Annotated in this window: 42 protein-coding genes and 5 pseudogenes; 29 read left to right on the top strand and 18 right to left on the bottom strand. The window is 71.1% G+C overall.

Annotation, left to right across the window (positions count from 1 at the left end):
- Positions 1-210: 210 nt before the first annotated feature.
- The 6 genes from ACFVX4_RS35720 to ACFVX4_RS35695 form a co-directional block, all read right to left on the bottom strand.
- The gene (locus tag ACFVX4_RS35720; protein WP_389985784.1) at positions 211-621 is read right to left on the bottom strand and encodes a rodlin; all 411 of its coding nucleotides are present in this window, start codon (positions 619-621) and stop codon (positions 211-213) included.
- Between the two features lie 119 nt (positions 622-740).
- On the bottom strand, positions 741-941 hold the full coding sequence (locus tag ACFVX4_RS35715) for a hypothetical protein (RefSeq protein ID WP_389985781.1): 201 nt from the start codon (positions 939-941) through the stop codon (positions 741-743).
- Between the two features lie 262 nt (positions 942-1,203).
- A complete protein-coding gene (locus ACFVX4_RS35710; RefSeq protein ID WP_389985778.1) occupies positions 1,204-1,614 on the bottom strand; it encodes a rodlin in 411 nt (136 codons plus the stop codon).
- Between the two features lie 186 nt (positions 1,615-1,800).
- Entirely contained in the window at positions 1,801-2,091 is a 291-nt protein-coding gene (locus ACFVX4_RS35705; protein WP_389985775.1) for a hypothetical protein, read from the bottom strand.
- Between the two features lie 248 nt (positions 2,092-2,339).
- Positions 2,340-2,573, bottom strand: a complete 234-nt coding sequence (locus ACFVX4_RS35700) for a chaplin (protein WP_389985773.1) — start codon at positions 2,571-2,573, stop codon at positions 2,340-2,342.
- Between the two features lie 303 nt (positions 2,574-2,876).
- A complete protein-coding gene (locus ACFVX4_RS35695) occupies positions 2,877-3,278 on the bottom strand; it encodes a rodlin (protein WP_389985770.1) in 402 nt (133 codons plus the stop codon).
- A 526-nt stretch (positions 3,279-3,804) separates the two neighbouring features.
- Here ACFVX4_RS35695 and ACFVX4_RS35690 point away from each other — a divergent pair.
- The gene (locus ACFVX4_RS35690) at positions 3,805-4,665 is read left to right on the top strand and encodes a chaplin (RefSeq protein WP_389985767.1); all 861 of its coding nucleotides are present in this window, start codon (positions 3,805-3,807) and stop codon (positions 4,663-4,665) included.
- Between the two features lie 52 nt (positions 4,666-4,717).
- Here ACFVX4_RS35690 and ACFVX4_RS35685 read toward each other — a convergent pair whose 3' ends face one another.
- The 5 genes and pseudogenes from ACFVX4_RS35685 to ACFVX4_RS35665 all read right to left on the bottom strand — a co-directional run bounded on the left by ACFVX4_RS35685 (position 4,718) and on the right by ACFVX4_RS35665 (position 8,810).
- Positions 4,718-5,653: a dihydrodipicolinate synthase family protein gene (locus ACFVX4_RS35685; protein WP_389985764.1), complete on the bottom strand. Its 936-nt coding sequence runs from the start codon at positions 5,651-5,653 to the stop codon at positions 4,718-4,720.
- Positions 5,620-6,066 (bottom strand): annotated as a pseudogene (locus ACFVX4_RS35680) (oligopeptide/dipeptide ABC transporter ATP-binding protein); the annotation flags it as partial. The pseudogene ACFVX4_RS35680 and the gene ACFVX4_RS35685, both read right to left, overlap by 34 nt.
- Positions 5,988-6,938 (bottom strand): annotated as a pseudogene (locus ACFVX4_RS35675) (ABC transporter permease); the annotation flags it as partial. The pseudogenes ACFVX4_RS35680 and ACFVX4_RS35675, both read right to left, overlap by 79 nt.
- Before the next feature lies 1 nt (position 6,939).
- A pseudogene (locus ACFVX4_RS35670) lies at positions 6,940-7,194 on the bottom strand (ABC transporter permease subunit); the annotation flags it as partial.
- 20 nt (positions 7,195-7,214) lie between these two features.
- A pseudogene (locus ACFVX4_RS35665) lies at positions 7,215-8,810 on the bottom strand (ABC transporter substrate-binding protein).
- 184 nt (positions 8,811-8,994) lie between these two features.
- On the opposite strand from ACFVX4_RS35665, the gene ACFVX4_RS35660 reads away from it, so the two are divergent.
- The 3 genes from ACFVX4_RS35660 (at position 8,995) to ACFVX4_RS35650 (ending at position 12,002) form a co-directional block, all read left to right on the top strand.
- Positions 8,995-9,726 (top strand): FadR/GntR family transcriptional regulator, encoded by a 732-nt coding sequence (locus ACFVX4_RS35660; RefSeq protein WP_389985762.1) that lies wholly within the window; start codon positions 8,995-8,997, stop codon positions 9,724-9,726.
- A gap of 137 nt (positions 9,727-9,863) precedes the next feature.
- On the top strand, positions 9,864-10,694 hold the full coding sequence (locus ACFVX4_RS35655) for a GDSL-type esterase/lipase family protein (RefSeq protein WP_389985760.1): 831 nt from the start codon (positions 9,864-9,866) through the stop codon (positions 10,692-10,694).
- Positions 10,695-10,811: 117 nt separating this feature from the next.
- A complete protein-coding gene (locus ACFVX4_RS35650) occupies positions 10,812-12,002 on the top strand; it encodes an FAD-dependent monooxygenase (RefSeq protein ID WP_389985757.1) in 1,191 nt (396 codons plus the stop codon).
- Positions 12,003-12,024: 22 nt separating this feature from the next.
- Here the strand turns inward: ACFVX4_RS35650 and ACFVX4_RS35645 are convergent.
- Positions 12,025-12,336 (bottom strand): annotated as a pseudogene (locus ACFVX4_RS35645) (ATP-binding cassette domain-containing protein); the annotation flags it as partial.
- A gap of 35 nt (positions 12,337-12,371) precedes the next feature.
- Here ACFVX4_RS35645 and ACFVX4_RS35640 point away from each other — a divergent pair.
- Positions 12,372-12,752 carry a hypothetical protein gene (locus ACFVX4_RS35640; protein ID WP_389985754.1) on the top strand — a complete coding sequence of 127 codons (381 nt, stop codon included), beginning with the start codon at positions 12,372-12,374 and terminating at the stop codon, positions 12,750-12,752.
- A gap of 42 nt (positions 12,753-12,794) precedes the next feature.
- Here the strand turns inward: ACFVX4_RS35640 and ACFVX4_RS35635 are convergent, their stop codons facing one another.
- Entirely contained in the window at positions 12,795-13,502 is a 708-nt protein-coding gene (locus tag ACFVX4_RS35635; protein ID WP_389985751.1) for a FadR/GntR family transcriptional regulator, read from the bottom strand.
- Between the two features lie 152 nt (positions 13,503-13,654).
- Here ACFVX4_RS35635 and ACFVX4_RS35630 point away from each other — a divergent pair, with 152 nt between their 5' ends.
- From ACFVX4_RS35630 to ACFVX4_RS35615, 4 genes are all read left to right on the top strand, one after another.
- Positions 13,655-14,614, top strand: coding sequence for a dihydrodipicolinate synthase family protein (locus ACFVX4_RS35630; RefSeq protein WP_389985748.1), 960 nt, complete (start codon positions 13,655-13,657; stop codon positions 14,612-14,614).
- Positions 14,611-15,594 carry an ROK family protein gene (locus tag ACFVX4_RS35625; RefSeq protein ID WP_389985745.1) on the top strand — a complete coding sequence of 328 codons (984 nt, stop codon included), beginning with the start codon at positions 14,611-14,613 and terminating at the stop codon, positions 15,592-15,594. Before ACFVX4_RS35630 ends, ACFVX4_RS35625 begins: the two co-directional genes overlap by 4 nt.
- Positions 15,591-16,271 (top strand): N-acetylmannosamine-6-phosphate 2-epimerase, encoded by a 681-nt coding sequence (locus tag ACFVX4_RS35620; RefSeq protein WP_389985742.1) that lies wholly within the window; start codon positions 15,591-15,593, stop codon positions 16,269-16,271. The genes ACFVX4_RS35625 and ACFVX4_RS35620 overlap by 4 nt, the downstream gene beginning before the upstream one ends.
- 64 nt (positions 16,272-16,335) lie before the next feature.
- Positions 16,336-17,484, top strand: coding sequence for an MFS transporter (locus ACFVX4_RS35615; RefSeq protein WP_389985739.1), 1,149 nt, complete (start codon positions 16,336-16,338; stop codon positions 17,482-17,484).
- Positions 17,485-17,641: 157 nt separating this feature from the next.
- On the opposite strand, the gene ACFVX4_RS35610 is transcribed toward ACFVX4_RS35615, so the two are convergent.
- Positions 17,642-18,871, bottom strand: a complete 1,230-nt coding sequence (locus ACFVX4_RS35610; protein ID WP_389985736.1) for an acetyl-CoA C-acetyltransferase — start codon at positions 18,869-18,871, stop codon at positions 17,642-17,644.
- Positions 18,872-18,974: 103 nt separating this feature from the next.
- Positions 18,975-19,904, bottom strand: coding sequence for a LysR family transcriptional regulator (locus tag ACFVX4_RS35605; RefSeq protein WP_389985733.1), 930 nt, complete (start codon positions 19,902-19,904; stop codon positions 18,975-18,977).
- Between the two features lie 227 nt (positions 19,905-20,131).
- Between ACFVX4_RS35605 and ACFVX4_RS35600 the strand changes: the two genes are divergently transcribed.
- From ACFVX4_RS35600 to ACFVX4_RS35585, 4 genes are all read left to right on the top strand, one after another.
- A complete protein-coding gene (locus tag ACFVX4_RS35600) occupies positions 20,132-21,049 on the top strand; it encodes a CoA transferase subunit A (RefSeq protein ID WP_389985790.1) in 918 nt (305 codons plus the stop codon).
- Positions 21,050-21,162: 113 nt separating this feature from the next.
- On the top strand, positions 21,163-21,945 hold the full coding sequence (locus tag ACFVX4_RS35595; RefSeq protein ID WP_389985730.1) for a CoA-transferase subunit beta: 783 nt from the start codon (positions 21,163-21,165) through the stop codon (positions 21,943-21,945).
- 160 nt (positions 21,946-22,105) lie between these two features.
- Entirely contained in the window at positions 22,106-23,665 is a 1,560-nt protein-coding gene (locus ACFVX4_RS35590) for a 3-hydroxyacyl-CoA dehydrogenase (RefSeq protein WP_389985727.1), read from the top strand.
- A gap of 172 nt (positions 23,666-23,837) precedes the next feature.
- A complete protein-coding gene (locus ACFVX4_RS35585) occupies positions 23,838-24,230 on the top strand; it encodes a VOC family protein (protein ID WP_389985724.1) in 393 nt (130 codons plus the stop codon).
- A gap of 189 nt (positions 24,231-24,419) precedes the next feature.
- Here ACFVX4_RS35585 and ACFVX4_RS35580 read toward each other — a convergent pair whose 3' ends face one another.
- Entirely contained in the window at positions 24,420-25,115 is a 696-nt protein-coding gene (locus ACFVX4_RS35580; protein ID WP_389985721.1) for a DUF6597 domain-containing transcriptional factor, read from the bottom strand.
- Positions 25,116-25,168: 53 nt separating this feature from the next.
- Here ACFVX4_RS35580 and ACFVX4_RS35575 point away from each other — a divergent pair, with 53 nt between their 5' ends.
- On the top strand, positions 25,169-25,543 hold the full coding sequence (locus tag ACFVX4_RS35575) for a CU044_2847 family protein (protein WP_266428515.1): 375 nt from the start codon (positions 25,169-25,171) through the stop codon (positions 25,541-25,543).
- A 19-nt stretch (positions 25,544-25,562) separates the two neighbouring features.
- Here ACFVX4_RS35575 and ACFVX4_RS35570 read toward each other — a convergent pair whose 3' ends face one another.
- A complete protein-coding gene (locus tag ACFVX4_RS35570) occupies positions 25,563-26,780 on the bottom strand; it encodes a YihY/virulence factor BrkB family protein (RefSeq protein WP_389985718.1) in 1,218 nt (405 codons plus the stop codon).
- 17 nt (positions 26,781-26,797) lie between these two features.
- Here ACFVX4_RS35570 and ACFVX4_RS35565 point away from each other — a divergent pair, with 17 nt between their 5' ends.
- The 14 genes from ACFVX4_RS35565 to ACFVX4_RS35500 all read left to right on the top strand — a co-directional run bounded on the left by ACFVX4_RS35565 (position 26,798) and on the right by ACFVX4_RS35500 (position 40,344).
- Complete coding sequence (locus tag ACFVX4_RS35565; protein WP_389985715.1) at positions 26,798-28,435, top strand: acyl-CoA dehydrogenase family protein; 1,638 nt, start codon at positions 26,798-26,800, stop codon at positions 28,433-28,435.
- A 325-nt stretch (positions 28,436-28,760) separates the two neighbouring features.
- Positions 28,761-29,978 (top strand): GAF domain-containing protein, encoded by a 1,218-nt coding sequence (locus ACFVX4_RS35560; RefSeq protein ID WP_389985787.1) that lies wholly within the window; start codon positions 28,761-28,763, stop codon positions 29,976-29,978.
- A 104-nt stretch (positions 29,979-30,082) separates the two neighbouring features.
- Complete coding sequence (locus ACFVX4_RS35555; RefSeq protein ID WP_389985712.1) at positions 30,083-30,679, top strand: GNAT family N-acetyltransferase; 597 nt, start codon at positions 30,083-30,085, stop codon at positions 30,677-30,679.
- A 191-nt stretch (positions 30,680-30,870) separates the two neighbouring features.
- Complete coding sequence (locus ACFVX4_RS35550) at positions 30,871-30,954, top strand: putative leader peptide (RefSeq protein ID WP_317864749.1); 84 nt, start codon at positions 30,871-30,873, stop codon at positions 30,952-30,954.
- Positions 30,955-31,072: 118 nt separating this feature from the next.
- A complete protein-coding gene (locus tag ACFVX4_RS35545) occupies positions 31,073-32,770 on the top strand; it encodes a nitrite/sulfite reductase (RefSeq protein ID WP_389985709.1) in 1,698 nt (565 codons plus the stop codon).
- Positions 32,767-32,946: a hypothetical protein gene (locus tag ACFVX4_RS35540; RefSeq protein WP_389985706.1), complete on the top strand. Its 180-nt coding sequence runs from the start codon at positions 32,767-32,769 to the stop codon at positions 32,944-32,946. The genes ACFVX4_RS35545 and ACFVX4_RS35540 overlap by 4 nt, the downstream gene beginning before the upstream one ends.
- Positions 32,943-33,644 (top strand): phosphoadenylyl-sulfate reductase, encoded by a 702-nt coding sequence (locus tag ACFVX4_RS35535; RefSeq protein WP_389985703.1) that lies wholly within the window; start codon positions 32,943-32,945, stop codon positions 33,642-33,644. The genes ACFVX4_RS35540 and ACFVX4_RS35535 overlap by 4 nt, the downstream gene beginning before the upstream one ends.
- Before the next feature lie 23 nt (positions 33,645-33,667).
- Positions 33,668-34,213, top strand: a complete 546-nt coding sequence (cysC, locus tag ACFVX4_RS35530; RefSeq protein ID WP_266428495.1) for an adenylyl-sulfate kinase — start codon at positions 33,668-33,670, stop codon at positions 34,211-34,213.
- Positions 34,210-35,145, top strand: a complete 936-nt coding sequence (cysD, locus tag ACFVX4_RS35525) for a sulfate adenylyltransferase subunit CysD (protein WP_389985700.1) — start codon at positions 34,210-34,212, stop codon at positions 35,143-35,145. Before cysC ends, cysD begins: the two co-directional genes overlap by 4 nt.
- Positions 35,146-36,519, top strand: coding sequence for a sulfate adenylyltransferase subunit 1 (locus ACFVX4_RS35520; protein ID WP_389985697.1), 1,374 nt, complete (start codon positions 35,146-35,148; stop codon positions 36,517-36,519).
- Positions 36,520-36,762: 243 nt separating this feature from the next.
- Positions 36,763-37,878 carry an aliphatic sulfonate ABC transporter substrate-binding protein gene (locus ACFVX4_RS35515; RefSeq protein ID WP_389985695.1) on the top strand — a complete coding sequence of 372 codons (1,116 nt, stop codon included), beginning with the start codon at positions 36,763-36,765 and terminating at the stop codon, positions 37,876-37,878.
- Between the two features lie 36 nt (positions 37,879-37,914).
- Entirely contained in the window at positions 37,915-38,706 is a 792-nt protein-coding gene (locus ACFVX4_RS35510; RefSeq protein WP_389985692.1) for an ABC transporter ATP-binding protein, read from the top strand.
- On the top strand, positions 38,693-39,583 hold the full coding sequence (locus ACFVX4_RS35505; RefSeq protein WP_389985689.1) for an ABC transporter permease: 891 nt from the start codon (positions 38,693-38,695) through the stop codon (positions 39,581-39,583). Before ACFVX4_RS35510 ends, ACFVX4_RS35505 begins: the two co-directional genes overlap by 14 nt.
- An 8-nt stretch (positions 39,584-39,591) precedes the next feature.
- Entirely contained in the window at positions 39,592-40,344 is a 753-nt protein-coding gene (locus ACFVX4_RS35500) for a sirohydrochlorin chelatase (protein ID WP_266428480.1), read from the top strand.
- Positions 40,345-40,356: 12 nt separating this feature from the next.
- On the opposite strand, the gene ACFVX4_RS35495 is transcribed toward ACFVX4_RS35500, so the two are convergent.
- A complete protein-coding gene (locus tag ACFVX4_RS35495; RefSeq protein WP_389985686.1) occupies positions 40,357-40,989 on the bottom strand; it encodes a DsbA family protein in 633 nt (210 codons plus the stop codon).
- A 102-nt stretch (positions 40,990-41,091) separates the two neighbouring features.
- Between ACFVX4_RS35495 and ACFVX4_RS35490 the strand changes: the two genes are divergently transcribed.
- A complete protein-coding gene (locus ACFVX4_RS35490) occupies positions 41,092-42,297 on the top strand; it encodes a hypothetical protein (RefSeq protein ID WP_389985683.1) in 1,206 nt (401 codons plus the stop codon).
- Positions 42,298-42,438: the final 141 nt, after the last annotated feature.

Raw genomic sequence — 42,438 nt, 5'->3', positions numbered from 1 at the left:
CCGACACAACCAGACAGTCTCATGCCCCACGGAGAACATCGAGCCCGGACCGAAGCCTCCTGCACGCTTGACGAAGAACATAGAGGCACCCCCCGTGGCGCGGTGGGCACCCTCATGCGTGGAGCCCTGGGGCAGTGCCCCGGATCCTGCCTGTGCGGCGCGGTGCGGGCGGCCTCGGGGAATCCCCGGGCAGCCCGCACGTCGGTCACGTCAGTCGTTGGCGATCCCGTTGCCCGAGAGCACCGGGATGTCGTCGACGAGGTGCGACAGCGGCTCGTCACCCTTGGCCTGGGTGGAGTTGTCGGCGCACTGCTGGTTCTGCGGCGAGGCCAGGACGTTGATGTCCTGGACCGCGACCGGCACCAGCACACCGACGAGCGAACCGGCATTGGCCTTGAGCGGCAGGCCGACGCAGGCCTTGTTCAGCGTGCCCTGGACGAGCTGGACCTGCGGGCTGCCGTCGCCCCGGGTCACGCTGTTGCCGAACTCGTCCACGGTGCCGTTGCCGTTGACCGACGTGGTGCCACCGTCATTGCCGATCGCCATGGCCGCGGGGGCCACTGTGGCGGACAGGCCGACCAGGGACACGGCCACTGCTGCGCCGGCCATCATCTTCTTCATCACGCTTCACCTTTCGGAGCGTTCCACTCTGGAACATACTGATCAACCCGCTACGGAAGCGTCGGTTCCGCAATACCACTCAAACGGGTTCGATCCGGCATGAGTTCGATCATCTTCGGTCACCCGTCGACGGCTTCGCCGGAGGTGCGGGCCGCGGGGACCCGGCTTCCCGCGCACGGCCGGTCGGGCCCTGCGGGCGGCGCCGGCTCCTGATCGCCGTGGGTCGCCTGCCACTCGGCGAGCAGCCGGTCGTAGATGGGTGTGCCGTCCTGTGCGTGCCGCTGCCGGCCGCGGGGGCGTTGACTGTCGTACTGGTCCATGAATGGCCCCTACCCGGTGCGGCGGGTGACGTCCGCCGTCGCTACGGCAACCGGCCCAGTCCACCCGTCCCTTCGAGCGCCGTGGCGCCCCGGACGCACGAGTGGGGCCGACGCATCCGGGCGGCCGAGGAACGGCTGCCGTGCGGATGTGCCGACCCCACGGGTGTTTCGGGTACTGCGTGCAGGCGGGATCGAAGCTGCCCGCGGCACGCTCCCCTGCCGGTTCGAACAATCGGCGAGGAGCGCCCGGAGCAGTACGGCCTTAGTTGTTGCCGACGCCGTTGCCGGACAGGACCGGGATGTCGTCCAGGATGTGCGAGAGGGCCTCGTCACCCTTGGCCTGGGTGGAGTTCTCCGTGCACTGCTGGTTCTGGGGCGAGGACAGGACGTTGAGGTCCTGGACCGAGACCGGGACGGCCCCGAGGACCGAACCGACGTTGGCCTTGGCCGGCAGTGCGATGCAGGGCTTGTTGAGCGAGCCCTGGATGAGTGCGAACTGCGGGCTCATGTCGCCGTGGGTGGCGGAGTTGCCGTACGACTGGATGGCGTCGTTGCCGTTGACCGACGTCGTGCCACCGTCGTTGCCGATGGCCATGGCCTGCGGGGCGATCGCGGCGGAGACGCCGACGATCGAAGCAGCGACGGCTGCCGAGGCCATAATCTTCTTGATCATGAAATAGCCCTTCTGGGGTTTTCTGTTGCCCGCCTGTCCGGAGCGTCCTGATCAACTCACGACAACGGGGAAGGTTGTGCCGATTCACTCGAACGGTGCTTCTACGTTCAGTTGTTCGCCGAATTCGCAGCGCCGGAGGAATGCGAAAGGCCGTGGAACAGCGGGGAACTGCCGTGGCGCGACGGATCAGCCGCCGAGCGGCAGGCCGCCCATGAGCGGGGCCGCGCCCTTGGCCGCACCGGTGGCCTGGTCGGCCAGCTTGGTGACGGTGCCGTTCTTCTGCACCGACTCCGCGGCGCCGCCGACCGTGTCGACGATCGGGTCGGCAGCCTGCGGGGCCCTCTCCACCACCTGGTTGACGCCTCCGTTGAGGCTGAAGTTGGGGGCCGTGGCGTTGGTGACGGCGAAGGCGGGAGCAGCCGTTCCGAGAGCAACCACGGAACCGGCAACGAACGCAGCAGTCTTCGCGTACTTCACTTTCGGGTTCCCTTCTGCAGCGGCATCTGTTTCGGTCGCGTACCCGCGCCGCACGAGCCTTCTTTAGCCGTGCCTTCTGCCGCTTTCGCCCTGGGTAACGATTCGGTTGCGACACGGCAACTGGACGGGGCGGGTTTTCTGCGGGACCACCGGATCGAATGTCGGAAAGAAAAGGGGAAGGCCCCGGATCGCATTCGATGCGATCCGGGGCCTTCCGGTCATGAGCGTTCGGCCCGTCCGACCAGAGGTCAGCCGTTGGCGCAGGTGCCACCGAAAGCGGGGTTGATCAGACCGATCACGTCAACGGTGTTACCGCACGGGTTGAGCGGGACGTGGATCGGGGCCTGGCCGCTGTTGCCGGACAGCACGCCCGGGGAGTAGGAAGCGCCGCCCTCGGCACCGGAGTCGGCGAAGGCGGGCGCGGCGGCACCCATCGCCATCAGGGTTCCGGCGGCGATGGCGGCAACCTTGGTGTACTTCACTTTGTTCCCTTTCTTTGACGAAGTCCGAAGCGGCCACGTCTTTCGTGCCGCACGAGCGCGAACCTGATCACTCGTAACTCCGCCGATGTAGTTCGTAACGATTTCAGACCGTAGGCGAAACTCTTCTGGCGGAAGATTCTCGGAAAATCGCCCGAATGACGCAGTATCGATCACTCGATGTCACCGGAAGATCTCCCGATAATCGGATGCGCCAGCGACGGGGGCGGCAGTAACAGGCCCGGGACGCGCGGAGGAGGAATGCCAGCAGCCCAGGCCTGTCGTTACGGCTGGATCAGCTGCGGATCAGCTGTTGCCGGCACCGTTGCCGGAGAGCACCGGGATGCCGTCCAGGATGTGCGACAGCGGCTCGTCGCCCTTGGCCTGGGTCGAGTTCTCGGTGCACTGCTGGTTCTGCGGCGAGGACAGCACGTTGACGTCCTGAACCGCGACCGGGATCAGGCCGATCAGCGAGCCGGCGTTGACCTTGGCCGGCAGGCCGATGCACGGCTTGTTCAGGCCGCCCTGGACCAGACCGAACTGCGGGCTGCCGTCACCGTGGGTCTCGGCGTTGCCGAACGACTGCGAGGCTCCGTTGCCGTTGACCGAGGTCGTACCGCCGTCGTCGCCGATGGCCATGGCCTGCGTCGCGCCCAGACCGAGGAGGGAGGCGGCAACGGCACCCGTAGCCAGAACCTTCTTGATCACGATTAACCCTTCTCGCACCAGATGCCCCGTACCGGAGCCTTCTGGCCAACTCACGGCCGGGCGTTTAGTTCTCTCCATTCACCCGAATGCCGGGGATGCATGAACAGCAGTACGAAACAACACTTCAGGGACTCGCGGACGGAATCGGTCCGCCCGGCTGCTCCCCGGCCCCAGCAGGCATTTTCCGCCCGATGGGTCGAGCATCCGTACATGCTGGACGACGTCGGCACCGGCCCGTACACGTACTCCATTCGTGTGAACACATAATTTCCACGATCTTTCGAGTTTCCTCAACAATTTCTCGTCGTTATGAGTGTCACAAGCGTGCAGTTCGGGCGCTTGACCGGCAGAAGCAAGGACTCTTCACATGAAGCGCACGTCTTCGTGGTCTCTGCGCTTTCCGTAACGCCGCTTGCCGAGTCGCGCACGGGCACCGCCGGGTGGCCACCCGGCGGCCTCCGCACCGGCCTGATGAATGAACTGCGAGCGTTGTGCTCGCACAGAATGTCCTAAGAAGGGGCAATCAATGCGAAAAGCCTTGAGTAAGAGCGTGCTGGTGATGGCGGCGGCGTCAGGGATCCTGACCGCAGCCGGTGGATACGCGTTCGCGGATGCCTCCGCCGATGGCGCGGCCGTCGGTTCGCCCGGCGTCGGCTCGGGCAACAACGTGCAGGTGCCGGTACACGTGCCGGTCAATGTGTGTGGCAACACGGTGAACGTGATCGGCCTGCTGAACCCCGCGTTCGGCAACAAGTGCGCGAACACGGACGGTCAGGGCGGCGGGGGCCAGGGGGCGAGCGCCGAGGGCGTCGCGGCCCAATCTCCCGGTGTGCTGTCCGGCAACCTCATTCAGGCTCCGGTGGACGTTCCGGTCAACGTGTGCGGCAACACCGTCGACATCGCCGGTGCGCTGAACCCGGCTGCCGGGAACACGTGTGGGAACGAGGACGGGCCGGGCATCGAGCCGCCGGTGGTCGAGCCTCCCGTGGACCCCCCCGTGGTCACACCGCCGGTGGTCACACCTCCCGTGGACCCCCCCGTGGTCACACCGCCGGTGGTCACGCCTCCCGTGACACCCCCGGTGGTCACGCCTCCCGTGACACCTCCCGTCACGCCCCCCGTGGTCACGCCTCCCGTGACACCCCCCGTGGTCACGCCTCCCGTGACACCCCCCGTGGTCACGCCTCCCGTGACACCCCCGGTGGTCACGCCTCCCGTCACGCCCCAGACCGGTGAACCGCAGACCGGCATTGAGCCCGGGGGCACCACCGGGCAGCTGGCACACACCGGTGCCGACACCAACCTGGGGCTGGCCGGCGGAGCCGCCGCAGCCCTGGTGCTCGGTGGAACCGTGCTGGTCCGCCGTACCCGCGCCTCGAAGAGCTGACCGGCGCGGTCGACAGTTAAGCGGACCGCTGTCCTTCGGTTAGGGGGCCGGCTCACACCCGGGCAAGGCCCGCGCGGTCCAGGCAGGCCGCGATCTCGGCGGTCTCGGCCGCGTCCAGGCGGCGCATCGGTGCGCTCATCGCATTCGTTTCGATGATCCCGCGCAGCATGAGTGCCGTCTTGAACGCGCCGAGGCCTGCCGCGGTGGCGGACGCCGTGCCGGGACGGGCCGCGCGGACGATGTCGAAGAGCGCGACCAGGCGGTCCTGTTCGGCCCTGGCGGTGGCCCAGTCGCCCCGTACCGCGGCCTCGTGGAGACGTACGTACCCGTGCGGGTCCACGTTTCCGAGCCCGGGGACCGAACCGTCCGCGCCGCCGAGCATCATCGCGTCGACAACCAGTTCATGCCCGGTGAGTACGGAGAAGTCCGGGAGCTCACGGGCGCCGATGGCCAGGCGGCGGAACGATCCGTCGTCGCCGCTGGAGTCCTTGACCCCGGCCAGCACGCCGTCCGCGGCGAGCGGCAGCAGCAGCTCCGGAGCGAGCTTGCTGTGCACGCAGACCGGTACGTCGTAGGCCAGGACCGGCAGGTCGAGAGCGGCGGCGATGTCGCGGAAGTGGCGGTCGATCTCGATGTCGTGCGTGCGCGTGCAGAAGGGGGCGGTGACGACGACGGCGTCGGCGCCGAGCGCTTCGGCAGCGCGGGCCCGCTCGATCGCCCGGCCGGTGGTGGTCTCGATCGCACCGACGAGCACCGGGACCTGACCGGCGCAGGCGGCCGTGATGACCTTGATGACCTCGTCCTGCCGGCCAGGCGTCAGGTAGGCGGTCTCCCCCGAGCTGCCGAGGGCGAACAGGCCACTGACGCCGCCGTCGAGGAGATGCCCCACGACCCGCTCCAGGGAGGGGCGGTCGATCTCGCCGTCCGCGGTGAGCGGGGTGACGACGGGCGGGATCACTCCGGTGTAGCGGGGGTTCCAGGCGGACATGCGGTGCTCCTTGCGGACGGTACGGGGGCCGGGTGCCCGGCGGGGGACGTGGGGTTCTGGGGGTGGACGCAGTGCCAGCGGTGCCCGTCCGGGCCGGAGGCCGCGGCGGGAAAGACCGTGGCGCAGGCGTCGCCGGCCTTCCGGCAGCGGGTGCGGAACGGGCAGCCGGACGGCGGGTTGGTCGCCGAGGGCACCGGCCCGGTGAGCACGATGCGTTCGGTGGTCTCCAGCAGGCTCGGGGTCGCGGAGAGCAGTGCCTCGGTGTACGGGTGCACCGGGGCGCCCGCCACGTCGGCCGCACGCCCTTCCTCCACGATCCGGCCGAGGTAGAGGACGGCGAGGCGGTCGGCGAGGTAGCGCACGGTCTGGACGTCGTGCGAGATGAACACCATGGCCCGACCGGGTCGGGTGCGGTGGCCGCGGTGGGTACGACGGCGGCCCTGGCGCTCCTGGGCGCCGCGGAGGCGTCGGTGAGGCCCTCGGAGAGGACGTTGAGGGCGAGGACGGTGATCAGCAGTGCGAGGCCGGGAAGAACGTGGCCCACCAGCCGCCGGCGAGGAGGATCTGCCAGCCGTAGGCGAGGACGCTGCCCCAGCTGGGGTCGGGGTCCTGCACTCCGGCGCCGATGAAGGAGAGGCTGGCCTCGAAGATGATCGCCTCGGCGACCATGACGGTGGCGAACACCATGACCGGGGCCATGCAGTTGACGGCGACGTGGCGGAGCACGATGTAGCCGCGGCGGGCGCCGATGACCTTCTCGGCGGCGACGTAGTCCTCGCCGTACTGGGAGAGGACGTTGGCGCGGACCACGCGGGCCAGCGACGGGGTGTGGACGAAGGCGATGGTGAAGATGATCACCGGGATGCTGGTGCCGAAGACCGCGACGAGGACGGCGGCCAGTGCGATCGGCGGGAACGACATCACGATGTCGAGGGTCCGCATCACGGACTCGTCGCCGAGCTTGCGCGAGGTGGCGGCGATCGAGCCGAGGAGCGCGCCCGCGACCAGTGCGAGCGCGGTCGCGCCGAGGCCGATCACCAGCGAGTAGCACGACCCGGGCGAAGACGTCGCGGCCGGCCCGGTCGGTGCCGAACCAGTGGTCGCCGCCGGGTGCCTGGACCGGGGTGCCGGTGGTCAGCGGGTCCTGGGTGAACAGGGGGGCGAGTACGGCGCCGAGGACGACGACGATCAGTACGCCGAGGGCGGTGCGGGAGGTGACCGGGAGGGCGCGGAACGCGATGCCCGGTCGGGACAGTTTGTTGGCCAGACGGCCGGTGGCGAACATGTCACACCGTCCTGATGCGCGGGTTGACCAGCAGATAGAGCAGGTCGACGATGACGTTGACCACCAGGAACGCGATGGCGATGGTCAGTACGGTGCCCTGGACCAGGGCGACATCGCCGCCGGTGACACCTTCGAGGATGAGCTTGCCCATGCCGGGCAGGTCGAAGATCGCTTCGATGACGACCGCGCCGCTGAGCATGTAGCCGACCTTGATGCCGAGCACGGTCAGCGGGGTGACGAGCGCGTTGCGCAGCACAGGTGGCCTGTGCGATCCGGTCAGGCGCGGCTGACGTCCAGGAAGGAAAGGCCCGTGGTGGGCAGCGGCTTGAAGCCGGGCAGCGCCTTCTCGTTCCAGGCGGTGGGCAGCTTGCGGTGGAGGATCGGGTAGAGCGCGGCCTCGTCGGCGACCAGGTCGGTGACCTCGCCCCACAGCTCCTTGCGCTTCGCCTCGTCGGCGGCCTTCGCCGCTTTGTCGAGGGTCTGCCTGACCTTCTTGTACGCGTCGGACTTGCCCCAGCCGTAGCGGCTCTCGGGCCAGAAGCCGTAGTAGAACCAGCGCAGCAGGAGGTCGGCGTCGTTACCGAAGACGGACGGGTCGCCGGGGGCGACCAGCACCTCGAAGGCACCCTTGTCGATCTTGGCGTACTGGGCCGGGGACTGGGCGATGTCGAGGGTGACCTTGACGCCGGCCGCCTCCCAGCTCTCCTTCAGCAGCGGGGCGATGTCCTTGACCCAGCCGGTGTCGGTGGTGAGGACGGTGAAGGAGAGGTTCTTGACGCCCGCGTCGGCGAGGAGCTGCTTGGCCTTCGCCACGTCGTGCGTGTAGACCGTGGCGGCCTTGTGGTAGTCGGGGTGGGTGGCGGGGACGTACCCGGTGGCGGCTGCGGCGTTGCCCACCATCGCGGTCGAGATGATCTTCTCGGTGTCCAGCGCGTAGTGCAGTGCCTGGCGCACGCGCTTGTCCGCGAACCGCTTGTCGGCGGTGTTGAACATCAGGAAGAGCAGGCCGAAGGACTGCACGGACTCGGTCTTCGAGGCGCCCGCGAGCCGCTTGACGTCGATGTAGGGGACATCCTCGATGGCCTGGACCCGGCCCGACTCCATGGCGCTGACGCGGGCCGACTGGTCGGACATCAGCCGCCAGATCATCTTCTTGGCCTTGGCCGGGTGCGCGCCGTTGTACTTGTCGTACGCCTCGAAGACGATCTTGTCCTCGCGGGTCGCCTCGATGAACTTGTACGGTCCCGAGCCGACCGGCTTGGCGTCGAATGCCTTGGGGTCGGGTTCGACGATCTTCTTCGGGACGATCCGGGCCACGGCGATGCGGGACGGGAAGAGCGCGAATGGGTACTTCAGCTTGAACTCGACCGTGCCGGCGTCGATGGCCTTCACCGTGTCGATGAAGGGCACGAACTGCGCCATGAGCGAGGCGTTCTTCGGGTCCAGGATGCGTTCGAAGCTGAACACCACGTCGTCGGCGGTGACCGGTGATCCGTCGTGGAAGGTCGCGCCCTTGCGGAGCGTGGCCCGGTAGGTGGTGGCGTTGATCTTCTTCGGCATCTCGGTGGCCAGTGCGGGACGGGCCACGAGTGTTGCCGGATCGAGATCCACGAGAGCCCTCGAAGATGTGCATATTGGCGGCGTACGGAGTCGCGCCCGAGGTGATCATCGGGTCGAAGCCGGTGAGAGGGGGTACGAGAGACCGGCCTCGATGAGGCCGCTGCCGCTGCCCTTGTCCGCCGTGCCGTCAGCGGTCGAGGACGGTCCGCCGCAGGCGGAAAGGCTCGCCGTGATGGCTGCTGCCGCACCGACAGCGCCGGTGTATCGCAGGAAGGTGCGGCGCTCGACACCGGCTGGTCTCAGCTCGGGCACGGGTCCTCCAGGGACGTCGAAGGTGGAACGTAAGGGCGGAAAACTGGCGGGGAAACGGGTGACGGAACGCGGGATCGCGAGGGATCGAGGAACCGAGAGCATCAGACGTCAGATGTCTGATGCCTTGATAGCGTGGGAACGTAGCTGGACAATCGAGAGGGGTCAAGAGGTGGGGAGTTCACATATGTCCGGTGCGAGGCCCGGCCGGCAGCTGCTCCGGCAGGAAGTCGTCGAGGGCATCAAGCGCTACATCCTCGAAAAGCGGCTCCGCCCCGGGGACCCGCTGCCCACCGAGCCGGCTCTGTGCGAGGCGCTCAGCGCCAGCCGCTCCAGCGTCCGCGAGGCGGTCAAGATCCTCAACGCGCTGGACATCGTGGAGGTGCGGCACGGGCACGGCACGTACGTGGGCAGGCTGAGCCTGTCGGCCCTGGTGGAGAGCCTGACCTTCCGCGGGCTGCTCTCCCCCGACGACGACTTCCAGGTGATGGCCGACCTCGTCGACGTACGCGAGCTCTTCGAGCGCGGGATGGCCGACCGGATCGTCTCGCTGCTCAGCAAGGACCAGCTCGACGCGCTGGACGGCCTGGTCGCCACGATGCGCAGGACCGGCGCCCAGGAGGGGCACGGCTTCGTGGAAGCGGACCGGGCGTTCCACGCGCTCCTGGTGGCGCCGCTCGGCAATGAGCTGATCGGCCAGCTCTCGATGGCCTTCTGGGACGTGTACTCGATCGTCGCGCCGCATCTCGACGGATTCACGCACGCCGACGAGATGGCGACGATCGTGGCCCACCAGAACATCGTGGACGCCGCGCGGGCCGTGGACATCACCGGCTTCATGAAGGCGCTGGTCGAGCACTACGCCCCGGTCAGGCGCCGGATCTCCGAGGCCCGCGCCCGCGACAACGCCCCGGACTGACCCTGCCGCCCGCCCTTCCGGGGAGACGCGACCGGGCCCTGCCGGGACAGATCCTGGTCCGGCGGGGCCCTTGACGGCCGCCGCGAGCGCTGCCTAGGGTCCGTGTGCCGCCAGGACATCTGACGTCTTCTGTCTCGATGCCCGGCATTCACACCCCCGGCGCATCCCAGGAGGGCACCTCCATGCCGTTGACGGACCTCTCGCTCGCGGACTGCCGCGAATACCGGCCTGAACTGCCGGTTCCGGCCGGCTTCGACGCCTTCCGGTCGAGCACCCTGAGCGAGGCGCCCGCCGCCGGCGGCCCGGTGCCGAAGCCGGTGTTCGCGCCCGTGGACACCGGGCTCACCCAGGTCCGTACGTACGAATGTGACATTGCCCGGCTTCGCCGGACGTCCGGTCCGCGGCTGGCTGCATCTGCCGGCCGGGGCCACCGAACCCCTCGGCTGCATGGTCTCGCCGATCCGGGCAGGATCTCCACGGTCCTGAACAGCGACACTCCCGCCACCTGGGTCGTCACCGGTGACAGCATCACCCACGGGGCCCTGCACACCAACGGCCGGCGCAGCTACCCGGAGCACTGGACGGAGCGGGTCCGCTGGGAGCTGGGCAAGCCGAAGAACCGGGACTTCGTGATCGATTCCGGCGTGAGCGGCGCCACCAGCGCCGAACTCGTCGCCATGTTCGAGGAACGGGTCACCGCCTTCTCGCCCCGGGTGGTCTCGATCATGATCGGTACGAACGACATCACGACCTCCGGCCTCGGCCCCGAGGCCTACCGGGCCAACCTCGTCTCGCTCGTCCGCTCGGTGCGGGCACTGCCCGGCTCGCCGGTTCCGGTACGTGAAGGTCCCGGTGACCGTCGCGGCGGGCGCCTCGGGCAGTGTCACGCTCACCGCCACGTACCGGGCGAGCGGCAAGCAGGCGTCCGGCAGCGCGACGGCGACCGTGACTCCCTAGACAGGGCCTAAGGTCCGGCCCCCGGGAGGCGCCGCGCGTTCCCGTCCCGCGCCTGCCCTCGCACGGGTGCGACGATGTGGGCGTCCAGCACCTCCCGGAGCGTCGGAACAGGCGGTAGCACGGTGGCAGTGACAGGTTTACGCATCGGGGTGGTCGGCGGCAGCATCGCCGGCTGCGCGATGGCGATCGCGGGGGCGCGGGCCGGGGCGGACGTCACCGTCCACGAGCGCAGCGACGGTGCGTTGCAGGACCGGGGATTCGGCATCGTCATCCCTCCGCCGCTGCATCAGGAGCTGGTCGCGGGCGGGTATCTGGGCGCGGACATGCCGACGGCACCGGTCGCCGCCCGGGTCTGGCTCGCACGGGCGCCGGGGCGTCGGACGGCACGTGAGCTGGCACGGCAGCAGGCCCCGGTCGCGGCGTGCAACTGGGGTCTGCTGTGGCGGGCGTTGCGCTCGAACATCGGGGGCAGCACCTACCACCGCGGGCGGCCCGTCGGCTCCGTCGTCCGTACCGCCTCCGGCGGCGCCCTGATCCGTACCGCGGACGGCGAGCGGGAGTACGACATCGTCGTCGGGGCGGACGGGCACCGGTCCGTCACCCGCGAACTGATCGCACCCGAGGTGCGGCCGGTTCCCGCCGGATATCTGGTCTGGCGGGGCACGATCCCGGCGAGCGCGCTCCGCGACCATCCGGAGCAGCTGGCACTGCTGGAGACCGCCTGGGTCACCCTGGGCTTCCCCGGCGGACACGGTGTCTTCTATCTGATCCCGGGAACGGAACCGGGATCGCGGCTGCTGGCGTACGCCATCTACGCGCCTCCCCCGGCGTCGGTGACGGCAGCGGGGTCCGGTGCCCCGGTCTCCGCCGCGTACGTGCGGCACATCGCCGGGGAACACTTCCCCGCGGAGTGGGCCGACATCGTCGCCCGGGGCGAGCACACCTCCCAGGCGCTCCACCCGGTCGCCGACTTCGTCGTGCCGCGGGCGGCGGAGCCCCCCTTCCTGCTGGCCGGCGACGCGGCGAGCGTGACCCGGCCGCACACCGCGAGCGGGGCGGTCAAGGCGCTCCAGGACGCGTTGTGCCTGGAACGGTCGCTGCGCGCGTCCTCCTCGGCGGCGGAGGCCCTGCACCGGTACGCGGAGGAGCGTTCCGCCGAGGGGGCCCGCCTGGTCGGACTCGGCCGCAGGCTGGGGCGGGAACTCGTCGAGAACACGCCCGACTGGCCGACGATGGGGCCGGCCGAGGTGGACGCGCTCAGCCGCGCCGCGTTGAACGGCGCCGACAGCTATCTGTACGGCAGCGTCCAGCGGCAGTGACGAACCCGGTCGCGGGGCCGGGTCAGCGGCCGGGCCGTGCGGTCGGAGCCGCGTCGGCGGTCGGCGCGGCCATGTCCACGACCCGGTCGGCGGCTTCCGCCACGGCGGGGTCGTGCGTGGCCACGACCGTGACGCAGTCGTCCTGGCGGGTGCGTTCGGCGAGGAGCGCGGCCAGTTCGCCGGCCTGGGACCGGTCGACGGCCGCCGTCGGTTCGTCGATCAGCAGCAGTTTCGGGGAGAGGAAGAGCGCACGGGCCAGGGCGACGCGCTGGCGTTCGCCGCCGGAGAGCTGTTCGGGGCGGTGGCGCAGGCGATGGCCGAGGCCCACCCGGCCGCCCCGGGCTGCTCGCCGCGGTCGTGGAGGACGCGATGCCGCGCTGGACGGACGCCATCCGGGCCGGCATGTCGGCGGCCGGTACGCCGGAGGAGAAGATCGCCGCCCATGTGTCGTCCCAGCTGGAGCTGGTGCGTGGCGGGGAGCACCGGATCGCCCAGGCGCCGGCCGGGGTCCGGGACGCGGCGGTGGTACGGGAGAGCGCGGTGCGCGCCCACCGTGAGCTGCTCACCCCGCTGATCGGCGCGCTGACCGAGCTGGGCGAGGAGGGCCCGCGGCGCACGGCGCTGCTCCTCCAGGGCATCGTCAACGCGGCCACGACGGCGATCGAGAGCGGCGCCGACCCCCGAGCGGTGACGGACCGGGCGTTCCGGATGGCCGTCACCGCGATCACCGGGGCGACGCCGGGGCGGTGAGGGACCGGGCGGCCCCTCGCCTCCGCCGCCGGAAGCCGTCCGTCACCCCGGCTGCGGGACCGGCGACGGTGCGAGGCGGGTGCGGATGCCGTCGAAGTGGGTGCGCATGGCGCGCACCGCGCGTTCGCCGTCGGCCGCCGCGACCGCCGCGACGATCTCGCGGTGCTGGGCGCAGGTGGCCATGGGGTCCTGATGGCCGTCGTCGAGATCTTCGCGCACCCGGTCCATGGCCGCCCAGAACGCGTCGAGCACCTCGCTGAGCAGGTGGTTGTCGAGCGAGGCGTAGAGCGCGAGGTGGAAGGCGCGGTCGGTGCCGCGCGCCACCCGGCCGCCGTCGCGGGCCTCGGCGTCCATCTTCGCGACGAGGCCGCGCAGCACGTCGAGGTCCTCGTCGGGGATGCCGGCCGTGACGGCGCCGACCAGACCGGCCTCCAGCGCCTCCCGCACCTTCATCAGCTCGAAGAGGCCCGGCTCCCCCTGCCGGTGACGGACGGCGGCGCGGAAGGCGAGCCCTTCGGCGAAGGGTGACAGGGAGAGCGAGCCGACGAAGGTGCCGTAGCCGCGGCGGATCTCCACGACGTTGACGGCCTGGAGCGCCTTGAGGGCTTCGCGCACCGATACCCGGCCGGCCCCGAAGAGCTCCATCAGCTCCGCCTCGGTGGGCAGCGCGTCACCGGGGCCGAGTCTGCGTTCCAGGATCAGCTCCTTGAGCCGACGCTCTATGTCCTGAGCCATGGTGGGGCGCGGCACAACATCCTCCCGAGGTGCGATTGCCCCTTGACCGGTCACAGGAGCATCTGTTTAAGGTGAGCCAGACATAGGACATCTTACGTCTCACGTCTCGATCCGTGCAGCTGCCTCGGGCCACGGATCGGCGCATCGACCGAGCTGGAGCCCTCACCATGTCCCTGACCTCACCGCTGCACGGCGTCGTCCCGCCGGTCTGCACCCCGCTCGACCCCCGGGGGGAGGTCGACACCGCGTCCCTCGCCCGGCTCGTCGAGCACCTCATCGGCGGTGGTGTGCACGGGCTGTTCGCGCTCGGCTCCACCAGCGAGGTCGCGTACCTCACCGACGAGCAGCGCGCCACGGCGCTGGAGACCGTGGTCAATACGGCCGACGGCCGGGTCCCGGTCCTCGCCGGTGTCATCGACACCACCACCGCTCGTGTCGTCGAGCACGCCAGGTCCGCCGCCGAACTGGGTGCGGACGCCCTGGTGGCGACCGCACCGTTCTACACCCGCACCCACGGCAAGGAGATCGCCCAGCACTTCCGGCGGCTGCGCGCGGCGGTCGACCTGCCGCTGTTCGCGTACGACATCCCGGTCGCCGTGCACAGCAAGCTCTCCCCCGCGCTGGTGCGCGAACTCGCCGAGGACGGCACGCTGGCCGGCCTCAAGGACAGCAGCGGCGACGAGGGCGGACTGCGCCGCCTGATCGTCGAGCTGGGTGGCCGCGAGGGCCGCACGGACGGACCGGCGCCGCGCTTCAGCATCCTCACCGGCTCCGAACTCACCGTGGACGCGGTCCTGTTGGCCGGGGCCGACGGTGTCGTGCCGGGCATCGGCAATGTCGACCCGGCCGGTTACGTACGGCTCTACGACGCCGCGCGGGCCGGGAAGTGGGAGCTGGCCGCGAAGGAGCAGGAGCGGCTCGTCGAGCTGTTCGCCATGGTCGACGCCGGTCCGGAGGCGGACATGGGCCGCAGTTCCTCGGCGCTCGGCTCCTTCAAGGCGGCGCTCCAACTGCTCGGCGTCATCGCCTGCGGCGACACCGCCTTCCCGCAGATCCAGCTGAGCGCTGAATCCGTCGCCCTGGTCTCCCAGCGCCTGCGCGCCGCCGGCCTGCCGCCGGTCCGATGAACGACCTCTCCCGGCCGTCCGCCGACAGAACAGGTGCCGCGGTGATCGGGCTCGACCTCGGCGGTACGAAGATCGCCGCCGCACTCCTCGGACCCGACGGCACGATCCTGTCGCGGCACACCCGGCCCACCCCGGCCCGGGACGGCGCGGCGGCCGTGCTGGACGCACTCGCCGGGGCGGCCGCGGCCGTCGATCCGGGGCGGCTGGCCACGGCGCTCGGCATCGCGGCGGCCGGGGTCGTCGATCCCCGTACCGGCATGGTCACCAGCGGCACCGACTCCATCCGCGGCTGGGCCGGCACCGCCCTGGGCGCCGGCCTCGCGGACCGCACCGGATATCCGGTGGCCTGCGACAACGACGTACGCGCCACGGCGGGTCCGGAACTCGCGGCGCTGACGGCGGACGGCGGACCGGACCGGGCGGACCAGGGGTCGCTGCTGTTCGTGGCGGTCGGTACGGGCGTGGGCGGCGCGATAGCCGTCGACGGGCGGATGCTGCACGGCGCGGCCGGTCTCGCCGGGCATCTCGGCCATCTGCCCAGCCCGGAGGCCGCCGGACTGCCCTGCACCTGCGGCGGCGCCGGACACCTGGAGGTCATCGCCTCCGGTCCAGGCATCGCCGCCCACTACGCCCGGCTGACCGGCGCCCCCGTGGACCGGCTCGAAACCGTCGCCGCGCGGGCCGGGCAGGGCGACGCGTCGGCCGTCCGCGCCATCACCACCGGCGCGACCGCCACCGGCCAGGTGCTCGGCGGGCTCGCCAACGCGCTGGGGCCCGACCGGGTCGTCGTCGGCGGCGGTGTGCCGCGGATCGGCCCGCTGTACGGGGACGCCCTGGCCGCCGCCTTCACCGCGGAACTGATGCCGCCGCTGCGCGGACTCGTGCCCCGGGCGCCGCTGTTCGGCGCCGACGCGGCGGTGCTCGGCGCCGCCGCCCTGACCACCACACTTCCCCTCCACCACCCGGGAGTCCTTCGATGACCGCTCAGGAACTGGCCACCACCCTCCAGGGCAAGCTGATCGTGTCCTGCCAGGCGCCCCCCGGCGATCCGATGCGGGAGACCGGCACCCTGGTCCGGCTCGCCCGGTCGGCCGTGGCCGGTGGCGGCGCCGCGATCCGCGCCAATGAGCCGGAGGTCGTCGCCGCGATCGTCGCGGCCGTGGACCTGCCGGTCATCGGCCTGTGGAAGGACGGAGACGTCGGCGTCTACATCACCCCGACCGTCCGGCACGCCCTGGCGGTCGTGGAGGCCGGTGCCGATGTGGTCGCCGCCGACGCCACCGACCGGCCGCGCCCCGACGGCTCCACCTTCGCCGAGCTGGTCGCGGCGGTGCACGGGGCGGGCGCCCTGGTGATGGCCGACGTCTCCACGCTTGCCGAAGGCATCGCGGCGGCCGGGCAGGGCGCGGACTTCGTCTCCACCACCCTCTCCGGCTATGTGCCGGGCACGCCGGAGCAGACCGGCCCCGATCTCGGCCTGGTCTCCGCGCTCACCGCCGCGATCGACGTCCCGGTGGTCACCGAAGGCCGTATCAACACCCCCGAGGAGGCCGCCGAGGCCCTGGCACGCGGCGCCCACAGCGTCGTCGTCGGCACCGCCATCACCGCACCGACCGCCCTGACCGCCCGCTTCGTCGCAGGCATCGCCCGGCCCTGACCTTCCCCCCACCACGCGGGCCGGCGGCTCAACGACGAGCCCCGTCCCGCATCCTGGAGTCACCGTGCAGATCACATCACCCGCCGAGCTCCCCTGGTATCGAGAAGTGAGCGGTACCCAGTGGAAGTCGTTCTTCGCCGCCTGGATCGGCTACGTCCTCGACGGCTTCCGCAGCCGGGCCAGCGGCTTCCTGATCTCCGGTTTCTCGGTCGGCTCGGTGCTCGCCGCCCAGGTCTACAACTGGGTGGTGCCGTCGCTCGGCTGGCGGTGGATGTTCTACCTCGGCCTGATACCGATCGCCATCGCGCTGTGGATGCGGCGGGCGCTGCCCGAGGCCGAGGAGTGGACGGAGAGCGTCGCGGACAAGGGTGCCAAGCCCAATCCGTTCCGGCCGCTGTTCGTGACCCGGGGCCGGGCCGTCGTCAATACGGTCCTGGTCGTCGTCGCCACCGTCTCGCTCTTCCTGGTCTTCACCCCGGGCGGCGCCGGAATGGTTCCGGTGCTCTCGGTGGTCGCCGGACTGACCCTCGCCGCGTTCGCCGTGCAGATGGGCGGGAAGCGCAGCTGGGTGCTGTATCTGTCGATGATCGTGACGCTGTTCTTCGCGTTCCTGTACTCGTGGCCGATCCAGGCGCTGCTGCCCACGTATCTGAAGACCGAACTCGGCTACTCCACCGACCAGGTCACCGACGTCCTGTACTTCGCGGGCTTCGGGACCATGGTCGGCTGCTGGACCGCGGGCTTCCTCGGTGACCGGATCGGTGCGAAGAAGGCGTACGCGCTGACGCTGCTCGCTTCGCTGGCCTTCGTGTACCCGGTCTTCGCCGTGCACGACAATCTGCTGCTGCTCGGCATCCTGCTCTTCCTGCTGCAGGCGACCAGCTTCGGCATCTCCGGGCTGCTGCCCCGATACATCGGCGGGCACTTCCCGACGGCGAGCAGGGGCGCGGCGCTCGGCTTCACCTACAACGTGGGGGCGCTGGGCGGTGCGGTTGCTCCGGTCCTGGGGGCGCATCTGGCGTCCGGGATGGATCTGGGGCAGGCGCTGGCCGTGCTGACCTTCGCGGGCACGGTGATCGTGGTGCTGCTGGTCGGGTTCGACGTACCGGCCCGGCTCAACCGGCTGACCGATCCCGATGCCGAGCCGGACCATCTCGCGGTGCCGCCGGCGACGGAGCGCGGCGGGGCCTCGCGCACGAAGGCCGCCTGCTGACCCGACGGGAGCGCGGGCGCGGGGCGGGCCGGGGCGGTGGAGAACCATGCCCGGCCCGCCCCGCGCTCCCGGTGCCAGCCGGGACCTAGAACGGTCCAATACTGAATTGCTGGTGCAGTGAGACGCCGCGCGTCTCACTGCACCTGTCGGCCGAACGTCAGGCCGCGATCCGCTCGAAGACCGCGGCGAGACCCTGTCCGCCGCCGATGCACATGGTCTCCAGCCCGTACCGGGCCTCGCGGCGGTGCAGCTCGCGGGTCAGCGTGGCGAGGATACGGGCGCCGGTGGCGCCGACCGGGTGGCCGAGGGAGACGCCGGAACCGTTGACGTTGACGCGCTGCTCGTGGTCCTTCTCGCCGAGGCCCAACTCGCGGGTGCAGGCGAGCACCTGGGCGGCGAAGGCCTCGTTGAGCTCGATCAGGTCGAGGTCGGCGAGGGTGAGTCCGGCGCGGTCGAGGGCGGCCCGGGTCGCCGGGACGGGGCCGATGCCCATCGTCGCGGCGGGCACCCCGGCACGGGCGAAGGCGACCAGCCGGACCAGCGGGGTGAGGCCGAGCCGTTCGGCGGTGGCGGCGCTGGTGACCAGGCAGGCGGCGGCCGCGTCGTTCTGGCCGCTGGCGTTGCCCGCGGTGACGGTCGCCTCCGGGTCGGACTTCGCCATGATCGGGCGCAGCGCGGCGAGTTGTTCGGCGGTGGTGTCGGGGCGGGGGTGCTCGTCGGCGGTGACGACGGTCTCGCCCTTGCGGGTGCGTACGGTGACCGGGACGGTCTCCGCTTCGTACCGGCCCTCCGCCGCTGCCCGGCCGGCGCGCTGCTGCGAGCGCAGGGCGAGGGCGTCCTGGTCGGCACGGCTGATGCCGTAGGCGCGCCGGAGGTTCTCGGCGGTCTCGATCATGCCGCCCGGAACGGGATGGTTGACGCCGCCCGCGGTGACCCTGCCCCGGGCCAGCGAGTCGTGGAGCTGGAGGCCGGGGCCCTTGATGCCCCAGCGGCCGTCGTGCGTGTAGTACGGGGCGGCGCTCATCACGTCGACGCCGCCCGCGACGACGACCTCGCTGAACCCGGCCCGGATCTGCATCGCCGCGTCGAGCACGGCCTGGAGGCCCGATCCGCAGCGGCGGTCGACCTGGGAGCCGGTGACGGTCTCGGGCAGTCCGGCGTCGAGAGCGGCGACCCGGCCGATGGCGGGGGCCTCGGCGGAGGGATAGGAGTGCCCGAGGATCACCTCGTCGACGGCGGCGGGGTCGATTCCACTACGGGCCACGACCTCGGCGATGACGCGTGCGGCGAGTGCGGCCGGCGTCTGCTGCGCGAACACTCCGCCGAAACGGCCGATGGGGGTGCGCAGTGGTTCACAGATGACGACATCGAGCTGCTGATCGGGCACGGCGTGACCTTTCGGAGGCGAGTGGCGTGTGCCGTCGACCCTTGCACCCGGCGACTGAGGCGGTCCAATATCCAGTTCGCCCTGGTTCAAGACGTGGCGCGTCTCAATACCGGCTTGCGGCGGTTCGCCCCGCGGCCGGGCCCGACGGCGTGGGCAGGGCCTCCTCCGTCACCGCCAGTACCGCCCGCAGCGCGGCGGAGGGGTTGTCGGCGCGCCAGGCCAGCGCCGCCTGGAGCCGGATCGGCGGGCCGGCCAGGGGCCGGTAGACGAGGCCGTTCTGCTGGATGTGCTGGACGGAGGTGACGGTGAGCGTGACGCCGACACCCGCGGCGACCAGCGCCAGGATGGTGTACGAGTCGGGCGCCTCCTGGACCACCCGGGGGTTGAACCCGGCGGCCTCGCAGGCCCCGACCATCGCGTCGCGCACGGTGGAGCCGGTGTTGGCGGGAAAGGAGACGAAGGGCTCCTCGGCCAGGACGCCGGTGGGGACGCTCTCCAGCCGGGCGAGCGGGTGATCGAAGGGCAGCGCGCACACCAGCTCCTCCTCGTCGATCACCCGGTATGCCACTCCCGGCTGGGTCACCGGCAGCCGGACGAAGCCCAGGTCGAGCGAGCCGTCGGCGACCCGGTCGAGGGCGACGTTGGCGTAGGTCTGCCCCTTCATGACCAGTTCGAGGGCGGGGTGGGCGGCGCGCACGGCCCGGGTGAGGAGCGGCAGCGTCTCGTGGCTGGAGGCGCCCGCGAAGCCGATGGTGACCCGCCCGTACTCACCGCGGCCCGCCGCCTTCGCGGCACGCACCGCGGTGTCGAGGTCGTCGAGCACGGTCCGTACCGGCTGGAGGAAGGACTCCCCCGCGCTGGTGAGCCGCACCGACCGGGTGTTGCGTTCGAAGAGCTGGACGCCCAGCTCCTTCTCCAGCCGGCGGATCTGCTGGCTCAGCGGCGGCTGGGCCATCTGCAGCCGTTTCGCGGCCCGCCCGAAGTGCAGCTCCTCGGCCACGGCGACGAACGCGGACAGATGACGCAGCTCCATGCACGCTCCTTCGGCCGCCGGCTGCCGGCCGTCGTCGGTGACCGGTCGGTGACCGGTGACCGGTGACCGACTGATCCGATTCATTAATCAGACGTCTCGATACGACCTTAATTTGGTATTGGACAGCAATCAATAGCCGCTGACACGGTGGGGCGACGCGCATACCCAGGACGCGCCAGCAGAGCCGGAGGAGCACCGTGGCCACGACGGACCGGAAAGACAAGACGATGTCGATGAAGGCGGCGATCGCCGCCTTCGTCCACGACGGCGGCACCGTCTGTCTCGAAGGCTTCACCCATCTCGTCCCGACCGCCGCGGGCCACGAGATCATCCGCCAGGGCCGCCGCGACCTCACCGTGGTCCGGATGACCGCGGACATCGTGGTGGACCAGATGATCGCCGCGGGCTGTGTCTCGCGGCTGGTCTCCTCCTTCGTCGGCAACTCCTCCGCCGGGTCGCTCGGCGAACTGCGCCGCCGCATCGAGACCGGTGAACCGGCGCCGCTCGCCTTCGAGGAGTACAGCCACTACGGAATGATCTGCCGCTACCTGGCCGGCGCCCAGCGGCTGCCGTTCCATCCGCTGCGCAGCTACGGCGGCAGCGACCTGCCGTCCGTCAACAGCGGTCTGCTCAAGGTCACTTCGCCCTACCCAGGCCCGGACGGCGAGCCCGAGCAGATCTATGTCGTACCACCCGTCAACCCGGATGTGACGATCATCCACGCCCAGCGCGCCGACCGCAGCGGCAACACCCAGATCTGGGGCCTGACCGGCATCCAGGCCGAGGCGGTGTACGCGGCGGACAGGGCGGTCGTCGTCGTGGAGGAGATCGTCGACGACGAGGTGATCCGCTCGGACCCGAACCGCACGCTCGTCCCCGCCCACGCGGTCGACGCGGTCGTCGTCTGTCCGCGCGGCGCACACCCCTCCTTCGCGCAGGGGTACTACGACCGGGACAACGCCTTCTACCGGACCTGGTCGCACATCAGCAAGGATCCGCAGCGGCTCCAGGAGTGGCTGGCCGAATGGGTGCTCGGGACGGCCGACCACACGGAGTACGTCGACAAGCTCGGCGAGGAGTACTGGGCGGGCCTGGCGGTCGGCGAGGCGCTGAGCCTGCCGGTGAACTACGGGCGGCGGCTGTGAGCGGACAGGCAGGACAGGCAGGACAGGCAGGACGGGCAGGACGGGCAGGACGGGCAGGACGGGCAGGACGGGCAGGACGGGCGACGGAATCAGGACACGCGAAGGAACGCGCCATGCCCATCACCACCACCGCACCGGACAGCATCACCTCGTCGGAGCTGCTCTCCGTCGTCGCCTCCCGTGAACTGGCCGCGCGCCGCACCGTGTTCGCCGGCATCGGCCTGCCGACGCTCGCCACCGAGCTGGCGCATCTGACGGTCGCCCCGGAGATCGAGGTCGTGTACGAGTCCGGGGTGTGCGGCGCGCACCCCTCGCACCTGCCGGAGACCATCGCCGACGCGGTCCTGATCACCGGTGCCGAGGCGGTGCTGTCGATGCCCGCGCTCTTCGGCTGTGTCCTCCAGGGCGGCCATATCGACGTGGGATTCCTGGGCGCCGCGCAGATCGACCGGTGGGGCAATCTCAACACGTCCGTGATCGGTGACTGGGACAGCCCCGCGGTCCGGCTGCCCGGTTCCGGCGGTGGCATCGAGGTGATGGCCAACTCCCGTGAGGTCTTCGTCGTGATGCGCCGCCACAATCCGCGTTCCTTCACCGGGACCCTCGACTTCTGCACCGCCCCCGGCCCCGACCGGGCACTGGCCGAGGGCATCCGGCCGCTGGGCGCCGGTGTCACCCGGGTCATCACCGAACTGGGCATCCTGGCCCGCACGGGCGTCGGCGAGGAGCTGAGGCTGGTCGCCGTCCACCCCGGCGTCACCGTCGAGCAGGTACGGGCGGCCACCGGCTGGGACCTGAAGGTGGCCGGCACGGTCGGGACCGTACCGCCGCCGACGGAGGCCGAACTCCGCCTGCTGCGCGAGGACGTGGACCCGGAACGCGTCTATCTTCGCTGAGACGGATCACATGTCACAGCCGCTCGCTTGGACGGATCACATGTCACAGCCGTCCGCTGAGGCAGTTCACATGTCACAGCGGTTCGCTTGGACGCATCACATGTCACAGCCGCTCGACCGGACGGATCACATGTCACACCCCGAGAGGACCGCAACCACCATGCGTATCAGGATCGTCGGCGCCGGGGCCATGGGCCGCGGCATCGCCCAGTGGGCGGCGACCGCCGGACACACCGTCGAGCTGTGCGACGTGCGCACGGAGGCCGTGACGGCCGCCGTGGACTTCGTACGGTCCATGCTCGAACGGGCCGTCCAGAAGGGCCGGATGTCCGCCGAGGACCGCGCTGCCGCCCTGGAGCGGCTGGTCCCGCTCGACGACCCCTGGGCGGAGGGGCCGGACGTCGAGCTGGTCGTCGAGGCCGTGCGGGAGGACCTCGACACCAAGACGGAGGTCTTCGGCAGGCTGGAGCGGGTGCTGCCCGCGACGGCGGTCTTCGCGACCAACACCTCGTCCCTGTCGGTCACCCGGATCGCCGCGGCGCTGAAGGACCCGACGCGCCTGGCCGGGCTGCACTTCTTCAATCCGGTACCGCTGATGAAGATCGTCGAGATCGTGCCCGGCGCGGCCACCCGCCCGGAGATCCCGCCGGTCCTCACCGCGCTCATCGAGAGCTGCGGGCACCGCGCGGTCACCGTCGCCGACACTCCCGGCTTCCTGGTCAACCACGCCGGCCGCGGTCTGGTCACCGAGGCCCTCGCGCTGCTGGAGGAGACGGTCGGCGAGCCGGCGGACATCGACCGGATCGCCCGCGACGTACTGGGCCTGCGGATGGGCCCGTTCGAGCTGATGGACCTCACCGGGCTGGATGTGACGGCCGCGGTGATCGACTCGATCTGGCAGGGCTTCCGGTACGCGGACCGGCTCCGCCCCTCCTACCTCACCCCCAACCGGGTGGCGGCCGGACTGCACGGCCGCAAGACCGGGCACGGCTGGTACGCGTACGGTCCCGAGGCGCCCGCCCCCGCGCCGGAACCGCCGGTCACCGGCGACGCGGACCGTCCGGTGTTCGTCCACGGCACCGCGGGGCAGGACCGGGACGCGGCCACGCTGCGGGCGGCTCTGACCGCCGCGAGCGCCGTCGTCGAGACCGGCACCGGGCCGTCCGCCGAAGCCCTGGTACTGGTTCCGGTCTGGGGCACCGCGGTCGCCGAGGCGGTCGCCGGGAACGGACTGCCCGCGGGGCGCACCTTCGGCGTGGACCCGCTGCCCGCGGCCGGCCGGCGCCGGGTGCTGGCCGTTACCCCGGCGGCGGACCCGGCCGCCGCGCGCGACGCCCACGCGGTGCTGGCCCGCGCGGCGGAGGGCGACGAGCCCTGGGCGGTCTCGATGGTGCGGGACACCGCGGGCTCGGTCGCCCAGCGGCTGCTCGCCTCGATCGTGTCGGTCGCGGCGGGCATCGCGGAGCGCTCCATCGCCGCCCCCGCCGATATCGACCTGGCCGTCACCACCGGACTCGGCTACCCCGTCGGCCCGTTGGCCTGGGGCGACCGGATCGGCGCGGACCGGATGCTGGAGCTGCACCGGGCGCTGCACCGCACGACGGGCGATCCGCGCCACCGCCCGAGCCGCTGGGTCACCGAACGCGCCCAGCTCGGTCTCGCGCTGACGGACCCGGGCACCTCGCCCGCCGACTGCACGACCGGCGCCGCGCCCTCGTAGGGCTCGTAGGGCTCGTAGGGCTCGTAGGGCTCGTAGGGCTCGTAGGGCTCGTAGGGCTCGTAGACGCGTGCGGGGGTGCTGTCGGCCGGCTGCGGTACTCCCGTTCGCACCCGTCCTCGCGGACGTCCGTTTCGTACAAGACCCGCGCCAGGACCCGGCATACGGTCGGGGCATGACTCCACGCATGGACGCGATCGGCATCGTCACGGCGGATCTGGCCGCATCGCTCACCTTCTACCGCCGGCTCGGCCTCGACATCCCCGCCGGAGCGGAATCCGCACCCCATGTCGAAGTGACGCTGCCGGGCGGGCAGCGACTCCTCTGGGACACCGAGGACGTCACCCGCTCCTTCGACCCCAGATGGACCCCGCCGACCGGCGGCGACCGCCTCTCACTGGCCTTCCTGTGCGACAGCCCGGCAGAGGTGGACGCGGTGTACGACGACCTGACCGGCGCGGGATACCGGGGGCATCTGAAGCCGTGGGACGCGGTGTGGGGGCAGCGTTACGCGACGCTCCTCGACCCGGACGGCTGCGCGGTGTCGTTGTTCGCCGCCAACGGCTGAGAGGCTGTCGGGTGACCTCGGATCGGAAAAGCGGACGCGGTCTGGTGCGTGCGGTTCCAAGGCGGAGGAGGGAGGCGACGCGGAGCGTCGTCGACCGACGACAACGCGGGAAGCGTGCGTGCCAGGGCGTGGCCGCCCGGTCCGAGGTCACCCGACAGCCTCTGAGGCCGGGGGCCCGGACGCGAACGGCTACTGGGCGAGGTGGGCGGTCAGGGTGGTCCCGGCCAGGTCGCGCATCTCCCGGGCGAGATGGGCCTGGTCGGTGCAGCCCGCCTCGACCGCCGCCTCGGCGTACGGCGTCCCGGACCGTGCGAGGGCGAGCGCGCGCTGCAGCCGCAGGACCCGGGCGAGCGTCTTGGGCCCGTAACCGAAGGCCGCGAGCGAACGCCGGTGCAGCTGGCGGGCGCCGAGGCCGGCCCGGTGCGCGGTGTCCGCGACGGACCGTCCGGCACCGAGCCGGCCCGCGACGTACCGCATCAGCGGGTCCGGCGGTGCGCTCTCGGCCGCCCGGCGCAGCGCGATGTTCTCCAGCGCGGCAGCCGGGTCGGGCGCTTCGGCGAGCTGCTCGGTGAGTACGCGGACCCGTTCTCCGGACCACAGGTCCGCGAGCTCGACGCGGCGGTCGCGCAACTCGTGCGCCGGCACACCGAGCAGCGCGGGGGCCGTGCCGGGTGCGAAGCGGATGCCGACGCACTGCCCGCCGGCCGGGGCGGACGGCGTCGCGGCACGGGTGTCGGGTCCCGCGACGAGCAGCCGTCCACCGGTCCAGAGCAGGTCCATGCAGCCGTCGGGCAGCACCGGATGGACCGAGCCCTCCGGCACGCCCAGTATCCACACGATCGCACCGTCGAACCGCGACGTCCGCTCTTCGTACCTGTCGCCCATAGCCCCACACGCTAATCTCGTCGGCGGACGGAATCGGCTTCCCGGGGGCGGTCATGACGGCACTGATGGAGTTCACCACCGACAACGGCGCGACGGTGACGGTCGAGGTCGACCGTCACACCCAGGGCGCGCAGCTGGTCGCGCTGGGCGACGACAACACCCTGGCCAGGGCCGGGCGTACGTTCGACAGCGCACTCACGGGCATCCGGTCGGCGGCCGAGTCCGCCCTCGCGGTGTTCCGGGACGGCGACCTGAAACCGGACGGTGTGGAGCTCGAATTCGGGGTGAAGATCACGGCGGAGGCCGGGGCGGTGATCGCCAAGAGCGCGGTCGAGGGCCATCTGGTGGTCAAGCTGTCCTGGTCTCCCGGCGCGACCCCGTCGGTTCCGGCGGCACCGACCGTTCCGGCACCCGCGCCCGCCCCCTAGGCCCTGTCGCCGGGCACGCTCAGTCGTCGGACGCGTCGTCCGGCTTATCCGGGTTCGGCTTGTCCGGGTTCGGCTTGTCCGACTCCTTGTCGCGGCTCGGTTGAAGCCTGGACTTCACATCGTCCGGCGGCAGGAACTTCGACCAGCGCTCGGGGAACTCGGACGGCATGTAGGGGCTGTCGCCTTCATCGTCGCCCTCGTCGTCGTCCTCGTCATCGTCGTCCCAGTACCCGTCGTCCTGGTTCCCCGCCTGCGCCCGCGCGACCAGCTCCGCCGCCTGGGCCGCGCGTACCCGGTCGTTCGCCGCGCGGGCGGCGGCCGTCGCCAGCGAGGGCCACACCCGGTCGATGGCCGCGTTCACCGCCGCCCCCACCAGCACCGCGAACGCGGAGATGCCGATCCACAGCAGGACGGCGATCGGGGCCGCCAACGAACCGTAGATCGTGGGCCCCTCGACCGTACTGGTGAGATAGATCCGCAGCAGGAAGCTGCCGAGCACCCACATCGCGAGCGCCACCAGCGCACCGGGCATGTCCTCGATCCAGGGCGAACGGACCGGCACGGACACGTGGTAGAGCGTCGTGAGGAACGCGATCGACAGCAGGATCACCAGCGGCCAGTACAGGACGCTTATGAGCTCGGTGCCCCATGGGACGAACTCCACGACCCGGTCGGGGCCGACGACGAGCAGCGGCAGCACGACGGAACCGAGCAGCAGCGCGACGACGTACAGCAGGAAGGAGAGCAGTCTCGTCTTGACGATGCCGCGCTGGCCGTCGAGGCCGTACATCACGGTGATCGTGTCGATGAAGACATTGACCGCGCGGGAGCCGGACCAGAGCGCGATGGCGAAGCCGATCGAGATGACATCGGGCCGGGCGCCGGTGGTGACGTCCGCCAGGAGCGGCTTGGCGAAGTCGTTGACGCCCCGCTCACTGAGCACGGTCTGCGCGGCGTTGAGGATGTTGCGCTCGATGGAGGCGACCGTGGTGGTGCTGGTCCACTCGTCGACGTATCCGAGCAGCCCGATCAGGCCGAGGAGCAGGGGCGGCAGGGACAGCAGGGTGAAGAACGCCGCCTCGGCGGCGAGCCCGAGAATGCGGTACTCCATGCACGAGTTGACGGTGTCCTTGAGCAACTGCCAGGCCATCTGCCGCTTGGATACGTTGCGGTAGAGGACTCGGGCCCGGTGGAGCCGGCCCGGTGGCCGCTCGGGTGTTTCATTTGCTGCCTGCACATCCTTACCGTATCGGCATGGCAGCCACCACCCACACCGTGTCCAACCAGGTACCACCACTGACCGGCTACGACGTCTTCGCCGCCGACCGGGCGCTCACCGAGGCGGTGCAACGTCACACGTCACCCGGGCTCCTGGCCGAAGTCCGGGGCGAGCTCGGTGAACTGGGCAGATCCGCGGGCTCCGCGCAGGTGCAGGAGTGGGGTGCGCAGGCGAACGGGAATCCGCCGGTGCTGCGTACCCACGACCGGTACGGCCACCGTATCGACGAGGTCGGGTTCCACCCGGCCTGGCACCGCCTGCTCGGCCACGCGGTCACCGCGGGCCTGACCGACGCCTGGGGCAGGCCGGGCGGTCATGTACGACGGGCGGCCGGCTTCCTCGTGTGGACGCAGGCCGAGGCGGGCCACGGCTGCCCGCTGTCGATGACGCACGCGGCGGTGCCCGCACTGCGCACCGATCCGGCCCTGGCCGCCGAGTGGGAGCCGCTGCTCACCTCGACGGTGTACGAGCAGGGGCTGCGGCCCGCCGCGCAGAAGGCCGGTGTGCTCTTCGGGATGGGGATGACGGAGAAGCAGGGCGGCACGGACGTACGGTCGAACACGACCCGCGCCGAGCCGCTGGCCGCGGAGGGCGAGTATCTGCTCACCGGGCACAAGTGGTTCTGCTCGGCGCCGATGTCCGACGCTTTCCTGGTACTGGCTCAGGCACCGGGCGGCCTGACGTGTTTTCTGCTGCCCCGGGTACTGCCCGACGGCACCCGCAACACGTTCGCGATCCAGCGGCTCAAGGACAAGCTGGGAAACCGGTCGAACGCGTCGGCCGAGGTCGAGTTCGACGGTACGTGGGCGCGCCGGGTCGGCGAGGAGGGGCGCGGGGTGCGCACCATCATCGGGATGGTGGCGGCGACCCGGCTGGACTGTGTGGTCGGTTCGGCGGCGCTGATGCGGCAGGCGGTGGCGCAGGCGATCCACCACTGCACGTACCGCAGCGCGTTCGGCGGGGTGCTGATCGAGAAGCCGCTGATGCGCAATGTGCTGGCCGATCTGGCGCTGGAGTCGGAGGCCGCGACGGTGCTGGCGATGCGGCTGGCCGCGGCCTACGACGACGGCTCGGAGAGCGAACGGGCCTTCCTGCGGATCGCGGTGCCCGCGGCGAAGTACTGGGTGACCAAGCAGTGCACGCCGATGGTGACCGAGGCACTGGAGTGTCTCGGCGGCAACGGCTACGTCGAGGAGTCCGGGATGCCCCGGCTGCTGCGCGAGGCGCCGCTCAACTCGATCTGGGAGGGCTCGGGGAATGTGCAGGCGCTGGACGTGCTGCGGGCGCTGCAGCATGAACCGATGGCGCTGAACGCGTTCCTCCAGGAGGTCGGCAGGGCGCGCGGAGCCGATCACCGGCTGGACGGGGCGATCAAGGACATGCTGACGGAGCTCGCCGATCTGGACGGGATCGAGGCGCGGGCCCGCCGGCTGGTCGAGCGGATGGCGCTGGTGCTCCAGGGCTCGCTGCTGGTGCGGTGGGCGCCGCCGGAGGTGGCCGACGCGTTCTGCGCGTCACGGCTGGGCGGGGACCGGGGCGCGGCCTTCGGGACGCTGCCGCACAGCCTCGATCTGGCCTCGGTCGTCGAACGGGCGCGGCCTGTCGGGCCCTGACCGGCCCTGCCCGTAGGGGTACAGCAACGGAGGGTGGTGCTGCGCCGACACGGCACCACCCTCCATGCTGTGCACACCGAACAGTGGGGCACGGGCTCCGCCGCACGGTGGTTCCACCACTCTCATACGGTCCCGCACCCCCTCGCCAGAGTTGCAAAGGGTTGCAACCATTGTGCGGAGTGTGCGGTGCCGGTCCCCTCGCAGCGGCAGGATGGGGCCCGTGGATCGTCGAGCCGGCCTGGCATGTGGGGGGGAACCGAGAGTGGAGACAAGCGCCTCCGGGGTGACGCGAGCGGATGCCCGGCAGTCCGCCGCGGCCCTTCGCATGATCCACCGGGCCAGGGAGGCCAGGCTCGTCGGCGACCGCCCGGCGGTCGCCCCGCGGGCCGAGATCGGCGCCTCGTGGGAACGGGTGCTGCGCAGCGGTATCGATCCGGACCAGTCCACCGAGAGCGTGCTGCTCGATGTGGACGAGATCGAGCACCGGCGCCGGAGCTCGACGCTGAGCGAGGTGATGCCGCTGCTGAACGACGGCCTGCTCTCCCTGGCGGACGCCGCCCAGCAGATCCTGGTGGTCACCGACGTGGAGTGCCGGGTGCTGTGGCGCCGGGGCAACGCGGGAGTGCTGCGCCGGGCGGACGACGTCTGTCTGGCGGAGGGCGCGACCTGGGCGGAGGAGAGCACGGGGACGAACGCGATAGGTACGGCGCTGGTCTCCCGCGTTCCGGTCCAGGTCCATTCCTCGGAGCACTTCGTCCGCACCCTGCACAACTGGACGTGCGCGGCGGCCCCGGTCCGGGACCCGCGCGACGGCAAGGTGAAGGGCATCGTCGACATGAGCGGCCCCGCCTCGACGTTCCATCCGACGACGCTCGCCCTGGTCAGCTCGGTCGCCAGGCTGGCGGAGAGCGAGATCAGGAACCGGCATCTGCAGGCGATCGACCGGCTGCGTTCGGTGGCGGCACCGCTGGTGTGCCGGCTGGGCGGCCGGGCCCTGGCGGTGGACACCCATGGCTGGCTCGCCGCGGTGACCGGGATGCCTCCGGTCGACCGGCTGCCGCTGCCCAAGTCTTTACGGCCGGGCCGGGTGTGGCTGCCGTCGCTCGGCATGTGCCGGGTCGAGCCGCTGCCCGGCGGCTGGCTGCTCCAGGTCGCGGACGGGCCGTCGGACGGGGCGCCGCAACGGGTGGTGCTGGACCTGAGCCGGCCACGCGGACTCACGGTCAATGTGGTGGGCGCGGTGGGCACCTGGACTCAGCGGCTCTCGCCCCGCCACGCGGAGCTGCTGTACGCCCTGGCGCTGCACCGGGAGGGGCGTACGGCGTCCGAGCTCGCCCAGGACATCTTCGGCGACGCGACCCGGACGGTGACGGTGCGGGCGGAGATCTCCCGGATGCGCCGCCATCTCGCCCAGGTGCTCGCGCACCGCCCGTACCGCTTCGGCGAGGATGTCGAGGTGGAGGTGATCCACCCGGACCACCCGGCCGATCTGCTGCCGCACTCGACGGCTCCGGTGGTGGTCAGGGCGCGTACGGGCGACTGAGAGCCTGTCGGGTGACCTCTGAACGGCGGATCAGGCCCCGGTCCGCCGTCCGCGCTTCGGGACCGGCTTTCGCACGGAAGGCGGTGCGTGGTTCCCTGGCAGTCATGAGCAACCCCGTACATACCGCCGCCACCGCCACCACCGAGGTGACCATCTGGTCCCTGGAACAGACCTCCCCCGACGATCTGCGGCCCGCCGCGGTCCCGGAGGGCGATGTGCGGATCGTGCGGTCGGAGACAGCGCTGCCCGAGTTCAGCCGGTTCCTCTACACGGCGGTCGGCGGCGACATCCGGTGGACGGACCGGCTCGGCATGACGTACGCGCAGTGGCAGGAGGCCCTGGACCGGCCGGGGGCCGAGACCTGGGTGGCGTACGCGAACGGCACCCCGGCGGGATACATCGAGCTGGACCCGCAGGACGAGGGCGCGGTCGAGATCATGTACTTCGGGCTGATCCCGGCGTTCCGGGGGCGGCGGATGGGTGGCCATCTGCTCTCGTACGGGGTCGCCCGCGCCTGGGACCTGGCGGAGCGCTGGCCGGAGCGGACGCCGACGAAGCGGGTGTGGCTGCACACCTGCTCCAAGGACGGCCCGCACGCCATGGACAACTATCTGCGGCGCGGCTTCCGGCTGTTCGACACGAAGGTGGAGCTGGAGCCGGAGATGGCGACGCCGGGGCCGTGGCCGGGGGCCGGGCGGTAGCGGTTCGGGCGGCTGCCCTCCACTTCCGGTGGCACGTCCCGGCGACAAGTGGGGGGATTGCGGCGATTACGGGCGGGCCGGTCCGGGCATTCCGCGTGACGAGCACCACTCCGTCTTGCGATGCGGGACACTCTCGTCCACATCTTGGATAGTGGTGGACTGGCCCGAGATCCGCGTGCCACGCTTCCGTCATGCCTGGAACTGGAATTGCCTTGGTGAGTCGACGCCACGTCGACCTCGGCCGCGTGTCCAGCGCCATCTGTCCGGCGAGCTGAGAGTCCCAGCACCGCCGCGCTCCCCCTTTTTTTCTCTGCAATCCCTGCGCACCGCCGCGCCTTGACGCGAGTGTGCAGTTCAGAGCCGCCCTCCTGCAGTCCCGAAGGACGTACTGTCATGGCCGCTACCCCGGAACAGCCTGCGACCACCACGCCCCGCCGCAAGGCCGGACGCCATCGTGGCGAAGGCCAGTGGGCCGTGGGGCACCACACTCCGCTCAACGGCAATGAGCAGTTCAAGAAGGACGACGACGGTCTCAATGTGCGGACACGCATTGAGACGATCTACTCCAAGCGCGGCTTCGACTCGATCGACCCCAACGACCTGCGTGGACGCATGCGCTGGTGGGGTCTCTACACCCAGCGCAAGCCGGGGATCGACGGCGGCAAGACGGCGATCCTGGAGCCGGAGGAACTGGACGACAAGTACTTCATGCTGCGGGTCCGGATCGACGGCGGCCGGCTGACCACCGCGCAGCTGCGGGTGATCGGCGAGATCTCGCAGGAGTACGCACGCGGCACCGCGGACATCACCGACCGGCAGAACATCCAGCTGCACTGGATCCGCATCGAGGACGTCCCGGCGATCTGGGAGAAGCTGGAGGCCGTCGGGCTCTCCACCACCGAGGCATGCGGTGACTGCCCCCGCGTGATCATCGGCTCCCCCGTGGCCGGCATCGCCGCCGACGAGATCATCGACGGCACGCCCGCCGTCGACGAGATCCACGACCGGTACATCGGCAACAAGGAATTCTCCAACCTGCCGCGCAAGTTCAAGACCGCGATCTCCGGTTCGCCGGTGCAGGACGTGGTGCACGAGATCAACGACATCGCGTTCGTCGGCGTGGTCCACCCCGAGCACGGTCCGGGCTTCGACGTCTGGGTCGGTGGCGGGCTCTCCACCAACCCGAGGCTCGCGGAACGGCTGGGCGCGTGGGTGCCGCTCGACGAGGTTCCGGACGTCTGGGCCGGAGTCGTCGGCATCTTCCGCGACTACGGATACCGGCGGCTGCGCAACCGCGCCCGGCTGAAGTTCCTGATGGCCGACTGGGGCCCGGCGAAGTTCCGCCAGGTGCTGGAGGACGAGTACCTGAAGCGTCCGCTGACCGACGGTCCCGCACCCGAGCAGCCCAGCAGCCGCTGGCGCGACCACGTGGGTGTGCACCAGCAGCAGGACGGCCGTTACTACGTCGGTTTCGCCCCCCGGGTCGGCCGGGTGGACGGCTCCACGCTCGCCAAGATCGCCGACCTGGCCGCCGCACACGGCTCGGACCGGCTGCGCACCACCGTCGAGCAGAAGATGATCATCCTCGATGTGGCGCAGGACCAGGTGGACTCCCTGGTCGCCGGGCTGGAGGCGCTCGACTTCCAGGTGAAGCCGTCACCGTTCCGGCGCGGCACGATGGCCTGCACCGGCATCGAGTTCTGCAAGCTGGCGATCGTCGAGACCAAGGCGCGCGGCGCGGCGCTCATCGACGAACTGGAGCGCCGTCTGCCGGACTTCGACGAGCCGCTCACCATCAACCTCAACGGCTGCCCCAACGCGTGCGCCCGCATCCAGACCGCCGACATCGGCCTCAAGGGCCAGCTCGTGCTGGACGACGACGGCAACCAGGTCGAGGGCTATCAGGTGCACCTGGGCGGCACCCTGGGCCTGGAGGCCGGGTTCGGCCGCAAGGTCCGCGGCCTGAAGGTCACTTCGGCCGAGCTGCCCGACTACGTCGAGCGGGTGCTGGGCCGCTTCCAGGAGGAGCGCGAGGACGGCGAGCGGTTCGCGACCTGGGCGGCGCGGGCCGGTGCGGAGTCGCTGTCATGAGCGAACGCGCCGCACCGTTCCACTGCCCGTACTGCGGGGACGAGGACCTGCGCCCGCACGAGACCGGCCACGGCGCCTGGGAATGTGCCTCGTGCAACCGCGCGTTCCAGCTCAAGTTCCTGGGTCTGCTGACCCGGGGGCTGCGGCGCAACGACGCTGATGGGGACGGGATATGACGGAGACTCCGCTGACCGAAGACCTCGAAGGCCTGGCCGAGCGGGCCGGCCGGGAGCTGGAGGACGCCTCCGCGTCGGAGATCCTGAAGTGGGCCGCCGACACCTTCGGCGGGAGGTTCTGCGTCACGTCCTCGATGGAGGACGCGGTCGTCGCGCACCTCGCCTCGCGCGTCTTCCCCGGCGTCGACGTGGTCTTCCTCGACACCGGCTACCACTTCCCGGAGACGATCGGCACCCGCGACGCGGTCGAGGCCGTGATGGACGTCGACGTCATCACGCTGACCCCCCGGCAGACGGTGGCCGAGCAGGACGCCGAGTACGGGCCGAAGCTGCACGACCGCGACCCCGACCTGTGCTGCAAGCTGCGCAAGGTCGAGCCGCTCGAGGAGGGTCTGACCGCCTACACCGCCTGGGCGACCGGGCTGCGCCGCGACGAGTCCCCCACCCGGGCGAACACCCCGGTCGTCGGCTGGGACAGCAAGCGGCGGAAGGTGAAGATCTCGCCGATCGCCCGCTGGACGCAGGACGACGTCGACGCGTACGTCGCGGAGCACGGCGTACTCACCAACCCGCTGCTGATGGACGGCTACGCCTCCGTGGGCTGCGCGCCCTGCACCCGCCGGGTGCTGGAGGGCGAGGACGTCCGCGCCGGGCGCTGGGCCGGCCGGGGCAAGACCGAGTGCGGGCTGCACGACTGATGACGACTGATCAGGAGACTTCGATGAGCGTGACGGAGACGGGAGCCACCATCTGGCTGACCGGTCTGCCGAGCGCGGGCAAGACCACCATCGCGTACGAACTCGCCGGGCGGCTGCGCGGCGAGGGCCATCGCGTGGAGGTGCTCGACGGCGACGAGATCCGGGAGTTCCTCTCCGCGGGCCTCGGCTTCTCCCGCGAGGACCGCCATACCAACGTCCAGCGGATCGGCTTCGTCGCCGAGCTGCTGGCGGCCAACGGCGTGAAGGTGCTGGTCCCGGTCATCGCCCCGTACGCGGACAGCCGGGACGCGGTGCGCAAGCGGCACCAGACCGAGGGCACCGCCTATCTGGAGGTGCATGTCGCGACTCCGGTCGAGGTGTGCTCCGAACGCGATGTGAAGGGTCTCTACGCCAAGCAGGCGGCGGGCGAGATCAGCGGGCTCACCGGGGTCGACGACCCGTACGAGGCGCCCGAGTCGCCCGACCTGCGGATCGAATCGCACCGGCAGACCGTGCAGGAGTCCGCGGCGGAGCTCTACGCGCTGCTGAGCGAGAGGGGTGCGGCGTGACGACCGTCGCGACCGTGTCGGAAGGCACCGGCAATCCGTACGCACTCAGCCATCTGGACTCCCTGGAGTCCGAGGCCGTGCACATCTTCCGCGAGGTGGCGGGCGAGTTCGAGCGGCCGGTGATCCTGTTCTCCGGCGGCAAGGACTCCATCGTGATGCTGCACCTGGCGCTCAAGGCGTTCGCGCCCGCGCCGGTGCCGTTCACGCTGCTGCACGTCGACACCGGGCACAACTTCCCCGAGGTGCTGGAGTACCGCGACCGCACGGTGGCCCGGCACGGGCTGCGGCTCCATGTCGCCTCCGTGCAGGAGTACATCGACGCCGGAAAGCTCCGCGAGCGCCCGGACGGCACCCGCAACCCGCTGCAGACCGTGCCGCTGACCGAGGCGATCCAGCAGCACCGCTTCGACGCCGTGTTCGGCGGCGGGCGCCGGGACGAGGAGAAGGCACGCGCCAAGGAGCGGGTCTTCTCGCTGCGCGACGAGTTCTCCCAGTGGGACCCGCGCCGCCAGCGCCCCGAGCTGTGGCAGCTCTACAACGGCCGGCACGCCCCCGGCGAGCACGTCCGGGTCTTCCCGATCTCCAACTGGACCGAGCTGGACGTCTGGCAGTACATCGCCCGCGAGGGCATCGAGCTCCCGGAGATCTACTTCGCCCATGAGCGCGAGGTCTTCAGCCGCTCCGGCATGTGGCTGACCGCGGGCGACTGGGGCGGCCCCAAGGAGGGCGAGCGGGTCGAGACCCGTCGGGTGCGCTACCGCACGGTCGGCGACATGTCGTGCACCGGCGCCGTCGACTCGGACGCGACGACGCTGGACGACGTGATCACCGAGATCGCCGCTTCCCGGCTCACCGAGCGGGGTGCGACGCGTGCCGACGACAAGATGTCCGAGGCCGCGATGGAAGACCGCAAGCGCGAGGGGTACTTCTAAATGACCACACTCACCCAGCACGCAGAGCAGTTGTCGACCACCACCCTGCTGCGGTTCGCCACCGCGGGGTCCGTCGACGACGGCAAGTCCACCCTCGTGGGACGTCTGCTGCACGACTCCAAGTCGGTCCTCACCGACCAGCTGGAGGCCGTCGAGCACGCCTCGCGCAGCCGGGGCCAGGCGGCGCCCGACCTGGCGCTGCTGACCGACGGGCTGCGGGCCGAGCGGGAGCAGGGCATCACCATCGATGTCGCCTACCGCTACTTCGCGACGCCGCGCCGCCGGTTCATCCTGGCCGACACCCCGGGGCATGTGCAGTACACCCGGAACATGGTGACCGGCGCCTCGACGGCCGAGCTGGCCGTCGTCCTGGTCGACGCCCGCAACGGTGTCGTCGAGCAGACCCGCCGCCATGCCGCCGTCGCCGCGCTGCTGCGGGTGCCGCACGTGGTGCTGGCCGTCAACAAGATGGACCTGGTCGACTACGCGGAGCCGGTGTTCGCCGCCATCGCCGAGGAGTTCACGGCGTACGCGGCCTCGCTCGGCGTCCCGGGCTGGGGGTCTGGGGGGGACCCCCAGGAAAACTGGTGCACGGCGATCCCGATCTCCGCGCTGGCCGGTGACAACGTCGTGGAGCCGTCCGCGCACATGGACTGGTACGGCGGGCCGACGGTCCTGGAGCACCTGGAGACGGTGCCGGTCAGCCATGACCTCACCGCCTGCCACGCCCGTTTCCCGGTCCAGTACGTCATCCGGCCACAGACCGCCGAGCACCCCGACTACCGGGGCTACGCGGGTCAGATCGCCGCCGGTGCGTTCCGGGTGGGCGAGGCCGTCACCGTCCTCCCGTCCGGCCGCACGTCGACGATCGCCGGGATCGACGCGCTCGGCGAGAGCGTGGACATCGCCTGGGCGCCCCAGTCGGTGACCATCCGGCTGGCCGACGACATCGACGTCTCGCGCGGTGACCTGATCGCACCGGCCGACGACGCGCCGGCCGTCACCCAGGACGTCGAGGCGACCGTCTGCCACGTCGCCGACCAGCCGCTCGCGGTCGGCCAGCGGGTGCTGCTCAAGCACACCACCCGCACGGTCAAGGCGATCGTCAAGGACATCCCCTCGCGCCTCACCCTGGACGACCTCTCCCAGCACCCGGCGCCCGGACAGCTCGTCGCCAACGACATCGGCCGGGTCGTCGTCCGGACCGCGGAGCCGCTCGCACTCGACGCGTACGCGGACTCCCGGCGCACCGGATCGTTCCTCCTGATCGACCCGGCGGACGGCACCACGCTGTCGGCCGGCATGGCGGGCGCCTCGTTCGCCGCCGCGGCCGAACCCGAGGCCGCCGCGGACGACGCCGAATGGGACTTCTGATGGCCATCGATATCTACTCCACGTTCGCGAAGGAGGGCGGCCGCATCGGCAGCGGCGCCCTCGGCAGCGGTCAGGGCGGGGTCGCGCGATGTGCGTGATGACGTACGCGCACCGCCTGCGCGCCCACTCGCTCCAACCGCACCGCCCGCACAGCCAGTTCAGACGAAGACCTGCCGACTTCCCGGCCGCGTCCCCCTGATCGCCCAGGACGCGAGCACCGGGCCAACGAGAGGAAAGCCTCCCGTGTCTGCCCCCCGTACCACGCCGCGACGTGCCCTCGCCGCCGTCGCCGCCCTGCCGCTGCTCGCCCTCGCGCTCACCGCCTGCGGCTACGGCTCCGAGGCGAAGCAGGACGACGCCAAGAAGGCGGACGTCGCCACCGACGGCAAGAAGCTCTCCGCGGACACCGTGAAGATCGGCTACTTCCCGAACCTCACCCATGCCACCGCCCTGGTCGGTATCCAGGAAGGCATCATCGCCAAGGAGCTCGGCTCCACGACGGTCAAGCCGTCGACGTTCAACGCCGGTCCGTCCGAGATCGAGGCGCTCAACGCGGGTTCGATCGACATCGGTTTCATCGGCCCCTCGCCCTCCATCAACGGCTTCACCAAGTCCAAGGGCAAGAGCCTGCGGATCATCGGCGGTTCGGCGTCCGGCGGCGTGAAGCTGGTCGTCGACCCGAAGAAGATCAAGACCCTGGACGACCTCAAGGGCAAGAAGATCGCCACCCCGCAGCTCGGCAACACCCAGGACGTGGCCTTCCTCAACTGGATCTCCGAGAAGGGCTGGAAGGTCGACGCCAACAGCGGCAAGGGCGACGTCTCCGTGGTCCGTACGGACAACAAGGTGACGCCGGACGCCTACAAGTCCGGTTCCATCGACGGCGCCTGGGCCCCCGAGCCGACCGCCTCCAAGCTGGTCGCGCAGGGCGCGAAGGTGCTCCTAGACGAGTCGACGCTGTGGCCGGACAACAAGTTCGTGATCACGAACATCATCGTGTCGCAGAAGTTCCTCGCCGAGCACCCGGACGTCGTCGAGGCGGTGCTGCGCGGTTCGGTCAACACCAACGCGTGGATCAACGCCAACCCGGACAAGGCGAAGGCCTCCGCCAACGCAGCGCTCAAGACGCTGTCCGGCAAGGAACTGCCGGCGGACGTCCTCGACCCGGCGTGGAAGTCGATCCAGTTCACCGACGACCCGCTGGCCGCCACGCTCGACACCGAGGCCAAGCACGCGGTGAAGGCCGGTCTGCTGGAGCAGACGGACCTGACGGGCATCTACGACCTGAAGCCGCTGAACAAGATCCTCAAGGCCGCGGGCAAGCCCGGCGTCGCCGACGCCGGTCTCGGCGTCAAGTAAGCGGCACCCGAACAGGATTCCCAGGAGGTGACGACCATGGCGACCACCACGCTCACCAAGGCCGAGGACCGTACGGCGGTCGGGCACGCCGCCCGCATCGACCACGTCTCGAAGTCCTTCGGCGGACCGGAGGGGCAGCAGCTCGTGCTGGACGACATCACACTCGATGTCGCTCCCGGCGAGTTCGTCACCCTCCTGGGCGCCTCCGGGTGCGGCAAGTCGACCCTGCTCAACCTGGTGGCCGGACTCGACCGCCCGACCGCGGGGTCCATCGAGACCCCCGGCGGGCGGCCGGCCCTGATGTTCCAGGAGCACGCCCTCTTCCCGTGGCTGACCGCGGGCAAGAACATCGAACTCGCGCTGCGGCTGCGCGGCGTGCCCAGGTCCGACCGCCGCGCCGAGGCGGAGCGGCTGCTCGAACTCGTACGGCTCGGCGGGGCGTACGGGAAGCGGGTGCATGAGCTTTCGGGCGGTATGCGGCAGCGGGTGGCGATGGCCCGCGCGCTCGCCCAGGACAGTCAACTGCTGCTGATGGACGAACCGTTCGCCGCGCTCGACGCCATCACCCGGGACGTGCTGCACGACGAGCTGACCCGGATCTGGCGCGAGACGAACGTCTCGGTCCTCTTCGTCACGCACAACGTGCGGGAAGCGGTCCGGCTCGCCGAGCGGGTCGTCCTGCTCTCGTCGCGGCCGGGCCGGGTCGCCCGGGAGTGGACGGTCGACATCGACCAGCCGCGCCGCATCGAGGACACCGCGGTGGCCGAGCTGTCCGTGGAGATCACCGAACAACTGCGTGGGGAGATCCGCCGACATGGCCAGCACTGAGACCGCAGCCAAGGACACCGCCAAGGACCTGGCGGGCCTGGAGGCGGGACTGGATGCGCTCGACGCCGTACGGGTGAGCCGGACCCCGGTCCGCGAGGTGCTGGTACGCAAGGTGCTGCCGCCGGTCGTGGCCGTGGTCCTGGTGCTCGTCGTCTGGCAGATCCTGATCTGGGCGCAGGTCACCGACGACTACAAGCTGCCGTCGCCGTCCCAGGTGTGGGCCGAGGTGACCGACGCATGGGCGCAGGGCACCCTGCTCGGCTACATCTGGACCAGCGTCTCGCGCGGTCTGCTCGGCTTCCTGCTGGCGCTGGCCATCGGCACTCCGCTCGGGCTGCTGGTGTCGCGCGTCAAGCTGGTCCGCGCGGCGATCGGGCCGGTGCTCTCCGGGCTCCAGTCGCTGCCGTCGGTCGCCTGGGTGCCCCCCGCGGTGATCTGGCTGGGGCTCGACGACCGGATGATGTACGCGGTGATCCTGCTGGGCGCGGTCCCCTCGATCGCCAACGGCCTGGTCGCGGGCGTCGACCAGATCCCGCCGCTGCATCTGCGGGCCGGGAAGACACTGGGCGCCACCGGTCTTCGCGGCACCTGGCACATCGTGCTGCCGGCCGCGCTGCCCGGCTATCTGGCGGGCCTGAAGCAGGGCTGGGCGTTCTCCTGGCGTTCGCTGATGGCCGCCGAGATCATCGCCTCCTCGCCCGATCTGGGTGTGGGCCTGGGCCAGTTGCTGGAACAGGGCCGGGAGACCAGCAGCATGTCGATGGTGTTCCTCGCCATCATCCTGATCCTCACCGTCGGCATCGCGATCGACCTGCTGATCTTCAGTCCGCTGGAGCGGTGGGTGCTGCGCGGCCGCGGCCTCCTCGTCAAGAACTGAGGACGACCATGACCGCTCCGGTGCTTCTCGTCATCGCCCACGGCAGCCGCGACCCGCGGCACGCGGCGACCGTGCACGCGCTCACCGCGCGGGTGCGGTCGCTGCGGCCGGGGCTGCGTGTGGAGACGGGCTTCCTGGACTTCAACGCGCCGTCGGTGCCGCGGGTCCTGGAGCGGCTGGCCGCGCAGGGGGCACAGGACGTCATCGCGCTCCCCCTGCTCCTCACCCGGGCCTTCCACGCCAAGTCCGACATCCCCACCGTGCTGCACGAGGCCCGGAGCAGGCTGCCCCGGCTGCGGGTCCGGCAGGCCGAGGTGCTCGGCCCGTCGCCGCTGCTGAACTCGGCGCTGGAACGGCGGTTGCACGAAGCCGGGGTCCGTCCCGGCGACCGGAGCTCGACCGGGCTCGTCCTGGCCTCGGCGGGCTCCACAGACCCGGAGGCGATCGCAGTGATCGCTGAAATCGCGCGGGAGCTGCGGCACACCGGTTGGTGTTCCGTGCGGCCTGCGTTCGCCTCCGCATCCCTCCCCCGTACCGAGGACGCGGTACGGGCCCTGCGGGACGAGGGTGTGCGCCGGGTGGCGGTGGCGCCGTACGTCATCGCTCCCGGCCGGCTCCCGGACCGGATCGCCGAAGGGGCGGCCGGCGCGGACGTACTGGCCGATGTGCTCGGCGCCTCGCCGGAGTTGGCACGGCTGCTGCTGACCCGATACGACGAGGCCCGCGTCCCCGGCGCACGGGCGGCGTCGCTCACCGCGTGACGCGGCGCCCGGTCACCCCACGTCCAGGCTGCCCGTGCGGGTCCGCTTGAGCTCGAAGAGGTCCGGCGTCCCGGCGAGCACCCGGAAGCTGTCGAAGACGCGTCCGGCCTCCTCGCCGCGCGGTGCCGCCCGCAGGACCGGCCCGAACCAGACCGCGCCGTCGACATGGATCGTGGGCGTACCGACGTACGCGTCGGCCTCCGGGTCCTTGCCGGCGTCATGGCTGCGCCGCAGTGCCTCGTCGTACGTCTCCGAGTGCGCGGCGTCGGCGAGCGCGGCGGGCAGTCCGAGCTCCGCGAGGGACTCGGCGATCACCTCGTCGAAGTCCTCGTTCTTCTGTCGGTGGATACGGACGCCCATCGCGGTGTAGAGGTCGCGGAGCACCCCGTCGCCGTGGGCGTCGGCCGCCGCGACCGCGACCCGCACCGGGCCGATCGACCTGTCGACCAGTTCCCGGTACCAGTCGGGGAGTTCATTGCCGATGTTGTGCAGATACAGGCTCATGACGTGGAAGCGGAGATCGATGTCGCGCCGCTGCTCCACCTCCAGCATCCAGCGGGAGGTGATCCAGGCGAACGGGCATGCCGGGTCGAAGTAGAAGTCGACGGCCGTCCGGCCCGATAGAGGGGTGTGCGATGTGGTCATGAGGTCGAGCCTAGACACGAGTTGGCATGCGATCCCGGGCCATTCGACATCGTATCCGCTGGGCCATTCAGGGCAGGATGGGGCGGGCGGTAGCATCCCCGGATGCGAACCATCGAGACACTGGTCCCGCAGGCCGGGCAGACCGATACCGAGGGCCTGCGCGCGTTCGACGCGGACGCACTCGCGGGGCACGTCGCCGATCCGGCGCATCCGTGGTGGCGCCGCAGGGCCTGCGTGGTCGCGTTGGCCGGGCGGGTGCCCGAGCACCGCGTCGCCGGGCTGATCGCACGCATCCACGACCCCGACGACGTGGGCGAGGTCCGTATCGCGCTGCTGGACCTTCTCGCGGACCGGGCGGAACTCCTGCCCTGGCTCCGGCACAAGGACCGGCGGAAGGAGGGCTGGTACGGAATGTCCGCGGCGATCCTCAAGACGCGCGGCCTGCTCGGCGACCGCTCGGCAGCCGGCGAACTGGCGACGCTCGCGGCCGAACCGTGGCCGCGTCTGCGGGAGATCGGCGAGGCCGGACTGGACGCGCTGGTCGCCCGGTACGGAACGGAGGCGGTCCTGGCCGATGTCGGTGACGCACGCGCGCAGGACCGAGCCTTCCGCGTCCGAATGAGGCACCGCGCCGGCCAGGACGTCACCGACGCGCTCGCGGACCCGGACCGGGCGGTCGCGTACCTCGCCCAGTCCCTGCTGACCGACCCGGACCGGCTCCGCGGCTACCTCGGCGAGGCGCCGACGGCCGAGGCGAAGCTGTGGGCCGCGTACGCGCTGCACCGTCTCACCGGCGACGCCGCCGAGACCCGGGCGATCCACGACTCGCTGGGCCGCCCACGGGTCGAAGTCGATGGCCTGGACGACGAGTTGCGCGCGGCGGTCCTCCACGAGTACGGGCACGACTGCGAGGAGTGGAGCGACCCGCGCTGGCGGGTCGAGGCCATCTGCGCCGGGCCGCCCGGCCGGACGGACGAGGACGAGCAGCTCCGCCGGGCCGTGGCCGCACTCACCGCGGCGGGCCTGGCGCCGGAGCCCCCGGTCTCCTGCGGGGAGGACCACCGGCAGGGCGGTGGCACCTATCACGTCATCAGGTTCGGCGGGAGCGAGATCTCCCTCAGCACCCTCGGTCGGTTCGCCACCTCGCACGAGGCCGAACCCGCCGCCCGCGCGGCCCTGGAAGCGGCCGGCTTCCGCTGGATCGACCCGGCGACCGGCGCGATCCGGGTCACCGGCCTCTGCGTCTACTACTTCGGCGGGCGCGAACCCCTGGACGTCAGCACCCTGCTCTTCTACTGGCAGGACTAGGGCCTGTCCGGCGGATCAGGGTCGGACAGGCCATAGGGCCGGTCTCAGAGGCTGTCGGGTGACCTCGGATCGGAAAAGCGGACGCGGTCTGGTGCGTGCGATTCCAAGGCGGAGGAGGGAGGCGACGCGGAGCGTCGTCGA

It is taken from the genome of Streptomyces sp. NPDC058240 (genome assembly GCF_042882135.1).
GTDB lineage: Bacteria > Actinomycetota > Actinomycetes > Streptomycetales > Streptomycetaceae > Streptomyces.
This window is presented reverse-complemented; position numbering and strand designations above follow the sequence as displayed.

Excerpts from the sequence above, each read along its gene's own strand:
- ACFVX4_RS35720 (WP_389985784.1), bottom strand. The coding sequence starts at position 621 with ATGAAGAAGATGATGGCCGGCGCAGCAGTGGCCGTGTCCCTGGTCGGC.
- ACFVX4_RS35715 (WP_389985781.1), bottom strand. The coding sequence starts at position 941 with ATGGACCAGTACGACAGTCAACGCCCCCGCGGCCGGCAGCGGCACGCA.
- ACFVX4_RS35710 (WP_389985778.1), bottom strand. The coding sequence starts at position 1,614 with ATGATCAAGAAGATTATGGCCTCGGCAGCCGTCGCTGCTTCGATCGTC.
- ACFVX4_RS35690 (WP_389985767.1), top strand. The coding sequence starts at position 3,805 with ATGCGAAAAGCCTTGAGTAAGAGCGTGCTGGTGATGGCGGCGGCGTCA.
- ACFVX4_RS35685 (WP_389985764.1), bottom strand. The coding sequence starts at position 5,653 with ATGTCCGCCTGGAACCCCCGCTACACCGGAGTGATCCCGCCCGTCGTC.
- ACFVX4_RS35660 (WP_389985762.1), top strand. The coding sequence starts at position 8,995 with ATGTCCGGTGCGAGGCCCGGCCGGCAGCTGCTCCGGCAGGAAGTCGTC.
- ACFVX4_RS35655 (WP_389985760.1), top strand. The coding sequence starts at position 9,864 with ATGCCCGGCATTCACACCCCCGGCGCATCCCAGGAGGGCACCTCCATG.
- ACFVX4_RS35640 (WP_389985754.1), top strand. The coding sequence starts at position 12,372 with ATGCCGCGCTGGACGGACGCCATCCGGGCCGGCATGTCGGCGGCCGGT.
- ACFVX4_RS35630 (WP_389985748.1), top strand. The coding sequence starts at position 13,655 with ATGTCCCTGACCTCACCGCTGCACGGCGTCGTCCCGCCGGTCTGCACC.
- ACFVX4_RS35625 (WP_389985745.1), top strand. The coding sequence starts at position 14,611 with ATGAACGACCTCTCCCGGCCGTCCGCCGACAGAACAGGTGCCGCGGTG.
- ACFVX4_RS35620 (WP_389985742.1), top strand. The coding sequence starts at position 15,591 with ATGACCGCTCAGGAACTGGCCACCACCCTCCAGGGCAAGCTGATCGTG.
- ACFVX4_RS35605 (WP_389985733.1), bottom strand. The coding sequence starts at position 19,904 with ATGGAGCTGCGTCATCTGTCCGCGTTCGTCGCCGTGGCCGAGGAGCTG.
- ACFVX4_RS35600 (WP_389985790.1), top strand. The coding sequence starts at position 20,132 with ATGTCGATGAAGGCGGCGATCGCCGCCTTCGTCCACGACGGCGGCACC.
- ACFVX4_RS35595 (WP_389985730.1), top strand. The coding sequence starts at position 21,163 with ATGCCCATCACCACCACCGCACCGGACAGCATCACCTCGTCGGAGCTG.
- ACFVX4_RS35590 (WP_389985727.1), top strand. The coding sequence starts at position 22,106 with ATGCGTATCAGGATCGTCGGCGCCGGGGCCATGGGCCGCGGCATCGCC.
- ACFVX4_RS35585 (WP_389985724.1), top strand. The coding sequence starts at position 23,838 with ATGACTCCACGCATGGACGCGATCGGCATCGTCACGGCGGATCTGGCC.
- ACFVX4_RS35580 (WP_389985721.1), bottom strand. The coding sequence starts at position 25,115 with ATGGGCGACAGGTACGAAGAGCGGACGTCGCGGTTCGACGGTGCGATC.
- ACFVX4_RS35575 (WP_266428515.1), top strand. The coding sequence starts at position 25,169 with ATGACGGCACTGATGGAGTTCACCACCGACAACGGCGCGACGGTGACG.
- ACFVX4_RS35565 (WP_389985715.1), top strand. The coding sequence starts at position 26,798 with ATGGCAGCCACCACCCACACCGTGTCCAACCAGGTACCACCACTGACC.
- ACFVX4_RS35560 (WP_389985787.1), top strand. The coding sequence starts at position 28,761 with ATGATCCACCGGGCCAGGGAGGCCAGGCTCGTCGGCGACCGCCCGGCG.
- ACFVX4_RS35555 (WP_389985712.1), top strand. The coding sequence starts at position 30,083 with ATGAGCAACCCCGTACATACCGCCGCCACCGCCACCACCGAGGTGACC.
- ACFVX4_RS35550 (WP_317864749.1), top strand. The coding sequence starts at position 30,871 with ATGCCTGGAACTGGAATTGCCTTGGTGAGTCGACGCCACGTCGACCTC.
- ACFVX4_RS35545 (WP_389985709.1), top strand. The coding sequence starts at position 31,073 with ATGGCCGCTACCCCGGAACAGCCTGCGACCACCACGCCCCGCCGCAAG.
- ACFVX4_RS35540 (WP_389985706.1), top strand. The coding sequence starts at position 32,767 with ATGAGCGAACGCGCCGCACCGTTCCACTGCCCGTACTGCGGGGACGAG.
- ACFVX4_RS35535 (WP_389985703.1), top strand. The coding sequence starts at position 32,943 with ATGACGGAGACTCCGCTGACCGAAGACCTCGAAGGCCTGGCCGAGCGG.
- cysC (WP_266428495.1), top strand. The coding sequence starts at position 33,668 with ATGAGCGTGACGGAGACGGGAGCCACCATCTGGCTGACCGGTCTGCCG.
- ACFVX4_RS35520 (WP_389985697.1), top strand. The coding sequence starts at position 35,146 with ATGACCACACTCACCCAGCACGCAGAGCAGTTGTCGACCACCACCCTG.
- ACFVX4_RS35510 (WP_389985692.1), top strand. The coding sequence starts at position 37,915 with ATGGCGACCACCACGCTCACCAAGGCCGAGGACCGTACGGCGGTCGGG.
- ACFVX4_RS35505 (WP_389985689.1), top strand. The coding sequence starts at position 38,693 with ATGGCCAGCACTGAGACCGCAGCCAAGGACACCGCCAAGGACCTGGCG.
- ACFVX4_RS35500 (WP_266428480.1), top strand. The coding sequence starts at position 39,592 with ATGACCGCTCCGGTGCTTCTCGTCATCGCCCACGGCAGCCGCGACCCG.
- ACFVX4_RS35495 (WP_389985686.1), bottom strand. The coding sequence starts at position 40,989 with ATGACCACATCGCACACCCCTCTATCGGGCCGGACGGCCGTCGACTTC.
- ACFVX4_RS35490 (WP_389985683.1), top strand. The coding sequence starts at position 41,092 with ATGCGAACCATCGAGACACTGGTCCCGCAGGCCGGGCAGACCGATACC.